Genomic DNA, 56,757 nt, shown 5'->3' on the forward strand with positions numbered 1-56,757 from the left:
CCGCGACCTGGCACCCCGTGGCGTGGTGGCTGCGCGGGCGCGGACACGACGTCGAGGTGGTCGACCTCGGCGACGCGCCCCGTACCCCCGACGCCGTCATCGGGGCCGTCGTCGCCGCGGCCGCCGGGCGGCCCGTCGTGCTGGTCCCGCACAGCAACGCCGGCCTGTACGCCGCCCACCTGGCGACGGTCGTCGACGTGCGGGCCACGGTCCACGTCGACGCGGCGCTGCCCGGCGTCGCGGGCGGTCCCACCCCGCTGGCGCCACCGGCCCTGCGGGCGGCGCTGGAGCCCCGCGCTGACGACGCCGGCCTGCTGCCGCCGTGGACCGGGTGGTGGCCCGACGACGTGGTCGCCGACCTGTTCCCCGACGCGGCCACCCGCGCCGCGGTGGAGGCCGAGCAGCCGCGGGTGCCCGTGGCCTACCTGGGTGCCACCGTGCCGGTCCCGGCCGGCTGGGTCGAGCGCCCGGCTGCCTACCTCGCGCTCGGCGACACCTACGCCGACGAGCGCGCACTCGCCGTCGCGGCGGGCTGGCCGGTCACCACCCTCGACGGCGGCCACCTGCACGCACTGCGCGACCCGGCGGCCGTCGGCGCCGCCGTCCTCGACCTGCTCGGCCGGCTCGCGCCTCCCGGGCCGGCACTCGGCGACCGGCTGCTGGACGTCGTCGCCGAGGCCCGCGCCGCCGGCGTCGACCCCGACCAGGAGCTCCGCGACGCCGTACGCCGCCTGCTGGCCCGCTGACCCGCTCACCGCGACGGCGCCGCGCCCCCCGCGCCCCCCGCGGCAGCCGCGGGGCACAATGGCCCGGTGAGCGAGCTCGATCCCTCAGACTCCCTGCAGGCGGCCCTCGACCGGGTGGACGGCCTGGCCCGGGCGGCGTCGGCCGCGGCAGCCGTGACCGCCACCGTCGAGCACGACCTGGTCAGCGTGACGCTGAGCGCCGAGCCGCGCCTCGAGGCGGTGGACTACCGCTGGGCGTTGCTGCGGGACGTCGACGCCGAGGCCCTCGCGCAGGCCACCCGCGCGGCCGTCGCCGAGGCCATGGTCAGGGTCCGCGACGCCCAGGCGGAGCAGCTGCGGGGGACCCCCCTCGCCGCGCTCCTCGAGGCGTCCGCTCCCCGGGACGGCACGATGCCGCCCGAGGTGCTCGAGCGTGCCCGCGCCGCCGCCTCGGACCTCGCGGGGCAGGAGCACACCGCCGCCGACCCCGACGGACGGGTCGAGGTCACCACCGACGGCGTCGGGACGATCACCCGGCTGTGGTTCAGCGCCACGGCGGCCCGGGAGTCGGCTGCCGAGTGGCTGCCGGACACCGTGCGCACCACCGTCAACGAGGCGTTCGCCCGGTCCCGTCAGGCACAGCAGGGGGCCGTCACCGACGGCGACACCGCCGACCTGGAGCGCCGGCTCGACGAGGTCGTCGGTGCCGCGGAGGCCAGGCTGGACGGGCTGTTCTCCCGGCTCGACGAGGTGAGCCGGCGCATCGGCCGGCTCTGATCAGCGACCGACGGCGTCCTCGCTGGCGTCGTGGGCCCCGGCGCCGTGCTCGACCGCGTCGACGCCCTCGCCGACGAGCCCGGGCAGCTGGACGCCCGGCAGCTGGTTGAGCGGGAAGCTGCCGGCCGCGTTGAGACCACCGTGCGCCGACATCCAGGCGATCCGCTCCTTGAGCGACATCGAGATCTTGCCCCCGTTGATGTTCTTGCCCTTGCTGAGCATCCGGAGCTCCTTCACGATGTCGGAGAGGACCTTCAAGATGGCCTTGATCCGCAGGAACAGCTCCCGGAGCCGGGCCAGCAGGGCCGCGATGCGCTGCAGGAAGGCGGCCATCCGGCTGGTCACGATCGACACCCGCGCCAGCGCCATCGCGGCGTTGGCCACCTGGCCCGCCGCCCACGCCACCATCGAGGCGCCGAGGGTCAGGATCGACAGGGCCAAGGAGATGGCCAGGCTGGACAGCGCGAAGGCGATGACCATCTTGATGATGCTGATGATCGCGTCGGCGGACTCGACGGCTGCCTCGGAGGCCGCCTCGAGGATGTCGGTGGTCGAGGTGACGCCCTCGCCGAGCGCGGTGAGCATCTCCTCGAGCTCGCTCACCCTGACCTGGAAGGCGTCGAAGTCCGGCCCCTCCCAGTGGCCCTGGACGGCGAGCCTGGCGCTGGCGACCTCGTCGGACAGGGCGGTGACGAGGGGTCCGACCTCGGTGTAGACGGCGGCGCCGCGCATCAGGTCGTCGGGGTCGCCGCAGACCCACTCCAGTGCCTCGTTGATCGGGTCGTAGACGAAGGAGAAGACGTCCTGCACCTCGCCGGGCAGCCCGTTCCAGAACGTCTGGAGCTCGTTCTGGTAGTCGGCTCCGCGGGTCATCCGGGCTCGCCGACCTTCGTCATGTCCTCCATGGTGCCGACCTCGGCCTGCAGCCATGCCGCCGCGCACTGGGCCACCGCCGCTCCGGCGCCGAGCACCGCCGACTGGGCCTCGGTGATGCCCTGCTTGGTGTCCCGGACGTGGTCGTCGTAGGCGGTGTAGATCTTCTCGCCGATGAACGGCATCCGCCCGAAGGCGCCGCTGTCGACCTTGGCCTCGTCGAGCCGGGTGACGAGGCGGTCGATCGACTCGGCGATCGCCTCGGCGCGGTCGGTGAACGCCAGCAACGCGTCGGGTTCGCAGAAGTCGGTGCCACCAGCCACGGCAGTCATCCTCTCGTCGGTGGGGCCAGCGCCTCCCGGAGGCGTCGCGCTCCGCGGCCGCTGACCATGCCACACATCAGTGCCGCACTGGAGCCGTCCTCAAACCCCAGCACGAGCCGCCCGGCCATCAGCGGACGCGACCGGATGCGGGCCATCCGCACCGCGGAGCGGGGGACCGCCCACCGCTGCTCGGTGACGGCGTCCCAGGTCTTCTTCCCGGTGACGGGGTCCTTGCCGAAGGTCGTGGCGCCCTCGGAGAACAGCAGCGCCCGCTCGGTGGTCACGGCCAGCCGGGTCGTGCCGACGCCCGACAGCGCCTGGCCGAGCCGGTCGGCGATCGAGCCGGCGTGGCCGGTGAGCGCCACCCCGGCCACCATCCGGTCGAACAGGCCGGGGTCCACGTCGAGAGGCCCGCCGGACAGCGAGCCCACGGGGTTGAGGTCCACCCCGGTGACCGCCCGGGGCGGTCCCGTGCGGCCGATGCGCGACTCGCCCGGAGCGAGGTCGACGGGCTGCCAGGCCAGCACGTCCTCGTGCGGACCGAGGACGTCGCGCACCGACGGCGGCAGCTGGGCGAGACCGCTGAGCCCCACGAGATGTCTCCTTGGTCCGTCGCCGAACGGTCGCGGCGAGGCTAGCAGTGCGTGCCCGGCAGGCGGCTCGCCCGCGACCGCCGTGGGCGGCGCCGCGCACCGACGTCGACCACAGCGATAGCGTGAGGTGACCCAACGACCTCAGCCCCCAGGAGCATGTGACGTGGCAACGATCGAAGCCGTCGGCGCCCGCGAGATCCTCGACTCGCGCGGCAACCCCACCGTCGAGGTCGAGGTCGCCCTCGACGACGGAGCGTTCGCCCGGGCCGCCGTGCCCAGTGGCGCCTCCACCGGTGCGTTCGAGGCCGTCGAGCTGCGCGACGGCGGCGACCGCTACCTCGGCAAGGGCGTGGCCACCGCCGTCGACGCGGTGATCTCCAAGATCGGCCCGGCCATCGAGGGCATGACCGTCGACGACCAGCGCCTGGTCGACCAGGCGATGATCGACCTCGACGGCACCCCCAACAAGGCCGACCTCGGCGCCAACGCCATCCTCGGCGTCTCGCTCGCGGTCGCCCGCGCGGCCGCCGACTCCAGCGGCCTGCCGCTCTACCGCTACGTCGGTGGCCCCAACGCCCACGTGCTGCCCGTGCCGATGCTCAACATCCTCAACGGGGGCGCCCACGCCGACACCAACGTCGACGTGCAGGAGTTCATGATCGCCCCGATCGGGCTGCCGACGTTCCGCGACGCCATCCGCGCCGGCGCCGAGGTCTACCACGCGCTCAAGAGCGTCCTGAAGAGCCGCGGCCTGGCCACCGGCGTCGGCGACGAGGGCGGCTTCGCTCCCGACCTCGAGTCCAACCGCGCCGCGCTCGACCTGATCGCCGAGGCCATCGAGAAGGCCGGCTACCGGCTGGGCGACGACATCGCGCTCGCCCTCGACGTCGCCGCCTCGGAGTTCTGCGACGACGGCACCTACACCTTCGAGGGCGCGGCCAAGACCAGCGCCGAGATGACGGCCTACTACGCCGACCTCGTGGCGTCCTACCCGATCGTCAGCATCGAGGACCCGCTCGACGAGAGCGACTGGGAGGGCTGGAAGGCGATGACCGACCAGCTCGGCTCGAAGATCCAGATCGTCGGCGACGACCTGTTCGTCACCAACGTCGAGCGGCTGCAGCGCGGCATCGACGAGGGCTCCGCCAACTCCCTGCTGGTCAAGGTCAACCAGATCGGCTCGCTCACCGAGACCCTCGACTCCGTCGACCTCGCCCACCGCAACGGCTTCCGCTGCATGATGAGCCACCGCTCCGGCGAGACCGAGGACACCACGATCGCCGACCTCGCCGTGGCCACCAACTGCGGCCAGATCAAGTCCGGCGCCCCCGCCCGCAGCGACCGCACGGCCAAGTACAACCAGCTGCTGCGCATCGAGGAGGAGCTCGGCGACGCTGCCCGCTTCGCCGGAGCTGCCGCGTTCCCGCGTTTCGCGCGCTGATCCAGCCCTCCCGCGGGAGAGGATGGTCCGCATGTCCACGTCGGGTCAGGGTCGCCGCACGCCGGCGCGCGGTTCGCGGCCTGCCGGTCGCAGCCGCCCCGGCGGCGCGCCCCGCCCGCGTGGCGGCAGGCCGTCGCGGTCACCGGTCGTCGAGCGCCCCGGTCCGGTCGCGCCGGCGCCGCGGCTGACCAGCCGGGCCGCGATCCTGGTGCTCGTGGTGGCCGTGCTCGCGGTGTCGGCGTCCTCGCTGGCGCGGGCCTACCTGCAGCAGCGCGACCACCTCGACGACGTGCAGGCCCGGATCGCGGCGAGCGAGGCGACCATCGCCGAGCTCGAGCGGGAGAAGAAGCGGCTCGACGACCCCGCCTACCTCGCCCGCGTGGCGCGCGAGCTCGGGTTCGTGCACCCGGGATCGACGCCGTACGTGGTGCTCGACGGCGGCGAGCCGCTCGACGTCGGGTCGACGCTCACCGACCCCGCGACCATCGACCCGGCCCAGCCGCCCGCCTGGTGGGACGACGCCTGGACCACGATGGAGATCGCCGGCAACCCGCCCCGGCGCACCGACCCGCTGCCGCAGACCAAGATCACCGATCCCGAGGGTGCCCCGCCCGAGGGCGAGGACGGCGAGTGATCGACCGCGACGACGAGGCGGCCGTGCACGCCCAGCTCGGGCGCCCGCCCCGGGCGATCCACGCCGTCGGGCACCGCTGCCCGTGCGGCAACCCCGACGTCGTCACCACCGAGCCGCGGCTGCCCGACGGCACGCCGTTCCCCACCACCTTCTACCTCACCTGCCCCCGCGCGGCGTCGATGATCGGCACGCTCGAGGGCGGCGGGGTGATGAAGGAGATGCAGGCGCGCCTCGCCGAGGACCCCGACCTCGCGGCCGCCTACCGCGCCGCCCACGAGGCCTACCTCGCGTTCCGGGCCGGGCTGGGCGACGTCCCCGAGATCGACGGGGTCTCCGCCGGCGGCATGCCCGACCGGGTCAAGTGCCTGCACGTGCTCGCGGGCCACGCGCTCGCGGCGGGACCCGGGGTCAACCCGCTCGGCGACGAGGTCCTCGAGCGGCTGGGGGAGTGGTGGGCCGCGGGACCGTGCGTCACGGTCGATGAGTGAGGTCGTCGCCGCCGTCGACTGCGGCACCAACACCGTGAAGCTGCTGGTCACCGGTCCCGACGGCGAGCTGGCCCGCGAGATGCGGATGGTCCGGCTCAGCGAGGGCGTCGACCGCACCGGCCGGCTCTCCGACGAGGCGCTGACCCGCACGTTCGCCGCGATCGACGAGTACGCCGTCCTCGTGCGCGAGCACGGCGTGGCGCGCCTGCGCTTCTGCGCCACGTCCGCCACCCGCGACGCCGCCAACGCCGACGTCTTCCGCGCCGGCGTGCTCGCGCGGCTCGGTGTCGAGCCGGAGGTGGTCAGCGGGGCCGAGGAGGCGGCGCTGGCCTTCGGTGGCGCGGTGCGCAACCTGGCCACCCCGCCCGCGCCGCCGGTGCTGGTCGTCGACATCGGCGGCGGCTCCACCGAGCTGGTGCTGGGCGACGCCGACGGACCGACCGCCGCGCACTCGATGGACATCGGATCGGTCCGGCTGCACGAGCGCCACGTGCGCTCCGACCCGCCGACGCCCGCCGAGGTCGCTGCGGTGGTCGCCGACGTCGACGCCGCCCTCGACGCCTGCCCCGTCGACCCCGCGGCCGCCGCGACCGTGGTCGGCGTCGCCGGCACGGTCACGACCGTCGCGGCCGGGGTCCTCGACCTGCCGGCGTACGACCGGGCGGCGATCGACCAGTCGGTGCTCGACGCCGACGCCGTGCAGGCGATGGTCGCCCGGCTCGTCGCGCTGCCGCGCGCCGAGCGGCTCGTGCTGCCGTGGCTGCACCCCGGGCGGGCCGACGTCATCGACGCCGGCGCGCTGATCCTCGGCCGGGTGCTGGCGCGCAGCGGCGCGGCGTCGCTGGTCGTCTCGGAGTCCGACATCCTGGACGGCATCGCGTGGTCGATCGCCTGACGTCTGCTGAGCGCCTCGCCCGGCTCGACGCCCGCATCACCACGTGCCGCCGCTGCCCTCGGCTGGTGGCCTGGCGCGAGCAGGTCGCGCGCGAGAAGCGGGCGGCGTACGCCGACGAGACCTACTGGGGACGACCCGTCCCGGGCTTCGGCGTCGCCGAGCCGGGGCTGCTCGTGGTCGGGCTCGCACCCGCGGCCCACGGTGCCAACCGCACGGGCCGGCTGTTCACCGGGGACCGGTCGGGCGACTGGCTCTTCGCCTCGATGCACCGCGTCGGCCTCGCCAACCAGCCGACCGCGACCCACGCCGACGACGGGCTCGAGCTGCGGGGCACCCGGATCGTCTCGGCCGTGCGGTGCGCGCCGCCCGACAACAAGCCCACCACCGAGGAGAAGGTGCGCTGCTCGGCGTGGCTGGACGCCGAGCTGAGGCTCGTCGCCCCGTCGGTGCGGGTGGTCGTGGCCCTCGGCTCGATCGGGTGGGACGCCGCCCTCGCCGCCGCACGCCGGGTCGGCTGGACCGTCCCCCGGCCCAAGCCCCGGTTCGGGCACGGTGCCGAGGCGGTGCTGGAGGCGCCGCACGGCGAGATGGTGCTCCTCGGCAGCTACCACCCGAGCCAGCAGAACACCTTCACCGGCAAGCTCACCGAACCGATGCTCGACGACGTCCTGGGTCGGGCTGCTGCGATGATCGGCCCGTGATCCTCCACGCCATCACCGTCCTGGGCCACGACCGCCCCGGCATCATCGCCGAGACCACCGAGCGCCTGGCCGGTCTCGGCCTCAACCTCGAGGACTCCACGATGACGCTGCTGCGCGGGCACTTCGCGATGATGCTCATCGGTGCCGGGGACGTCGGCGACGACGCGATCCGTGCGGTGCTCGAGCCGCTGACCGTCGACGGCACGCTGTCGGTCACGGTCCGCGAGGTGCCGGTCGAGGACACCCCTGCCGTCGCGGGGGTGCCGTGGGTGCTCACCGTGCACGGGGGCGACCGGCCCGGCATCGTCTCGGCGGTCGTCGCCGAGGTCGCCCGCGTGGGGGGCAACATCACCGACCTGACCACGCGGCTGGCCGGCGACCTCTACCTGCTGATCGCCGAGATCGCCCTGCCGGTCGGCGTCGACGAGGCCGCGCTCGAGGCGTCGATCAAGAACGTCGCCGCCGGTCTCGGGGTCGGCGCCACCCTGCGCCCGGTCGACGCCGACGAGCTGTGAACGACCGCCTCGCCGCCTGGACGGAGGCCGAGCTCGGGGTGCCGGGACGCGTGCTCGACGTCGTCCGCGCGCCCGCGCCGGTGCTCTCGACGCCCGGCGGCGCCGTCGACCCCACGGCGCCCGACGTCGTCCAGCTCGCCGCCGACCTCGTCGCCACGATGCGCGTCAGCCCCGGCTGCGTGGGCCTCGCGGCACCGCAGGTCGGCGTGGGCGTGACGATGTTCTGCGTCGACGTCTCCGCCCACCCCAAGACCCGCGCGCACCACGGCACCTTCGTGCTGTGCAACGCCGAGGTCGTCGACGGCTCGCGCAACGAGAAGGCCCGCGAGGGCTGCATGAGCGTGCCCGACCTCACCGGCGACGTGAAGCGCGCGTCGCGAGTCGTCGTCCGGGGTGCCCTGCCGGGCACCGGTGAGGCGGTCGAGGTGGAGGCCGTGGCGTTCGAGGCGCGGGCGCTGCAGCACGAGATCGACCACTGCGCCGGCCTGCTGTTCCTCGACCGGGTCGCCGGTGCCCACGCCGTCTACGCTCGCCAGACCTACCTGTAGACCCGGTAGGCCCGCACGCCGGCCCCCGTATCCCAACCGGCAGAGGAAGCCGCCTTAAAAGCGACAAAGTGTGGGTTCGAATCCCACCGGGGGCACCGCTCGGCACGCGCCGAGGCCATGAAACGGGTCGACGTCAGCGGGCCGAAAGGACGGTCCACGCGACCATCTGATAAGCCGCGACACTCATTCCCGCGTGGCCGACCTGAGCACTCCAGTGCCTGCGCGACGGCAGCCGGGGGCTCGCGCCTGGGTGATCTCGTGGGTCCGCTCGACCTCAGCGCCGCACCAACCCGAGGTCACCCACCACACCCAGCCGGTCCCCGGCCTCCCCATCGCACGCCAACCCTTCGAGGAGGGCGCCCACGTCGCGCTCGAAGTGCTCCACCACCTCGTCGGAGGCGACCGGGGCGCCCCCGGACAACGGTCCCGTCGCGAGCATGAGGTGCGCCGCAACTGCACCCACCTGCGCCGAGCAGACGAGGAGGAAGCGGCCGCCAGGTGCGAACGCCACCAAGCCGCGGGTCCCGGTGTCCGGTGACGACTCGTGACCGTCCAGGCTGCGCCCGGCGTCACCGAGGATGCAGTAGAGGACGTCACGTCCGGCGGTCGCGATCTGGGCGTGGCGCGTGGCGCGCACGACGGACTTCGTCATGGACCAGGTCCCCGGTTCCGGGAGAACCGCGGGGCTGCGATCACCGCGGAAGACCATGCCCGTCGTCGGCGGCAACGAGGACCAGTCGCGGATCACGGTGCGGTCGGCGTCCGAGAGCTCGGGGCGACTGCCGAGGTCCTTGCCGAGGAGGTCGGCGCGGAGCCGCGCAAGCTGTTCTGGCGGCGTACGACGGCCCGAGCGGAACGCCGTCAGGGCCTCCTCCACGGTGCGGGTGGAGCTGGGGACGTGCAGCGTCGATCCTGAACGGTCGACGAGGACCGCGCCCGCGCCGCGCACGGGGCTGCCGAGCCAGATGACGCCGGGTGCCACGGTGGTCGCACGTGACGCCGCGGTGTCGAGGTCCAGGGCCAGGCACCACGCCGCCTGCTGGATGGCCGGCTCCGACGTCATCGGCCCGGTGACGCTTCAGTCGCGCCGCGGCCGGCCGCGGGTGGGAGTCGGTAGTCCTTCTCGACGATCTGGATGTCGCTGAGGCCGTGCTTCTCGGCCCATCGGGGATCGCGGTACGGAGTGCTTGCGAAGGAACCCCCCGTACCTGATGCTCCGGGACCTGACATGCACGGACTGTAAGCGCTTCATCTCCGCCCGGCCATGCCGCGTAGCGGGCGCGCGCTTCTGTGATCCACTCCGGCGCGAGTCGGCTACCGGGTTGGTTCGGAGGCGCAGTCTGGGTTCGAGTCCCAGCGGGGGCACTACCGGGTACGTGCGTGGCACCCGTCTCGGCATGGCCTCGGTCCTGAGCTGACCAACCGATGAGCAAGTCGGACGAGCGGACGTCCCGGGGGACTCGGATGGCGTAGTCCGTGCCAACGTTCCCGGGACGATGACGCGGGCGGTGGCGTCATACATCGCCGGTGCCGCGCCGACCACGCCGTAGGCGAGCTCGAGTACGGCCGCTCGGAACAGGACCGGAACCGGGCCGGTCCAGGGCTTCCGTGAGACGCGAGGGCCGCTCTCCCGGGTTGCGGGCCGGATGGCTGTTCCTCGATCGACCGTCGCTCGACCTGGCTGGCCACCCAACCCGTACTAACTAATCGATTAGTTAGTCGATAAGTCGGCGGTGTCCCGGTGGATCGCCGCCGCGCTTGCCCTCAGGTCGGCCTGAACTGGCACGGTGGGTCCATGAGCCACCACCACCAGCAGCAGGGCGACGAAGCCGCCGACCTGAGCCAGATGTTCACCCGCGAGTTCTGGGACGAGCGCTACGCGTCGTCCGATCGGATCTGGTCGGGGCAACCCAACCAGCGCCTGGCCGAGGAGCTCGCCGACCTCGCGCCCGGCACCGCGCTCGACGTCGGCTGCGGCGAGGGTGCCGACGCGGTCTGGCTCGCAGGCCGGGGTTGGACCGTCACCGGCGTCGACGTCTCCGACGTCGCGCTGACCCGGGCCGCCGAGCACGCCGCCGACGCCGGCGTCGGCGAGCGCACCTCCTGGCTCCAGGCCGACGTCTACTCCCTCGAGCCGCTGCCGACGGGCGTCGACCTGGTGACGGCGGCGTACGTCCACGTGCCGCCGGAGAAGTTCGACGCGGTCTACCGCCACCTGGGCGCCTGCGTCGCCCCCGGGGGGAGCCTGCTGGTCCTCGGCCACCACCCCGACGACGTCCACACGGGGCTGCGCAACAGCGAGCTGAGCCACCTGCTCTTCACCCCCGAGACCGTCGTCGCTGCGCTCGACCCGGCCACGTGGGACGTCGTCACCAGCCGGGTGCTGACCCGTGAGCAGGCGCGCGACGGGGAGACGCACGTCGTCAGCGACACGGTGGTGCGTGCCGTCCGCCGTCCCTGAAGGGTTGATGAGAGCCTTCTCATCCGGAACTAAAGCCGCCCCAGGTGGCGTTTGACCTGGTGAGGAACCGTCTAGGATCGGTTCCGGTAGGTAGGCCGTCACCGCGACGGCCACCAGCCTCCGAAGGAGGAGACCCACATGCAGAGCAACAACCCGGTGTTCCGACGCTCCGAGGAGTTCAACCGGGCGGGCGCGGCGCCGCAGACCCAGGGCTACGGCGGCTACGGCCAGCCGTCGCAGTGGTCCACCGGCCAGCCCGGTGGCCCGCTCGGCTACGACTACACCCGCCAGGCCGGCGCCGGCACCGGCCGGATGTCGATCGACTCGGTCGTGCAGACGATGGCGATGACGTTGGGCGTGGTGATCGTCACCGCGTTCGCGACGTGGCTGCTCACCCCCGAGCTCGACGACTCCAACGCCGGCAGCCTCTACGCCGCCGTGGTGATCGGCTCGCTCGGCGCCTTCGTGCTGTCGCTGGTCAACTCGTTCAAGCGGGTCATCAGCCCGGCGCTCGTGCTGGCCTTTGCCGCCCTCGAGGGCGTGGCCCTCGGCGCCCTGAGCAAGATGTTCAACTCCATGTTCGCCGACGGCATCGTGACCAACGCCGTCCTCGGCACGTTCGCCGCCTTCGCCGGCACCCTGGCCGCCTACAAGTTCTTCAACATCACCGTGGGCGCGCGGTTCCGCACCTTCGTGATCGCCGCCGTCTTCGGCATGGTCGCGCTCAGCCTGATGGAGGTCGTGCTCCGGCTCTTCGGCGCCGAGATCGGCATCTTCGGGTTCGGCGCGATGGGCGCGATCTTCTCGATCGTCGGTCTGGTGCTCGGCATCTTCATGCTGATCCTCGACTTCGACTTCGTGGAGCAGGGCATCCGCAACGGCCTGCCGCAGCGTGAGTCGTGGCGTGCCGCGTTCGGCATGACCGTCAGCCTGGTCTGGATCTACACCAACCTGCTGCGCCTGCTGGCGATCTTCGGCAGCGACTGACGCGACCGACCCCAGCACCACCTGACCACCTGACAGACGGGCCGCCCCGCCCCGACGTCGGCGCGTAGCCGAAGGCCCCGGGCTCTGCCCGGGGCCTTCGTGCGTCCCGGTCAGCCGCCGCCCTCGAGCCAGGCGAGCACCGCGAGCACCCGGCGGTTGTCGTCGGGGGCGGGCGGGAGGTCGAGCTTGGCGAAGATGCTGGCGCTGTGCTTGCCGACGGCCTTCTCGCTGACGAACAGCCGGGCGGCGATGGCGTTGTTGGACCGGCCCTCGGCCATCAGCGTGAGCACGTCGCGCTCGCGCGGGGTGAGCCGCTCCAGCCGCCGTCCGCGGGTCGACCCGCCGACGAGGCCGGCGACCACCTCGGGGTCGAGCACGGTCCCGCCGTCGACCACGCGGTCGAGGGCGTCGACGAAGCCGTCGACGTCGGCGACCCGGTCCTTGAGCAGGTAGCCGACGGCTCCCTCGCCGTCGGCGAGCAGCTGTCGTGCGTAGTGGGCCTCGACGAACTGGCTGAGCACCAGCACCGGGAACCCGGGACGCCGGGTCCGCACCTCGATGGCAGCGGCCAGGCCCTCGTGGGTGTACGTCGGGGGCAGCCGGACGTCGAGCACGGCCGCCTCGGCGTTCGGGTCGGCCAGCGCGTCGGTGAGCGCCGGGCCGTCGCCGACCGTGGTCACCCGGTGCCCGTGGTCGGTGAGGATCCGGGTCAGCCCGGCCCGGAGGAGGGCCTGGTCCTCGGCGAGGACAAGACGCACGGCACCTCCAGCACGAGCTCGGTCGGCCCTCCGGGAGGGCTGGTCAGCGTCATCGTCCCATCGAAGGCGGCCAGCCGGCGTCCGAGACCCGCGAGCCCCGTGCCGCCCTCCGCCACCGCAGCTCCGCCGTGGCCGTCGTCGCCCACCACCGCCCGCAGCACGCGGCCGTCGTGGCGCAGGTGCACCCAGGCACGGCCGGCCCCCGCGTGCTTGACCACGTTGGCCAGGCCCTCGGCGACCGCGAAGTAGACGGCCGACTCGACCGGCGCCGGCGGGTGACCGGGCAGGTCGACCGTCACCGTCACCGGCAGCGGGATCGACCCGGCCAGCGCCTCGACGCCGCCGCCGAGCCCGAGGTCGGCCAGCACCGGCGGGTGGATGCCGCGGACCAGCGTCCGCAGGTCGGCGAGCGCCGCGAGGGTGGTCTCGCGCACCTCCCGCAGCACCTCGGCCGCCGCGGCGGGGTCGGTCTCGAGCAGCTTCTCGGCGATCCCGACGTGCATCCCCACCGCGGTCATCCGGGCCTGCGCGCCGTCGTGCAGGTCGCGCTCGATGCGGCGTACCTCGGCCGCGCCGGCGTCGAGGGTCTCGTCGCGGGAGGCCGCGACCTCCTCGACGCGTCGCTCGAGGTGCTCGACCCGCTGCCGTGGGTCCTGGTCGAGGATCGCGCGCTCGACGGACGCCCGCGCGCGCACCAGCGCCGGCGTGGTGAGCCACCAGACCAGCAGCATCGGGCCGGCGAGCAGCAGCAGGCCCCACCACACCGGTCCGCCGTCGAGCAGCGCGCCGGTGAGGTGGACGACCGGGGCGGTCAGCAGGGCCACCGGCACCAGGGAGAGCACGAAGCCCCCGGTCGCCGAGAACCACACGAACCCGACCTCCCGCCACCGGGCCGGGTCGCGCAGCCAGACGAACGGCCGGGCGAGGAACCCGCCGCGGTGCTCGGCGTACGACGCCGTCAGCGTCTCGCCGAGCAGCGCGCCCGACAGGCGACGGTGCAGCCGGGTCAGCGCCTCGGTGGCCGGCACGACGGCGTGGGGGATCGCGAGCCCGACGACCGTGAGCGACAGCGGGACCGCGAGCACCGACCCGATCGCCAGGACCAGCGCCAGCGGCATGCCCAGCGTGTACGTCGCCGAGACCAGCGTCAGCCGGAGCCGCTCGACCAGCGCCGGGCGCGCCACCGGCTCGGTCGGCCGCACGGAGACGATCGGCGCGAGCAGGTCCACGGTCGCCGAGTCTGTCATCGGACGACGCGCCCGACCGCGACCCGCGTCGCCGACACGGTGAGGACGGCGACCGCCGCCAGCACCAGCGGCGGCAGCCACAGCTGGCCGTCGGGGACGACGCCCTCGTCGCGGGCGACCGCGAACGGCACGACCGTCGCCAGCGAGGCCACCGCCCCGAGCACCACACCGACGACCGCGACGACCAGGCCCTCGGCGACCACGGACCCCCGCACCTGCTCGGGGGTCGCGCCGAGGAGGCGAAGGCGCGCGAGCTCGGCCCGGCGGTCGGCGACGACCGCGGCCACGGCGTTGACGACCATGATCGCCGCGAACAGCACGATCATGCCGACGACGACGTTGTTGAGCAGGGTGATGGTCTCCGACTCCTCCGCCGGCAGCGTGGTGTCGAGCGTGCGGCCGTCGATGCCGACGAGCATCAGGATGCCGACGGCGGCGGCCGAGAGCACGATCATCGGCGCCAGCACCCCGGCGAGCAGGTGCGCCCGGCGGGTGGTGTTCCAGCCGGCGAGGTGCGCCACGGCCCCGCGCCCCAGCAGCGGGCGCAGCACCGTCGCACCCCACCGCAGCAGGGCGGGGGCGAGGAGGGCGAGGCCGAGGCCGACCAGGATCGCGGACGAGCCGGAGGTCTGCATCGCCGCGTAGGGGTCGTCGCTGTCGGCCGTGACGGTCACCGTGACGACGGCCATGCCGCTGCCGTAGGCGATCAGCCCGAGTGCGGCCAGGCGCCGCCACCACGACAGGCGCCGGCACGCGGTCCCGGCCTCGGCCAGCACGAGCGTCGCCGGGCCCCGGGTGGCACGTCGAGCGGCGATCCCGGCCGCGAGGAGACTGGTCGCCACCACCCCGGCCGCCGCGACCAGGGGGGCCGGGCCGCCGTCGTAGGCCACGGAGTCGGAGACCAGGCCGCCCCGCAGCAGCGCCAGCAGCGCGCGGCCGCCGACGGTGGCCAGGGCGGCCCCGGCCGCTGCGCCGAGGAGGGTGACGACGAGCGCCTCGGCCCGGATCAGGCGGCGGGCCTGGCGGGGCGTGGCCCCGACCGTGCGCAGCAGGCCGATCTCGCGCACCTGCTGGCGCACGGTGATGCCGACGGTGGACGCGACGGAGAACAGCACGATCAGCGCGCCCCAGCCCCCGACGACGGCGCCCATCACCACCAGGGTCTCGGCGTCGGTGCTCGAGACCGGACCACCGGCGGTGGCCACGAGCGTGGCGAAGGAGCCGGTGAGGGCGGTGCCGAGCAGGACGGCGAGGAACGTCGCCACCGACGCCGTCGGGCGGTGTCGCAGCGAGCGCAGGGCCAGGCCGGTCATCGCGCGACCGCCGCGGTGAGCTGGTCGAGGTGGGCGAGCTGGCCGGCGACGGCCTCGGCGGTGGGGGAGGTCATCCGACCCGCGACCCGGCCGTCGACCAGGAACACCACCTCGTCGGCGTACGCCGCCGCGACTGGGTCGTGGGTGACCATCAGCACGGTGCGGCCCAGGTCGGTCGCGCACGAACGCAGCAGCGCGAGCACCTCGTGGGCCGTGGTCTGGTCGAGCGCGCCGGTGGGCTCGTCGGCGACGACGACGGCCGGGTCGGTGACCAGGGCGCGGGCGATCGCCACCCGCTGCTGCTGCCCGCCGGAGAGCGCGCCGGGCAGGTGCGAGCGCCGGTCGGACAGGCCCACCTGGTCGAGCAGGGCACGGACCCGCGCCCGGTCGACCCGGCGTCCCGCCAGCCGCACCGGCAGCGCGGCGTTCTGCTCGGCGGTGAGGTAGGGCAGCAGGTGGAAGGACTGGAAGACGAACCCGACCCGCACGCGCCGGTAGGCCGCCCGCCGGCCCTCGGTCCATCCGGTGAGGTCCTGCCCGTCGAGCTCGACGCGACCGGCGTCGGGCACGTCGAGCCCGGCGGCGCAGGAGAGGAAGGTCGACTTCCCCGAGCCCGAGGGACCCATCACGGCGGTGAACCCGCCGCGGGGGACCGCGAGGGTCAGGTCGTCGAGGGCACGGACGGCGGAGGCGCCGGTGCCGTAGGTGCGGACGAGGCCGGTCACGGCCAGGGCGGGGGTGGCGACGCCGGGCGTCGGGGGAGTGGAAGAGGTCATGCCGACGACGCTAGGAGCGGCGCGCCGCCCGATCGATGGGCCTGGACCGCCGACCGGGGTGGGGTTTCCCCCACCCCGGACAGGGAGCCGGCTGCTAGCCGGCGACCTCCTCGAGCTCGGGTGCCGCGGCCTCCGACTGCGGACGGCGACGGCGGTGGCGCAGCTCGACCCAGAGCCCGCGGACGCCGTGGCGGCTGCCGCCGACCTCGGTGCCGTCGAGCTCGGTGCCGGGCTCGTTGACCGCCGCGATGGCGGCGCGGGCGACGGGCAGCACGCCCTCGCCGCGGTCGACGGCGGGGGCGTCCTCGTCGTCGGGGCACAGCCCGAGGCTGTGCAGCACCGAGGGCAGCAGGATGCGGACCAGGGCGCGGTAGCCCTCGGCCGACGGGTGGAACTGGTCGGGGCCGAAGAGGATCGCCGGCGCCGCGGCGAACTCGGGCCCGAGGACCGAGCCCAGCGAGACCGTGCGTCCGCCCTCCCGGATCACCGCGATCGTCTGCGCCGCGGCGAGCCGCCGCGACCACGCCCGGGCGACCTGCTTGAGCGGCGGCGCGATCGGCTTGATCGTGCCCAGGTCGGGGCAGGTGCCGACGATGACGTCGACGCCGGCGGCGCGGAGGCGGCGTACGGCCTCGGAGAGGTGCCGCACCGCCTCGCTCGGCTTGGTCATGTGGGTGACGTCGTTGCCGCCGACCAGGATGACGGCCAGGTGGGGCTCGATGGGCAGGGCACGGTCGATCTGGCCCTTCAGGTCGGACGAGACCGCCCCCACCACGCAGAACTCGCGTAGGTAGACCCGCCGGTCGCCCTGCTGGGAGACGCCGCTGGCGATCAGCGCACCCGGCGTCTCCTCGACGCGGTCGACGCCGTAGCCGCAGGCGCTGGAGTCACCCAGGAGCGCGATCTTGACCGCAGGTCCGGGACGACCGCGGCCGTACCAGCCGGTCGCGTCGGGCACCGGGTCGGGCAGCACGTCGCCGATCGTCTTGCGGGCGAGCCGGGCCTCGGCGGTCAGGACGCCGTAGAGCCCGGCGCCGAGCAGGGACAACCCGCCCCCGCCGTACGCCGCCGCGGAGGCGAGCCTGCGAGCTGCCGCGGCCTTCCCCATGCCTCGATCTTAGTGACTCGCCAGTAGGGCCTTAGGTTGAGGCCCATGCAGTACGTCAACTCACTCCTGGACCTGATCGGCAACACCCCGCTGCTCCGGCTCTCGCGCACCCTCGACCTGCCCGGCGGCGACGCCGGCCCGCTGGTGCTGGCGAAGGTGGAGTACCTCAACCCCGGCGGCTCCGTGAAGGACCGCATCGCCACGCGGATGATCGAGGCCGCCGAGGCCTCGGGCGAGCTCCAGCCCGGCGGGACGATCGTCGAGCCGACCTCGGGCAACACCGGCGTCGGGCTGGCGATGGTGGCCCAGTCGAAGGGCTACAAGTGCGTCTTCGTCTGTCCCGACAAGGTCAGCGAGGACAAGCGCAACGTGCTCAAGGCCTACGGCGCCGAGGTCGTGGTGTGCCCGACCGCGGTCGCGCCCGAGCACCCGGACTCCTACTACAACGTCTCCGACCGCCTCGCCTCGCAGCCCGGCGCCTGGAAGCCCGACCAGTACTCCAACCCGCACAACCCGCGCTCCCACTACGAGGAGACCGGGCCGGAGATCTGGCGCCAGACCGAGGGACGGATCACCCACTTCGTCACCGGCATGGGCACCGGCGGCACGATCAGCGGCGTCGGGCGCTACCTGAAGGAGCAGAACCCCGACATCCAGGTGATCGGCGCCGACCCGTCCGGCTCGGTCTACTCCGGCGGCACCGGTCGCCCCTACCTCGTCGAGGGCGTCGGCGAGGACTTCTGGCCCGAGACCTACGACCGCGGGGTCGCCGACCGCGTCATCGAGGTCTCCGACGCCGACTCCTTCGCCTTCACCCGCCGCCTGGCCCGTGAGGAGGCGCTGCTCGTCGGCGGCTCGTCGGGCATGGCGGCGTACGCCGCGCGCGAGCTGGCCCACGAGCTGGCCGGCACCCCCGAGGGCCGCGACGCCGTGGTCGTCGTGCTGCTGCCCGACTCCGGTCGCGGCTACCTGACCAAGGTCTTCAACGACGACTGGCTCGGCCAGTACGGCTTCGCCACCGGCGCGCCCGCCGCGACCCGCACCGTCGGCCAGGTGCTGCGCGGCAAGTCGGGCCGGCTGCCCGACCTGGTGCACACGCACCCGAGCGAGACCGTGGCCGAGGCGGTCGCCATCCTGCAGGAGTACGGCGTCTCGCAGATCCCGGTCGTGCGCGCCGAGCCGCCGATCGTGGCAGCCGAGGTGGCCGGGTCGGTCTCCGACCGCGGGCTGCTCGACGCCCTGTTCGCCGGCTCCGCACGGCTCACCGACCCGGTCGAGGAGCACATGTCACCGCCGCTCCCGACGATCGGGTCGTCCGAGGCCGCCTCCGACGCCGTCGGGCTGCTGGAGGCGGCCGACGCGGTGCTCGTCCACGAGGACGGCAAGCCCGTCGGGGTGCTGACGCGGCAGGACCTGCTGGCGTTCCTGTCCCGCTGACGACACCTGGCGGACCTTGTGGCCGTGGTGCATGAGCAGGTGCGTGGCGGCGGGCACCGCCTCGTGTGCGCACGTCTCGACCAGGCCGACGTCGACGCCGCGGTGGGCGTCGAGGTCGACGAAGAGGAACAGGTGCGGCGCGGTCTTACCGGGCTCGGTCGAGACGAACGTCGCGAGTCCGAGCGACTCGGGCGGCTCGTCGAGATTCGCGGTGAAGTCCCGATGGAGTCGGGTCCAGCCCTTCTCGTCGCTGGCGAGGCGTAGCCAGGCGCTGCAGATGTCGAGGTGGTGGCTGACGGGACTGGCCATGGTCACCTCCCCTGGACGCACGAACGGTGCCCGACCGACACGAATCGGGGGCACCGTCCGTGACCGGACAACGGACCGGCTACAGGTTGCGCTGGCTGCGATCGCGTGGCGCGTCGCGCTGGGCCGGAGAACGTGAGCCGTCAGATGCGGACCCGGTGCTCGTACCGGACGGTGACGCTCTGAACTTCGACGGCGCGGTAGCCGGTGACCTGGGCGGTCACGACGAACGTGCGGGGTCCTGTTCGCTTTCCGTTCTGGGTGATGCTGCCGTGGCAGCACAGGTCCCCTCCGGTGCGGGCTGTGTCCATCTGCCACCTCAGGCCGGTGGCGGCTCGGGGGATGCTGAACTTGTAGGTGACCTTCGCGAAGGAGCCGCCGTAGCAGTCGAGGTCGGCTGTGTCGTCGTACTCGTCCCAGAAGACGGAGCAGGCGCCACGCGTCGCTGCACGGCCCGCGTACCCGCTCTTGTAGAGACGCGCACGCTTGGTCACGATCTCCGACTTCGCTGTCACTCGCGTCGCTGCGACCGCGGTGTCCCCGGCAGCGGTGCGGGCGACGACCTGCACGCGGTACCGTCCGGGCGCGACCTTCTTGCCGCCGTTCGTGAGGCCGTTCCACACGAGGTCGTTGGTGCCGCTCCACTGGTACGTGGGGCGGAACGTCCGGACGAGGCGCCCGCGCGAGTCGGTCACGCGTCCTGAGACGGTGGCCTCTTGGTTGAGTCGATAGCTCAGCCCCACCGTGTCCTGGTAACCATCTCGGACCAGTGGGTAGAAGACGGTGCGGGACGGACGTAGGCCGACAAGTGCGATGCGCCTCTCCACGATGGTCACCAGGGAAGCCGAGGAGTACTCCGGGTACGAAGAATGGGTGACCTCGATCCAGTAGCGGGCGTGCTTGTCGACGGGCGGGAACTCGACGACCTTGGCTTCGCGATTCCAGTTGTAGACGTCCTGGTACTCGTCATAGACGGTGTCGCCGGATTCGTTGTCGTCGGCGTGACGGCTGACCCTCACGGCGTACGGGCCTTCCGGCGCGTTGCTGAAGTCGATGGCGATCGACCCGAACTGCGACGCCGTGAGGAACGACCCGGCGCTGGGAGACGTCACTCGAGGTCCGCCGTGCTGGTCACCGTCCACGTCGAAGTACACGTTGTTGCCTCCAACGCCCGGGTCTCGGGGGAGCGCGTGCGCCATGCACTGTCGTAGCGTCGGCACCTGGATGGGGGGCAGAGCCCACTCCTTGATGGTCGCGCTCCCGTCATGGGTGTACTGCTCGGTCCAGAAGTAGCCCTCGTCGTTGCCTTCGCTCGGGCACGTCACCCGCATGTAGAAGAACGAACCCGCGGGCACACCCGAGAAGTCGACCCGCAGCGGGCCAGTCCACCCGGTCGGCTTCGGAGCCTCGACGTGGCTACCGACCGGGCTCAAGAACACGGGATAGGTCGGATCGGCAGCCGCGCTCGGTCCCACGCTCAGGGCTGTGGCGACGAGCGCCAGCGCAAGGGCGTGCAAGATCTTGACCACGTGAAGGCTCCCGAGTACGGCGGTTTGGTGTGGCACCATCATCAACGAGTTCGAGGACCGGCGCCGCCGATTGGCCGAGCCCGCACCCTGCTGTCTCTAGCGGCGCCCTGATCGCGAGCAGCGAGGACGTCGGTCACGTCGTAGAGCTGACGACCGTGCTCGCCACGCCCGCGGCACCTTCCCTCGATCGGTCCACGTGCGCACGGTCCCGGGCGACGAGGTAGCCGCCGGCTCGCCCCCACGCGCGCCTGGGTGGCGCTGCCGGTGCCGAGCGGGGCGGGGCTACGACGTCGCCCACGACGCCGACAGGGCCGTTTGGGGGGCCGCGCACGCAGGCCGGGCCGCGGGCCTCTTCCCCCCTACGGGTGGGCCGAGCCCCGCGCGGGCCGTGGTGGGGTCGGGCACCGAGCCGTCGTGGGGTGGTTCGTGATGCCTGAGGAGGCCAGCGCGACCCGTGTGGGACTTCATCGTCGAGCGACGTGAACAGATCGCCTACAACACCTTCCAGCACTTCAACCTGGTGATCCAAGCCGTCCTCGTCGCCACCGTGGTCGGCGTGCTGCTGGCGGTGCTGATCGTGCGGACACCGCAGCTGCAGGGCGTGGCCAACGCGCTGAGCGCCATCGGCCTGACCATCCCGTCGTTCGCGCTGGTCGGGCTGCTGCTGCCGGTCTTCTCGATCGGCGCGTTCACCGCCTTCATCGCGGTGGCCTTCTACGCCGTGCTGCCGGTGCTGCGCAACGCGGTCGTCGGCCTGCAGCAGGTCGACGCGACGCTGCTGGAGTCGGCGCGGGGGATGGGGATGAGCGGGTTCGCCGTGCTCTGGCGGATCCGCCTGCCCCTGGCCTGGCCGGTGATCCTGGCCGGCGTGCGCATCTCGATGCAGATGTCGATGGGCGTCGCCGCGATCGCGGCGTACGTGCTCGGGCCCGGGCTCGGGGGCTACATCTTCAAGGGCCTCGCCCAGATCGGCGGCGCCAACGCCGTCAACTACGCCCTCGTCGGCACGCTGGGGGTGGTCGTGGTCGCCCTCCTGGCCGACGCGCTGCTGCTCCTGCTCGGCCGGCTGACCGTCTCGAAGGGGATCCGAGTCGCATGACCACCGACAAGACCGTGGAGCCGACCACCGGGGACACCGGGGACACCGGCTCGATCAGCGGCGCCGAGATCGTCCTCGAGGACGTCGTCAAGCTCTACCCCGGGCAGAAGACGGCGGCGGTCGACTCGCTGTCGCTGACCATCCCGGCCGGCGAGATCGCGATGTTCGTCGGGCCGTCGGGGTGCGGCAAGACCACGTCGCTGAAGATGATCAACCGACTCATCGAGCCGACGTCCGGCACGATCCGGATCGGTGGCGAGGACATCCGGGGCAAGAGCGAGTCCGAGCTGCGGCGCAAGATCGGCTACGTGATCCAGGGCGGCAGCCTGTTCCCGCACATGACGGTGGAGAAGAACATCGCGATCGTGCCCAAGATGCTCGGCTGGGACGCCCAGCGCATCGACCGGCGCGTCGACGAGCTGCTCGACCTGGTCAGCCTCGACCCGGCCAAGTACCGCCAGCGCTACCCGCGCGAGCTGTCCGGCGGCCAGCAGCAGCGCGTCGGTGTCGCGCGCGGCCTCGCCGCCGACCCGCCGGTGATCCTGATGGACGAGCCGTTCGGCGCCGTCGACCCGATCACCCGGCAGCGGCTGCAGGACGAGCTGCTCTCGATCCAGCGCGAGCTGCGCAAGACCATCGTCTGCGTCACCCACGACATCGACGAGGCGATCAAGCTCGGCGACCGCATCCTGATCCTCCAGGAGGGCGCGCAGGTCGCCCAGTACGACACCCCCGAGGCCATCCTCGCCGCGCCGGCGAGCGAGTTCGTCGAGGACTTCATCGGCGCCGGGTCCTCGCTCAAGCAGCTGAGCCTGGTGCGGGTCTCCGAGGTCGAGCTGCGCCAGACGACGTCGGCGACGGTCGGCGAGCCGGTCGCCGACGTCCGCAAGCGTGCCGAGGCCAACGGCGACCGCTCGGTCGTCGTGCTCGACCAGCGCGGCCGACCGGTCGGGTGGCCCTGGCTGCGCCAGCTCAAGGGCGACGTGGTCCTGGAGCCCACGGGCGACCTGGTCAGCATCGACCTCCGCTCCACGCTCAACGACGCCCTCGACACCATGCTCACCTCGAGCCACGGCGGCGCGGTCGTCACCGGCGACCGCGACCAGTACCTCGGCGTCGTCGTCTTCGACGCCGTGACCGGGCACATCCGGTCGCTGGAGGAGCAGGCCGGTGAGTGACCTCAACACGGCTTCCCAACGCTCGGTCGAGGCACCGACCGGGCGGCGGGACAAGAGCGGTCGGTTCGACCGCGAGACCGTGCTGATGCTGGTGCTCCCACCGGTCCTGGTGGCGGTGGCCTTCATCGGCTACGTCGTGTGGCGCCAGAACGCGACCCTGACCGACGCCGAGCTCCAGCAGCTCGGCTGGTCGCAGGTGTGGGACCTGATCTGGCAGCACGTCAAGCTGACCGTCGTCGCCTCCGCGCTGGTGGTGGCGATCGCCGTCCCGCTCGGGGTCCTGGTGACCCGCGGTCCCGCGCGGCGGCTCTCGCCGTTCATCGTCGGGTTCGCCAACGCCGGGCAGGGCGCGCCGGCCATCGGCCTGATCGTGCTGCTGGCGATCTGGCTCGGCTACGGCTTCTGGACCGCGGTGGTCTCGCTGACCCTCTACGGCCTGCTGCCGGTGCTGCGCAACACCATCACCGGTCTGCAGGGTGTCGACCCGACCCTGGTCGAGGCCGGCCGCGGGCTGGGCATGTCGTCGGTCTCGGTGCTGCTGCGGATCGAGCTCCCGCTCGCCGTCCCGGTGATCATGGCCGGCGTCCGGACCGCGCTGGTGCTGGTGGTCGGTGTCGCCACGCTGGCGACGTTCATCGGCGCCGGAGGTCTCGGCGCCATCCTGCAGACCGGCATCTCGCTGTTCCTGCCCAAGCTGATGGTGGCCGGCGCCGTGCTCGTCGCCCTGCTCGCGCTGCTGATCGAGTGGCTCGGTCGGGTGCTCGAGCTGGCTGCCCGACCGAAGGGACTGTGAGCCGGTGGACCCCGTGCGTGGCGCGTCGCTGCGACGCCGTACCGCCCTGACCGCGGCCGGGCTGCTGGTCCTGGTCACCACCGCCTGCGGTCTCGGCACCGCCGGCGGCCGGGTGCCCGAGGCCGACCTGGCCGGTGACCTGGCCGAGAAGCCGCGCCTGGACGGCGTCGAGATCGCCGTCGGGTCGAAGAACTTCTCCGAGAACGTGCTGCTCGGCAAGCTGGCGCTGATCCTGCTCAAGGCGGCTGGCGCCGAGGTGGAGGACCTGACCAACATCCCGGGCAGCGCCGCCGCGCGGCAGGCCCACCTCGAGGGCGACATCGACGCGATGTGGGAGTACACCGGCACCGGCTGGCTGGTCTACCTCGGGAACCCCAAGCCGATCAAGGGCTCGGAGGAGCAGTACGAGGCCGTCCGCGAGGAGGACCTCGCCGAGAACGGGCTCACCTGGCTGCCGCCGGCGCCGATGAACAACACCTACGCCTTCGCGATCACGGCCGAGAGCAAGGAGAAGTACGGGATCTCCACGCTCTCGGAGATCAAGAAGGTCCCGAGGGCCGAGCGCACCTTCTGCGTCGAGTCCGAGTTCGCCAACCGCGCCGACGGACTGCCGGGGATGCTGAAGACCTACGGGCTCGGCGGCAACGAGGTCCCCGGCGAGAACGTGCAGACCTACCAGACCGGCGCCATCTACGACGCGACCGCGAAGGGGGAGTGCGTCTTCGGCGAGGTGTTCACCACCGACGGCCGGATCGTCGCCCTCGACCTCCAGGTGCTCGAGGACGACAAGGCGTACTTCCCCAACTACAACGTCTCGCTGGTGGTCCGCCAGGAGGTCGCCGAGGAGCACCCCGAGATCGAGGAGCTCCTGGCCCCGGTCACCGAGATGCTCACCGACGACGTCCTGAAGCGCCTCAACGCCGAGATCGACGTCGACGGCCGCGAGCCCGAGGACGTCGCGCTCGACTGGCTGCGCGACGAGGGTTTCGTGGAGTGACGCAGGTGACACCCCGTGGTGGTCATGTCACCGAACCGTGGCAGCGATGTGTCATCGGTGTGGACGTGCCGAGCATCCCGGCCCCGTAGTGTTCTGGTTGTCGGCAAACGAAGGCCAGACCGGGACACCGGGACTGGCGCGCGGAGCCGGCAGACATCGGGAGGACCTGCTCGACGCAATCTGGGGGGATGGCGTCTTGAGCGGGTCCTCCTGTCTTTTTCCCGGGCGGTGGAGGCCGGCCGCAACGAGAACACGTTCTAGTTCCGCGCTACCCTGTCGACCGTGACTCCCACCTCGACCCCGGCCGTCGACGGCTGGTTCACCACCGGCGACGAGCCGCGGCTCCTCGCCTCGCGGTGCGCCACCTGCGGCGACGTCGTGTTCCCGCCCGTCCCGGCCGAGGCCGCCGCGTTCTGCCGCAACCCGCGGTGCGACGGTGACGCCGTCGAGCCGGCGGAGCTGTCGCGCCGCGGTCGGGTGTGGTCCTACACCGACGCGCAGTACCAGCCGCCCCCGCCGTACGTGCCGCCGCAGGCCGAGGGGACGGCCTACGAGCCGTTCGCGCTGGCCGCGGTCGAGCTGCCCGAGGGGATCGTCGTGCTCGGCCAGGTCGCCCACGGCTACGGCGTCGCCGACCTGCGGGTCGGGGCCGAGGCCGAGCTCGTCGTCGAGACGCTGTACGCCGACGAGTCCGGCGAGCGCACCACCTGGCGCTGGAAGCCGGTCACCGAGCTCGGCGAGGAGGCCGACCAGTGAGCGGCGTCGTGGTCGCGGGCGTCGGGATGCACCCGTGGGGCAAGTGGGGCCGCAGCTTCGTCCAGTACGGCGTCCACGCGGCGCGGGCGGCGCTCGCCGACGCCGGCGTCGCCTGGGACGACGTCCAGCTGGTCGTCGGCGGCGAGACGGTCCGCAACGGCTACGGCGGCTACGTCGCCGGCTCCACGTTCGCGCAGGCGCTGGGTTGGAACGGCGCCCGCGTCGCCACGTCGTACGCCGCGTGCGCGACGGGCGCGCAGGCCATCGACACCGCGCGCGCCCGGATCATGGCCGGGCTGTGCGAGGTGGCGCTGGTGGTCGGCGCCGACACCACGCCGAAGGGCTTCCTCAAGCCCAACGCGGGGGAGCGGTGGGACGACCCCGACTGGCTGCGGTTCCGGCTGCTCGGGATGACCAACCCGATGTACTTCGCCCTCTACGCCCGCAGGCGGATGGACCTCTACGGCGCCACGCCGGAGGACTTCGCGGCCGTCAAGGTCAAGAACGCCCGGCACGGCCTGGCCAACGACAACGCCCGCTACCGCAAGGAGGTCACCGTCGACGACGTGCTGGCCTCGGCCGTGGTCAGCGACCCGCTGCACCTGCTCGACATCTGCGCCACCTCCGACGGTGCCGCCGCGGTCGTGCTGGTCAGCGACGCCTACGCGGCCCGCCTCGGCCTGGCCGACCCGGTGCGGGTCGCCGCCGTCTCGACGGTGACGCCGACGTTCCCCAACACGGTGCTGGACATGCCGATGCTGGCCACGGACTCCACGGCGGCGGTGTCGGAGCCGGAGCACACGTTCAAGGAGTCGATCGCGCTCGCGGCCTACGAGGAGGCCGGGATCGGGCCCGGCGACGTCGACGTCGCCGAGGTCTACGACCTGTCCACCGCCCTCGAGCTCGACTGGATCGAGGACCTCCAGCTCTGCGGGCGCGGCGAGGCCGAGGTACTGCTGCGCGCCGGCGACACCACGATCGGCGGCCGCATCCCGGTCAACCCGTCCGGCGGGCTGGCCTGCTTCGGCGAGGCCGTGCCGGCCCAGGCGCTCGCGCAGGTCTGCGAGCTCACCTGGCAGCTGCGCGGCCAGGCGACCGGGCGCCAGGTCGAGGACGCCCGCGTCGGCATCACCGCCAACCAGGGCCTCTTCGGCCACGGCTCCGCGGTGCTGCTCGCCCGCTGACGGTGGTCGAGGAGGTCGCGCCGGCAACCGCGACCCGCGTCATGGGCGCCGTACGACGACCGGTCACCGACGGTGGTCGAGCCGCGGGGACGAAGTCTCCGCGAGTCGAGACCCCCGCAGGGTGCGCACCTCGCCGGGTCTCGACTCGGGCTCGCTGGCGCTCGCCCGGCTCGACCAGCGTCATGGGCCGTCGTACGACGGGCGGTCAGCAACGGTGGTTGAGGAGGTTGCGCTGGCAACCGTCTCGAAACCACCGTCAGGGTGGGCACCTCGCCGGGTCTCGACTCGGGCTCGCTGGCGCTCGCCCGGCTCGACGAGCGTGGATCACCGACGGTGGTCGAGCCGCGGGGACGAGGTCTCCGCGAGTCGAGACCCCCGCAGGGTGGGCACCTCGCCGGGTCTCCACTCGGGCTCGCTGGCGCTCGCCCGGCTCGACCAGCGTGGGTCACCGACGGTGGTCGAGCCGCGGGGACGAAGTCTCCGCGAGTCGAGACCCCCGCAGGGTGGGCACCTCGCCGGGTCTCCACTCGGGCTCGCTGGCGCTCGCCCGGCTCGACCAGCGTGGGTCCGACGGTGGTCGAGCCGCGGGGACGAAGTCTCTGCGAGTCGAGACCCCCGCAGGGTGGGCACCTCGCCGGGTCTCGACTCGGGCTCGCTGGCGCTCGCCCGGCTCGACCAGCGTGGGGTCGTGGCGTCGTGCGGCGGGCTCGGGGTCAGCGCTGCACCAGCGCGAAGACACCCCAGCCGAGGTACTCGCGCTGGTAGGTGACGTGCTGCACGGGTGAGGTGTCGAGGTCGGCGCGCATCTCGGCCCACAGCGGGTCGTCGGGGTGGGCGTCGAGCCAGCGCCGGGTGCTCAGCCACTGGGCGGCGACGTAGCCGTCCCAGTCGTCCTGGTCGGCCAGCACCATCTGCACCAGGTCCCAGCCGTGGTCGCCGAACGACCGGACCAGGTCGGGCAGCGGGTCCCAGGTCTCGCGCGACTCGGCGTGGCAGCCGCGCACGACCTCCTCCGAGTCGGGCTCCCGGCGCCAGTAGGGGTGCCCGACCAGCACGGTGCCGCCGGGGCGGAGCACCCCGGCCAGCAGGTCGACGGTGCCGAGCAAGCCGTCGCCGATCCAGGTGGCGCCGAGGCAGGCCGCCACGTCGACGGGCGCGTCGTCGTACACCGCGACGTACGCCGTCGCCTCGCCGTGCACGAACGTCACCCGGTCGCTGACCCCGAGCTCGACCGAGCGGGCGACCGCGGCGGCGGTGAAGTCGCTGCTGAGGTCGACCCCGGTGCCGCCCACCCGGTGGTCCCGGGCCCAGGTGCACAGCATCTCGCCGGACCCCGAGGCCAGGTCGAGGATGCGCGCACCCTCGGGCAGCCGGAGGACCGTGCCGAGCCGGGCGAGCTTCTCGGGACCGAACGGGTCGTGGATGCGGTGGTCGGCCTCACGGACGACGAACGGGCGCGGGATGTCCATGCACCCATCCGACCCCACCCGGCGCCGCGGGCGCACCCCGGTTACGGTCGGGTGGGTGAGCCAACCACCGCCGGAGGTCCTCGACCTGTTCGCCGTGCCGGACGACGTGGAGCCGCTCCCGGGCGGCCAGGGCCACAGCTTCCGCGCCGGCGACCTGGTGCTGTCGCCGGGACGCGACGCCCGGGTGGCCGCGTGGCTCAACCCGGTCCTCGCGCGCCTCTCGGTGCGCCTCGACGAGGACGTCGCCCGGCGTCGCCGCGACCTGCGGGTCGCGCTCCCGGTGCCGGCCCGCGACGGGTCCTGGGTGGTCGACGGGTGGGGCGCCACCCGCCACGAGCCGGGCACGGTCGCCTGCCGCGACCTCGACGTCACGCTCGCCGCCGGGCGGGTGCTGCACGCCCGGCTCGCCTCGACGGTGCGCACGCGTCCGTCCGACCTGGCCTGCCGCAGCGACCGCGGGGCGCGTGCCGAGCGCCTGGCGTTCGGTCCCGTGCCCGACCTGGTCGCCGCCGCGGCCGGTACGCCCGGGGCGACGGTGGTCGGCTCCGCGGTGCGCGGCCTCGACGACCGCGACCTCGGGCCCGACCAGCTGGTGCACGCCGACCTCGCCGGCAACGTGCTGCTCGACGGCGACGGGGCGCCGCTGGTCATCGACGTGGTGCCGGCCTGGCGGCCGCTGCTCTGGGCGGAGGCGGTCGCCGTCCTCGACTCGGTGCTCCGGTACGACGCCCCGCGCGAGGTGCTGACCGGGTGGACGCAGGGCGAGCGGCGACAGGCGATGCTGCGGGCGGTCGTGTGGCGGGCGCTGGGCGACGAGCGCCCCGGCCCGGGCTACGGCGAGGTGGTCGCCGTCGTCGCGCCCACGTAGAACCAGCGACCGGCGCGCTGCTCGAACACGCTGCGCTCGTGGAGCCGGCCCGGCTCGCCGAGGCGCTCGAACGACGCCGTGAACTCCACCTCGGCGTCCGTCGCGTCGTGGACGACCAGCCCGGTCCAGCGCACGTCGGGGTCGGGGGTGACGCTGAGCGGGCGGGTGCGCGGGTGCCAGGTGCGCCAGACGTAGTTGCTGTCGCGGGCGGCGTACGCCGCGTAGCGCGAGCGCATCAGCTCCTCCGGCGTCACCGCCTGGGCCGCGCCGCGGTGCAGGCGCCCGCAGCAGGCGTCGTACACCGTCGCCGATCCGCAGGGGCAGTCCGGGCGCAGCGTCGTCACTGCGTCACCACCCGGAAGACCTGGTGGGTGCCGGGCAGGCCCTTGAGCCCGACCTCGCCCATCTCGACCAGCCGCACCGCGGCGTCGTCGTCGAGCGCCTCGGCGACGGCGCTGGTGGCCAGCACCTCGCCGCCGGTCGCGAGCGCGCCGACCCGCGCCGCCATCGCGACGTTGCGGCCGAAGTAGTCGCCGTCCTTGGAGACCACCGGCCCCGTGTGGATCCCGATCCGCACCCGCAGCGGCGCCACGACGCGCAGCATCGGGTCGAGCGTGCGCCGCAGGTCCTTCTGCACGCCGACCGCGGCCCGGCACGCGGCCTCGGCGTCGCGGAACGCGATCATGAAGCCGTCGCCGACGCTCTTGACGACCTGCCCCCGGTAGCGCTCGACGCGCGCCCGGACCAGGGAGTCGTGCGCGGCGAGCACCCGGACCCAGGTGTCGTCGCCGACCCGTTCGTTGAGCAACGTGGAGTCCTCGATGTCGGAGAACACCAGCGTCACCCGCCCCTCGACGTCGGCGAGGTGCACGACCTCCTGCTTCTCGGTCTCGGCCCACGTCTGGAGGTCCTCGATCGAGGCCGCGAGCAGGCCGGAGAGCCCGTGCTCCCGCACCTTGCTGGCGGTCTTGACCACCCGTCGTACGGCGCGCTCGGTGGCGGTCGACGCCGGTCGCGGCCGCAGTGCGGTGCTGAGGTCGGCCTCGAGCTGCTCGATCCGGGTCGCCTGCACGGCGAGCGCGTCCTGCTGGCGCCGGACCCGGACCACCAGCACGACCGTCGCCACCGCGAGACCGAGCGCGAGGCCGACGACGGCGAGCAGGGCCCAGACCACGCCCGGACTCTACGCGTTGGCGGGCGTCAGCCCGTACGCCTCCTCGAGCCGGGCGAGCTCCGCGCCGGAGTAGACCGCGATGCGCTGCAGGCTGGGCACCGAGTCGCGGCAGCCGGTGTAGCCGACGTTGAACTCACCGGCGTAGCTGACCGCGGTGATGTTGAGCGCCTGGCCGTTGAAGAGCAGGCTGACCGGGAAGATCTCCTCCATCGGCGACCCGTCGAGGTAGCGCTGCTCGGCCGGGCCCGGCACGTTGGAGATGACCAGGTTGGACGCCGGCCGCCCGCGACCGCCCACCCCGAGCAGGGCCTGGGTCAGGAACGGCGCCATCAGCACGACGGTGTAGGCGTCCATCGCGGACTGCCCGACGCCGGGCAGCCGTTCCTTGCCGAGCCGGGTGGAGGCCTTGACGGCCTCCAGGCGCTCGCCGGGGTCGGGCACGTCGGTGCCGAGCCGGGCGTAGAGGAACGTGACGGCGTTGCCGACCCGGGCGCCCTCGTGGGCCCGCACCGAGACCGGCACGTTGGCGGTCAGCGACTCGGCCGGCAAGGCGTCGATCCCGAGCAGGTACTGCCGCAGCGCCCCGCCGCACACCGCCAGGAACACGTCGTTGAGGCTGCCGTCGGCCGCCTTGGCCAGCGCCCGCAACCGGTCGATCGGGTAGTGCTGGGTGGCGAACCGGCGCGGGGTGTGGATCCGGCCGTTGAGGATCGACTTGGGCGCCCGGAACGGCGCAGCGCGGTCGGGCGCGGTGGGGCCGGTCAGCGTCTCGGCGTACGTGCGACCCAGCGACCCGGCGATCGCGGTGCCGGCCCGCAGTCCGCTGCCCACCAGCCCGGCGAGCCCGCCGCCGGGCTCGGCCCGGACCAGCTCGGCGGTGCGCTGGGCCGGCCGGGTCGGCTGGGTCCCGGACTGGTCCGGACCGTGGGTGCCGACCGCCCACGGCGGCAGCATGTCGCGCGCGTCGGGGTCGACCGAGAGCATCCGGCGCAGCATCCGGACGCCGCCGACGCCGTCGACCTGGGAGTGGTGGGCCTTGAGGTACAGCGCCCAGCGGTCGACGCCGTCCTCGTCCCGGAGACCCTCGATGACGTGGCACTCCCACAACGGGTAGCGGCGGTCCATCTTGGAGGAGTGCAGCCGCGAGACCAGCACGCCGAGCTCGCGCTGGTTGCCCGGCGCCGGGAGCGCCGAGTGGCGCAGGTGGTAGTCGAGGTCGAGCGCGTCGTCGGGCAGCTCCACCCAGCTCGGCACGGGCAGCTTGCTGAACAGGAAGTTGTACGGCGCCGCGAACGTCCGCGCGGAGCGCCAGCGCTCCACCAGGTCGGAGACGAACGTCGGCCGGTCCTCCGGCACCCGGAACGTCGCGAGCATCCCGACCTGCATCGGCGTGCGGTCGCTCTCGGCGAACAGCCACGCCGAGTCGTTGGTCTTGAGCAGCTTGCGGACCACGTGGTCCCCCCTTTGCGGCAGCGGCGCGTGCGGCCACCTGCCCGCACCCTAACGAGCGGGGAGTGGCGGTCGTCACGTCCGAAAGGACGGGAGCCGGGAGCGCCTCGCGGCGCCCCCGGCTCCCACCTCGTCCCGTGTCAGATCCCGGTCAGCGCCGGACGGTCACCCGCCAGGTCGTCGCCGAGGACACGACGTCGGCCGTACCGGCGTAGACCACCCGGACCGACTTCACGCCGGCCTGGGCGAAGCGCGGCAGCCGCACCTCGGCCACGCCGTCGGCGCCCACGCGGCCGCGGGCGATGACCTCGCCGGCGCGCTCGACGCGGACCGGTCCGGCGACCGGCACGCCCGGCGCGGCGACCTTGACCCGCAGCACCGCACGGGTGCGGGCCGCGGGCCCGGTGGTCCGCACGACCTGAGGCGTCTGCCCGACGACCCTGGTGGTCGAGGCCGCCTTGGTGACGGTCACGGTCCGCGGCTCGGAGGTGGCCTCCGCGGCCAGGTCGTCGCCCTCGTACGTCGCCGTCACCGTGCGCACGCCGGCCCGGCTGAACGGCCCGAGCACGAGGGACGCGGTGCCCTCGTCGTCGAGGCGGGCGGTGACGCTCTCGGTGCCCGCGGTCACCGTGACCGTGCCGCTCGGCGCCAGGAACGCGTTGGCCGACGTCACCGCCACCGAGGCCCGCACCGTGCCCGAGCCGGCCCGCACGCTGCCGGGCTCGACCGACAGCGTCACCGACGACGGCGCCGGGGTGCCGTCGAAGTCGACGTCGGCGATCCACTTGCGGAACCGCTGGTCGCCGGGGTCGGCCGGGTCGTAGCCGCGCTCGACGTTGCCGGCGGTGTCGGTGGCGTACCAGAAGATCGGCGTCCCCTCGTCGACGGTGAGCAGCTCGCCGTCCTCGCGGACGCCGTTGGGCTCGTAGACGATCCCGTTGTCGGCCGTGGGCCGCGAGCCGTCGAGGGTGTAGCGGATCTCGGCCGACTCGTCGGTGGCGAAGGTGACGTTGACCTTGCCCTCGGTGGAGCTCTCGGTGACCGAGACCGACGACGACGGCGCGTCGGCGTCCCGCTCGAGGTCGAGGGCGACCCGCATCAGCTCGACGAGGCCGTTGGCGTACTCCATGGTCTCGTCGTGCGCCGAGGCCCCGGTCGGGCCGGTCGTGCTCTCGAACGGCGGCTGGAAGGTGGTGCCGACCTCGAAGTTCCAGGCGTAGAGGCCGTGCTTGTACCAGTTCATGTCACCGGAGTTGCCGGCCGCGGAGTAGAGCACGTCGGAGGTGACGCCGGTGCGCGCGGGCGTGACCGACATGCCGCGGTGCCGCTTGATCGCGGTCAGGATGCGCGAGGAGGCCTGCCAGAAGTAGCTCTCCTCCTCCAGCGTCGGGCGGGGGGCGGAGATGCGGCCGGGCAGCTTGTAGGCGCCCGGCGACCACATGAAGTAGTTGCCCGAGCTGTGCATGTTCATCGAGAACCGCATGTTGTCCTTGCCAGCGACCCAGTCGACGTTCTTCGACTCCGACTCCGACAGCTCCGCGGGGCCGGAGTACACGTCGCTGGTGCAGACGTCCGAGGCGCCGTCGTAGCCGTCGAGGCGGCTGTACTGGTCGTAGTTGCGGTTGACGTCGACGCCCCAGGCGTTGCGCGCCCCGACGTCGTAGGCGCCGGTCGGCTCGCAGTAGCGCTTCATGTTGCGGCGCTGCGAGGCGAAGTCGAAGAACGAGTAGTGGCCACCGTCGGGGTTGACCGACGGCATGATCCAGACCTCGAGGTTGTCGACGAGGTCCTTGGTGGGCCCGTGCGAGGCGTAGTTGCGCAGCAGCCGCTCGGCCGCCTCCACGGTCACCAGCGGCGGCACCCACTCGCGGGCGTGCTCCTGGGCGTAGGCGAAGACGCCGGGCTTCTGCCCCTCGGGTGCCGACCCGATGCGCAGCGCGTAGACGGTGTGCGGCTCGCGCGAGACGTACGCCGGGGCGTTGAGGTTGTCGTCGAGCCCGACCAGCCGGGTCGGGAGGACGACGCCCGCGCCGTCGCTGCCGCGGTAGGTGTACGCCGACAGCAGCTGCGACGCCCGCGGGTGGGCGTTGAGGGCGGCGACCACGGAGGCCGCCGTGCTCGTCATGGCGCCGGTGGGGTCGGTGGCCGAGCTGATCTGCACGCTCTTGCCGGCCACGGTGATCGTCAGCTCCTGGTCGGCCGCGCGGGGGTCGACGACCTGGATGGAGACGTCGTCGCCGCCCTCGTGGCCCCAGGCGACCGAGTCGACGCCGACGCGCTGGTTGTCGGACACCGGCGTCGCCGGCACGAGCCGGCCGGTCGGGGCGGTCAGGCTGCGCACGGTGGCGCCGTCGGCCTGGGAGATGCCGACGACGGGGATGGTCACCGGGGCGGGGATGTTGCCCGGCGACTGCGGCGCGCCGGCGACGTTGTTGGCGACGACGACGGCACTCGCGCCGGCGGCCTGGGCGTTGGTCGCCTTGTCGGTGAACGTGCACTCACCACGGGTGACCAGCGCGACGGCCCCGGCGGTGAAGTCCTGCAGCGGGCCGCAGCCCATCTCGGGGGTGGCGTTCGGCCAGGCCGGGTTGGCTGCGGCGCGCACGGTCTCGATGGCGGTGGCCGGCAGCCCGCCCGGCGGTACGGCGCCGACCGCGCCGGAGCGCGGCACGTAGGTGAGCTCGCCCGCGGGCCCGGCCGCGCTGCGGAGCACGATCCGGTTGCCCGGCGGGTCGAGGAGCGCCTGCGACTTGCGGCGGTAGCCGTTGGTCTGGTGCGGCAGCTCGACCAGCTCGGCGAGCTCGGGGAAGTCCGCGGCGAGCTGGGTGATGCGGTCGTAGAGCTGCGTCGGGTCGTGGTACTTCCGGACGAAGTCCTCCTGGTAGCCGGCACCCTTGAACGGGTCGCCGCCGTCGGTCGGGAGCCAGTCGCGCACCGTCGCCTCGGCGACGTCGCCGCTGGGGCTCGTGATCCGGATCCGGTCGGGCCGCACGGCAGCCGCCGGCTCGCCGGTGGTGGCCACGGGCGCCGCGCCGCGGTGGTAGAGGTAGACGCCGGCGTCGACGAACCGGACGATGCTCTGGGTGCCGCCGCTGCCGATCTCGGTGCCGGGCCCGCTGTCGCGCTCGACCACGAGGGGCGTCGTCGACGTGCCGCCGTCGGCCCACTTGGCCTCGACGGAGAGGTAGCCGACGCCGAAGCTGGTGTAGTAGTCGGCCCGGATGATGCGCACGTCGGAGACGTCGGGGTTGGTGGCGCGCTGGGCGAAGGCGCGGTTGGCCGCCCGCGCCGCCGACTGGGTGGCGGCGCGCTCGGCGATCGCGGCGCGCGCGTCGTCCTCGGTCCAGACGACGTCGCCGACGGCGAACCCGAGGTCCTCCAGCGTGGCGATCTCGCCCGGCGTCACCACCGCGCGGACGTCGAGGTGGTCGCCGTGCCGCTCGACCCCGTGGTCGAGGTCGACGCCGGTGGCGACGAGGCGGTCGAGCTCGGCGGTGTCGGCGACCTCGACGACGGCGACGACCGGCTCCTCGTCGGCACGTCGCTCGAGCAGCGGCGCGTCGTCGGTGGGGGCAGCGGCCTGCCGGGCGTTCGGCGCGGGAGCGGCCGAGCCGGACGGGACCGCGAACGCGGCCAGGCCGGGGGCCAGCAGGACAGCGGAGAGAGCGACGAGCCGTCGTCGCAGCGGCAGGGACGATGACATGCGGGTCCTTGGAGGAGGTGCGGAGGTCTGGCGTCACGGCGCGGGTCGACGACCGGGCAGCAGCCGGCGCGCGAGATGACCTGCACCGGCGACGCATGTCGGGGTGCACTGTCAGACAACCTGGGGTGGTCCGCTGATCCGACCAGGTGACGGGGGCCACGTCAAGGAGCAGTCTTGTCCGAGCTGGTCACGGTGTGCCACTACTTGCCAGGGCGGGGTGTGGCGGCGGCGGGTTGTCGTTGTCGAGCGATCGCGCGGGAACGGCAGATCTCGGGGCGCGCGATCTGCCGTTGCCGCGCGATCGCGCGGGAACGGCACCCTCCCCGGGCCGCCGGCAACACCCGCCAGCCGCGCGTTGGAGCGCTGAGTAGCGTGGAAAGTGTGACCTCCGCTCCCACCCTCTCGACCGTCGGTGACCTCCGCGCGTCGGGCCACGTCCACAAGCCGCTGCGCACCGAGATCCGCGACAACCTGCTGGCGAAGCTGGGCTCCGGCGAGGACCCCTGGCCCGGTCTGCACGGGTTCGGCGCGACCGTGATCCCCCAGCTCGAGCGGGCGCTGATCGCCGGGCACGACGTCGTCCTGCTCGGCGAGCGCGGCCAGGGCAAGACCCGGCTGCTGCGCACCATGGTCGGGCTCCTCGACGAGTGGACGCCGGTCATCGCCGGCTCCGACCTCGGCGAGCACCCCTACGAGCCGCTCACCCACGAGTCGCAGCGGCGGGCCGCCGAGCTCGGCGACGCGCTGCCGGTCGAGTGGCGCCACCGCGCCGAGCGGTACGCCGAGAAGCTGGCCACGCCCGACACGTCCGTGGCCGACCTCATCGGCGACGTCGACCCGATGAAGGTCGCCGAGGGCCGGTCGCTGGGCGACCCCGAGACCATCCACTTCGGCCTCATCCCGCGCTCCCACCGGGGGATCGTGGCCATCAACGAGCTGCCCGACCTCGCCGAGCGCATCCAGGTCGCCATGCTCAACGTGATGGAGGAGCGCGACATCCAGATCCGTGGCTACGTGCTGCGGCTCCCGCTCGACGTCCTCGTCGTGGCCAGCGCCAACCCCGAGGACTACACCAACCGCGGCCGGATCATCACCCCGCTCAAGGACCGCTTCGGCGCCGAGATCCGCACCCACTACCCGACCGAGCTCGACGCCGAGATCGCCGTCGTCCGGCAGGAGGCCGAGCTCCCCGCCGACCTGGTCGACGTGCCCGACCACCTGGTCGAGGTGCTGGCCCGGTTCACCCGGCTCCTGCGGGAGTCGTCGGCCGTCGACCAGCGCTCCGGCGTCTCCGCCCGCTTCGCGATCGCCGGCGCCGAGACCATCGCCGCCGCCGCCATCCACCGCGCCGCCCGCCAGGGCGAGGACGAGGCGGTCGCGCGCGTCGTCGACCTCGAGACCGCGGTCGACGTCCTCGGCGGCAAGATCGAGTTCGAGACCGGCGAGGAGGGACGCGAGCACGAGATCCTCGCCCACCTGCTGCGCACCGCGATCGCCGAGACGGTCCGCGCCCACCTGCGGGGACTCGACTTCTCTCTGCTCGTCGACGTCATCGAGGGCGGCGCGATGGTCACCACCGGCGAGCAGGTCACGGCCCGCGACTTCCTCATCGGCCTGCCCGTGCTGGGCGAGTCGGAGCTGTACGACGAGATCTGCGACCGGCTCGGCGCCACCAACGACGGCCAGCGCGCCGGCGCCATCGAGCTCGCGCTCGAGGGCCTCTACCTCGCCCGCAAGATCGGCAAGGACTCCGACGGGGCCGAGACGGTCTATGGGTCCTGATCGGGCGCTCGAGAAATCCCCGGCTGGCCGGGGAATCCGACCGTTGTCAGGGGAAGTTCCCCCTGCCGACGGTCAGAACCCCCGGCTGGCCGGGGAATCCGCAGACGACCGGACAGGCCCCACCCCATGACCGACACCCGCCGCTCCCGCTTCAAGAAGTACGCCGGCGGCGACCCGCTCGCCGCGCCGGTCGACCTCGCCGAGGCCCTCGACGCGATCGGCGAGGACGTGATGGCCGGCTACAGCCCCGAGCGGGCGATGCGCGAGTTCCTGCGCCGCGGTGGTCGCGACCAGGCCGGCCTCGACGAGCTGGCCCGCAGGGTCGCCGAGCGGCGGCGCGAGCTGCTGCGCGAGCACGACCTCGACGGCACCCTGCGCGAGGTGCGTGAGCTGCTCGACAAGGCGGTCCTCGAGGAGCGCAAGCAGCTGGCGCGCGACGCGATGATGGACGACACCGACCGGGCGTTCCGCGAGATGCGGATGGACAACCTGCCGCCGTCGGCGGCCGCGGCGGTCTCCGATCTGGGCGACTACGACTGGCAGAGCCCCGAGGCGCGGGCGGCGTACGAGGAGATCAAGGACCTGCTCGGCCGCGAGCTGCTCGACCAGCGCTTCGCCGGCATGAAGGACGCCCTCGAGAGCGCCACCGACGCCGACCGGGCCGCCATCAACGAGATGCTCGGCGACCTCAACGAGCTGCTCGACAAGCGCAGCCGGGGTGAGGACACCCCCGAGGACTTCGCCGACTTCATGGACGAGCACGGCGACTTCTTCCCCGAGGACCCCGAGACCCTCGACGAGCTGCTCGACGCGATGGCCCAGCGCGCGGCCGCCGCCCAGCGGATGCTCAACTCGATGACCCCCGAGCAGCGGCAGGAGCTGATGGAGCTCTCGGCGCAGGCGTTCGGGTCGCCCGAGCTCATGCAGCAGCTGGGCCAGCTCGACGCCAACCTCCAGGCGCTCCGTCCCGGCGAGGACTGGGGCGGGTCCGAGAGCTTCGACGGCGACCAGGGCCTCGGGCTCGGCGACGGCACCGGCGTCCTGCAGGACCTGGCCGACCTCGACGAGCTCGCCGAGCAGCTCGCCCAGTCCTACAGCGGCTCGCGGATGGACGACGTCGACCTCGACAAGCTCGCCCGTCAGCTCGGCGACGAGGCCGCCGTCGACGCGCGCACCTTGCAGGACCTCGAGAAGGCGCTGCGCGAGAGCGGCACCCTCCAGCGCGGCTCCGACGGGCAGCTCAAGCTGACCCCCAAGGCGATGCGCCAGCTCGGCAAGGCCCTGCTGCGTGACGTCGCCCAGCGGATGTCGGGACGGCAGGGACAGCGCGAGATGAACAAGGCCGGCGCGGCGGGGGAGCGGTCGGGCGCCACCCGCGCCTGGGAGTACGGCGACACCGAGCCCTGGGACGTGCCGCGCACGATCCTCAACGGCGTGACCCGCCGGGCCGGCGACGTCGCCGGCGTGACCGGGCCGCGGCTGACCATCGACGACGTCGAGGTGCAGGAGACCGAGGCGCGCACCCAGGCCGCGGTCGCGCTGCTGGTCGACACGTCGTTCTCGATGGCGATGGACGGCCGCTGGGTGCCGATGAAGCGCACCGCGCTCGCGCTGCACACGCTGATCCGCAGCCGGTTCCGCGGCGACCACCTGCAGCTGATCGGCTTCGGCCGGCACGCCGAGGTGATGGACATCGAGGAGCTCACCGCGCTCGACGCCCGGTGGGACAAGGGCACCAACCTGCACCACGCCCTGCTGCTCGCCAACCGTCACTTCCGCAAGCACCCCAACGCCCAGCCGGTGCTGCTGATCGTCACCGACGGCGAGCCGACCTCACACCTGGAGAGCAGCGGCGAGGTCTACTTCTCCTACCCGCCGCACCCGGTGACCATCGCCCACGCCGTGCGCGAGCTCGACACCGCGCGTCGGTTCGGCGCCCAGACGACGTTCTTCCGGCTCGGCGACGACCCCGGCCTGGCGCGCTTCATCGAGCAGATGGCACGTCGCGTCGACGGGCGGATGGTCAGCCCCGAGCTCGACGACCTCGGCGCCGCCGTGGTCGGGTCCTACCTCGGCTCCCGCGACGCCGGCCGTCCCGGCGGCGCGACCGGCACGGGCGGCATGAGCGCGATGCGGTCGGCGTACGGCGACTGGTTCGGCGACCGGGGCTACTGGGTCGACGACTGACCGCGCCCCCGGCGGCGCCGGGAGTCGCAGGTGACGGCCACCGTCGCGGGGACGCCCACTCTGCGGTGGAAAAAAACTGGCGGCGGAGGCGGCCCGGCCGCAGAGTTCCACCTCGTGCGTACGCCGTTGACCGTCCTGGTCGTCTCGTCCCTCCTGCTCTCCGGGCTCGTCCCGGCACCGGTCGACGCCGGCTCGCCCCGGCCGCGCGCCGACCTCGTGGTCTCCGCCGCGAGCGCTCCGGCGCAGGTGCGGCAAGGAGACGCCGTCACCGTAGTTGCGAACGTGCGGAACTCCGGCCGGGCCACGGCGGGGCGGTCGACGCTCGCCTTCCGGCTCTCCCGCGACCGGCGCGTGGGCGGCGACGTCGCCCTGCGGCCGGCGCGGGTGCTGCCGCGGCTGCCCCGTGGCCGGACGTCGCGCACGACCACCCGGGTGACCGTGCCGATGTCGGCGACGCCCGGGCGCTACTACCTGCTCGTCTGCGCCGACGCCGGCCGCAAGGTCAAGGAGCCGAGGGAGGGCAACAACTGCCGCGCGACCCGGCGCGTCACCGTGGTCGAGCGTCCCTCGAGCCACGACCTCATCGAGGCCGACGTCGCCGCCGGCCGGATCACCGCCGAGCAGGGTCTCGTCTACCAGGTCTTCTCCGACTACGGCGACCCGCGGCTGCCGGTGCGCTACCGGGGTCCGGCCGAGTCGCTGGGCCACGGGGCGCTCGCTGACGCCGCTCAGCAGTGGCACGGGCTCACCCGGGCCACGCAGCGGACGGTCCGGCCGTTCCTGGTGCCGCCCTTCTACGCCGGCAGCCACTGGTCCCCGGGGGCCGCCGCGGCGTCCCGGGTGGCGCCCTCGTCGGCCGGTCGAGCGCTGGACGCGCCGTGGTGCCTGGGCGGCGACGGCGTGGAGCCGCTCTACGAGACCTGGGACCACGTCGACTCGGTGGACGGCGCCGTCCGCATCTGGTGGCTCGCCGACAACCCCGGGGACGCCGTCACCGCCGGCCACTACCTGCAGCTGCTCGAGGGCAAGATCCTGCCGGCCCTCACCGGCCTGATGGGCCGCGGTCCTCTCCCCGACGACGACGGGCCCTGCGACGGTGGCAGCGACGGCATGGACATCACCCTGGTCGACGCGCGCACGGCGACGACGTACGCCGACGGGTCCTGCGATGACGGCACCTCGGCCCACATCCTGTTCCCCCGCGACCCCTCCCGGGTCGGGTGGACCGCCGGTGACCCCTACCTCGCCCACGAGGTGATGCACGCGATCCAGTTCGCGTTCCCGATGGCCCAGGACTGCAACGACTACAAGTGGGTGCAGGAGATGACGGGGCAGTGGGTGCAGGACTACGTCACCGACCCGGCGTACGGCGTTGGGCTCGGCCCCGACGACACCGAGCACGGCGCGGCGGACGAGTACCTCGAGTTCCCCGGTGTGCCGCTGGACGTGTCGAAGCCACCCGTGCACCACGACTACGGCGACTACCTCTTCACCCAGTGGGTCGTCCGACGGACCCACCCGTCGTTCGTCAAGCACGTCTGGGACGCCGTGGGTACCCGCGGACCGAAGGAGGCGGTCGACCACGCCTTGCCAGGGGGCTTCGAGGCCACCTGGGACGAGTTCGCCCTCTCAGCGTGGAACCGGGCGCCGGTCGAGGACTTCGCGAGGTGGGACGGCCTGCCCGACGGCGCCAAGCTCTCGGGGCAGATCCCGGTCACGGTCGGCGCACCCGGCGAGCCGACGGTGCCGGTCAAGCACCTGGCCAACCAGTACGCCTTCGTCCCCCTCGACGAGAAGGTCAAGGAGCTGGAGGTCGTCAACGACCAGGCGGCCAACCCCGACGCCACCGTGCGCGCGGTGATCACCTACGACGACGGCACGTTCGCGGTCAAGGAGCTCGAGGAGGCCATCACGGTGCTGTGCATCGACGACGGCACCCGGCGGGTCGTCGACCTCGTGCTGATCTTCTCCAACGCCGACCTGGAGCAGGCGGTGAGCTTCGAGCCGGTCCTGCGGGGCAGCGCCACCTGCGGCTGCCCGACGACGACCGCGTCCCCCGACCTCGCCACGTCACCGGCTGCCCGGGTCGCCCCGGTCTGCGGCAACGCCAACGTCTCCTGGACCTGGACCGACGACTACGGCGGCGACGAGTTCACCGGCCACGAGAAGGGAAGCGGCAGCCTCAGCCTGGGGCTGGTCGCCGACCCTCGGCGCCCCGGCCAGTACGTCAGCGCCCCCGGGTCGTCGTACCAGGTGAGCGAGGAGGAGCACCACACCTGGTACCGGGACGCCCCGCAGGGCTGCGGTGATGTCCACACCGTCATCACCCAGGTCGGGAGCGGCGTCATCCCCGACGGGGACGGCTTCGCGGTCAAGGACCCGCAGCGAGGGACGCTCGACCTCTCCACGCTGCTCGCCCTCGACGTGACCCGCACGCTGCACGAGGAGGTGACCTGCTTCGACACCACCGACGAGGTGAAGCAGTGGTTCACCTTCATGCCCGAGTGCGAGCCCAAGGTGCCGGGCACCTCGCCGAGCCAGCGCTACGGGTTCAAGGAGACCGCCCCGGGGTCGGGGACCTGGACGTTCACGTGCAGCGGGTCGGTGACCTACGTCGACGCCAACGACAGCACGCACGTGCTGACGTCCACCGTGGACGGGACGCTCACCCTGCCACGCTGACCCCGGCGAGCACCGTCGCCAGCTCCTCGACCCCGTCGACGATCCGCGGGCCGGGGCGCGCCCACATCCCGTCGGCGTCGACGGCGTGCACGTGCACCCCGTCGGGCAGCAGGCCGGCGGCGACCAGGGCCTCGGCCTGCGCCTGGGCGCCGGCCCGGTCGTAGCCGCACGGCGCCACCACCACGACGTGCGGCCGCGCGTCGTGGACGGCGTCCCAGAGCACCCGCACCGACTTCTCGCCCGCGGCCCCGAGGACGCACTCGCCGCCGGCGAGCTCGACCATCTCGGGGATCCAGTGGCCCGGCGCGTACGGCGGGTCGGTCCACTCCAGCACCACGACCCGCGGCCGCGGGCCGGCGCCGACCCCGCGGCGTACGACGTCGAGGCGGGCGCGCAGCGAGGCGACGAGGGCGTCGGCCTCGTCGGCCCGGCCCACCGCCGCCCCGAGAGTGAGCACCGACTCGAGCACCTCCTCGACCGTGTGCGGGTCGAACGTCGCCACCTCGGCCGTGCAGCCCAGGTGGGCCAGCGCGTCGTCGACGACCGAGACGTCGACCGCGCAGACCGCGCACAGATCCTGGGTCACCACCAGGTCGGCGTCGAGCCCGGCGAGCGCGCCCTCGTCGAGCCGGTAGAGGTCCTCACCGCGGGAAACCGCCGCCGCGACGTGGGCGTCGATCTCGGCGGGTGTGAGGCCCGACGGCAGCGACGTGCTCGACACGATCGTCCGCTCGCGGGCCTGTGCCGGGTGGTCGCACTCGAACGTCACCCCGACCACGTCGTCGCCCGCGCCGACGGCGAACAGGATCTCGGTGGTCGAGGGCAGCAGGGAGACGATCCGCACCGGGTCACCGTAGGGCGTGCATGGCCGGGTGGTGGTTTCGAGACAGGCGCTAGCGCGCCTTCCTCAACCACCGTCACCGCGACCGACGCTGGTCGAGGAGGCCGGCCACGGCCGTCTCGAGACCACTCCCTCGGGCCGACCACCGGCCGCCCTAGGGTTGTCGGGTGCCCGAGCCGTCCCTGACCGTGCTCGCGCTGCTGGCGCTGGCGGCGGTGACGGCGGGGTACGTCGACGCGGTGGTCGGCGGGGGTGGGCTGGTGCAGCTGCCGGCGCTGCTGCTCGGGCTGCCGTCGGCGAGCCCGGTGGAGGTGCTGGCCACCAACAAGCTCGCCTCGATCTGCGGCACGACGACCAGCTCGATCACCTACTACCGTCGCGTGCGCCCCGACCCCCGCACCTTCCTGCCGCTGATGGCCCTGGCGTTCACCGGGTCGGTGGCCGGCGCGCTGGTCGCGTCCCTGATCCCGCGCAGTGCCTTCGACCCGATGGTGCTGGTCGTCCTGGTCGGCGTGGGCGCCTACGTGCTGCTCAAGCCCGACCTCGGCGGCGAGACCGAGCTGCGGTTCAGCGGACGGCGGCACACCGGCGTCGCGATGCTGACCGGGTTGATCATCGGCTTCTACGACGGCGCCCTCGGCCCCGGCACCGGCAGCTTCCTGGTCTTCGCGCTGGTGGGGCTGATGGGCTACGGCTTCCTCGAGGCCAGCGCCAAGGCCCGGCTGGCCAACTGGGCCACCAACCTGGCGGCGCTGTGCGTGTTCATCCCGCAGGGCGCGGTGCTGTGGCACGTCGGGCTGGTGATGGGCGCCGCCAACGTCGTCGGCGGCTACCTCGGGGCGCGTACGGCGGTCGCGCGCGGCGCCGGGTTCGTGCGCTGGTTCTTCATCGCGGTGGTCGGCGCGTTCGTCGTCCGGATCGGCGGCGGTGTGATCGGCCTGTGGTGACCGCGCTGGCTACCGTGGCCCCATGAGGATCCCCGTCGAGGTCGACCGGCCGGCGGCGTCGGCATGACGGCGTCCTGGGTCACCGCGTTCCTCGACCTCACGGCCCGCGACCTCGACCGCGGCGTGCACTTCTGGGCCGGCGTGACCGGCTACCAGGTCTCCCCGTGGCGCGGCGACGAGGACGAGTTCGCCACGCTGGTCCCGCCCGACGGCGACGGCCACCTGCGGGTCCAGCGGGTCGCCTCCGGACCGTCGGGCACCCACCTCGACCTGCACGTGCCCGACCCGCGCGCCGCCGCCGACCGGGCGACGGCGCTCGGCGCCACCGAGCTCGCCGACCACGGGTACGTCGTGGTGCGCTCGCCCGCCGGACTGGTCCTCTGCCTCGTCGACGACGGCGCGTCCCGCCCGTCCTCGCCCGCTGCCTGGCCCGGTGGCCGGTCACAGGTCGACCAGGTGTGCCTCGACGTCGGGCCGTCGTCCTTCGACCGCGAACGCGACTTCTGGGAGGAGCTGACCGGCTTCTCACCCACCGCGACCACCTCGCCGGAGTTCCGCCGGCTCGACGGACCGGGCCCGCTGCGCCTCCTCCTGCAGCGCCTCGACGACGAGCGCCCGCCCGGGTTCCACCTCGACCTGTCGGCCGACGACCGGGCCGCCGAGGTCGCGCGCCACGTCGCGCTCGGTGCCACCCGCGTCCGGGAGGGGCGGCAGTGGACGGTCCTCGCCGACCCGGCCGGGACGGCGTACTGCGTCACCGACCGGGTGCCGCGAATCCCGGACGACAGCATGCCCCCGGGTCGCTAGCGTCGTCGTGATGACGACGACCGAGCCTGCTGTGCCCGAGCGCACCGACCCGCCGTACGCCGCCGACGAGGCGACCATGCTCCGCGCCTACCTCGACTACCAGCGCGACACCCTCCGCACGAAGACCCGCGGGCTCACGCGGGAGCAGCTGGCGACCGCCCACCCGCCGTCGACGCTGACGCTCGCCGGGCTGGTCAAGCACCTCGCCCTCGTCGAGGACTGGTGGTTCTGCGTCACCCTGGCCGGCACCCCCGACGCCGAGCCGTTCGCCGGCATCGACTGGGACGCCACGCCCGACTGGGAGTTCGAGACGGCGGTCGACCACGAGCCCGCCGAGCTGCACGCCCTCCACGACGCGATGGTCGCCGCCGCCGACACCCACATCGACGCCGCGCTCGCCGAGGGCGGCGTCGAGACCGTCGCCGTACGCCGCCCCCGCGCCGGCGGCGAGATCACGCTGCGCTGGATCCTGCTGCACATGATCGAGGAGTACGCGCGGCACAACGGCCACGCCGACCTCGTCCGCGAGGCCGTCGACGGGACCACCGGGGAGTGACGGGCACGATCCGGCCGATGACGCCGGACGACTGGCCCCGGGTCTGGCCGATCTTCCGCGACGTCGTCGAGGCCGGCGAGACCTACGCCTACCCCCTCGACCTCAGCAGCGAGCAGGCGCGGGCGCTCTGGACGATGGCGCCACCGGGGGTGACCGTCGTGCTCGAGGACGACGGCCGCGTGCTCGGCAGCGCCACCATGGGGCCCAACCGGCCCGGCCGCGGCAGCCACGTCGGCACCGCCTCGTTCATGGTCGACACCGCCGCCCGCGGCCGAGGCGTCGGACGCCGCCTCGGCGAGCACGTCGTGCAGTGGCACCGCGACCAGGGCTACGCCGCCATCCAGTTCAACGCCGTCGTCGAGACCAACACCGCCGCTGTCCGGCTGTGGCAGAGCCTCGGGTTCACGATCGTCGGGACCGTGCCGGGGGCGTTCGACTCCCGCGCCCACGGGCGGGTCGGTCTGCACGTGATGCACCTCGTGCTGGGGTGATGGGCGTGGCGGGGCTGCGGGTGTGGGCGGGTGCGGGGTGGCGAGCGGGTGGCGAGATTTCACCGGCGGACCGGGGATGTCTGAACTTCCCAGGCAATGCATTACCCGGAAAGTTCAGAGATCCCCGGTGAACCGGTGAAATCTCACCCCGCCGCCCCGACCCCGGCTCAACCCTCGACCGGCTCGGCGAAGCCGGGCAGCAGCTCGGTCAGCACGTCGCGGAACGGCGCCTCGGCCTCGAGCTGGGCCAGGATGCCGAGGCTGCCGACGTAGGTGCGGTGGATGAGCAGGTACGACGCCGGCAGGTTGAGCTTGACCGCCACGGTGTAGGCGGGGGCGCGCGGGTTGTTGATCCGCTCGAACTGCTCGCGCATCCACTCGCGGGTGAACCGGAAGCGGTCGACCTGGGTCGGTTCGACGAAGGCGCCGAGGTAGTCCATGAGCAGCTCGGGGTCGAGGTCGATCTTGTCGCGGATGAACCCCTCGGCCCGCAGGCCGGCGACGACCAGCTCGCCATCGCCGGTGGCGGCGAGCCGGATCAGGGTGCCGATGGCCGGGGGCATCCGGCCCTCGGGCAGCCGGGCGACGGCGCCGTAGTCGAGGACGCCGAGTCGGCCCGGGTTGCCGTCGGCGTCCGGGATGATGCGGAAGTTGCCGGGGTGCGGGTCGGCGTGCAGCATCCCGGTGCGGGCCGGACCGGAGAACAGGAAGCGCACCAGCAGGCCGCCGTAGTGGTCGCGCTCCTCCTGCGTCCCGGTGGCGATCACCTGGGCCAGCGAGGCCGGTGACTCCATCCACTCGGTGATCAGCACCGTCTCCCCGACCTCGACGACGTCGGGGACGTCGATGTCGGGGTCGTCGGCGAACGCCCGGGCGAAGACCCGCTGGGCCTCGGCCTCCAGCGCGTAGTCGAGCTCGTCCTCGGCCCGGGCCTGCATCTCGGTGATCAGCGGCTTGACGTCGATGCCGGGGAACAGCGGCCCGATGGTGCGGCCCAGCCGGGCGAGCTGACGCAGGTCGGAGCGCAGCGCCTCGCCGGCGCCGGGGTACTGCACCTTGACGGCGACCTCGCGCCCGTCGTGCCAGCGTCCGCGGTGCACCTGGCCGATGGACGCCGACGCGGTCGGGCCGCCGTCGAGCCAGACCAGCCGGTCCTTCCAGTCGGCGCCGAGCTCGGCGGCGAGGATGTCGCGCACCGTCTGCGTCGGCATCGGGGGAGCGGAGTCCTGCAGCTTGGTCAGCTGCTCGCGGTAGGGGCCGGCCACCTCCTCGGGCAGCGCGGCCTCGAAGACCGAGAGGGCCTGGCCGAACTTCATCGCGCCGCCCTTGAGCTCGCCCAGGGTCCGGAACAGCTGCTCGGCCGTGCGCTGCTGGATGTCGGACAGCACCGTCTCCGCCGGCGCGCCGCCGATCCGCCGGCCCAGGCCCATGGTCTTGCGGCCGGCGTAGCCGAGCGGGAGCGCCGCCAGGCGGGCGGTCCGCGCTGCGGCCTTGCGAGGGAGGTCGGCCATGCCTCCAGTGTTCCAGCCAGGGGTCTGCGCGGGCTCACCCCCGGTGGACCGCAGGTGGACCTGGGGTGAGCCCTCCGTGGCTCGCAGACGGCATCTCGGGCTCGTTCGGCGCTTCGTCGTCCACGGGGTCCCCGAGCCACTAGGTTCGCCCGGTCACCCCGTCGTCCTGGAGGAGCTGCTGCATGCCCGTTCTGCGTCGCCTGACCGCGATGGTCGCCGCGGCCGCCCTGGGGTGGACGGTGCTCGCCGTCGGCGTCGCACCGCCGGCCGCACGGGCTGCCGACCGGGCCGACGACCGAGGCCCCACGGCGGTGGCCGCCAGAGCGCCGCACGACCCGGCGACGTACTACACCGGCACCGCGGGCCTCGTCGGCGCCGACCTGGCGGACCGGCTCCACGAGATCATCAAGGGCCACACCGCGGTGTCCTACGCGACCGTGTACACCGCGATGGACGTGACCGACCGCGACCCGGCCAACAGCGCCAACATCATCGACTTCTACGCCGGGACGAGCGTGGCGGCCAGCAACAAGTGCCAGGCGTCCTGCCCCTCGGGCTCGTGGAACCGTGAGCACACCTGGCCGCAGAGCAAGGGCGACTTCGGTACCTCGGCCGGGCCCGGGACCGACCTGCACCACATGCGCCCGGAGTTCGCCACCACCAACTCCTCGCGCGGCAACCTCGACTTCGACGAGACCGTGCAGTCCGGGTCCGCCGTGCCGCTCTGCTCGCTGTGCACGAGGGACTCCGACTCCTTCGAGCCGCGCGACGCGGTCAAGGGCGACCTCGCCCGCGGCCTGTTCTACATGGCGGTCCGCTACGACGGCGACGACCAGTGGCCCGACTTCAAGATGAACGACCGGACCTGCAACGACTCGGGACCGGCCAACCTCGGCAAGCTCTCGACGCTCGTCTCCTGGTCGCTGGCCGACCCGCCGGACGACCGCGAGCGGGCGCGCAACGACCTGGTCGACGACGTCTACCAGCACAACCGGAACCCGTTCATCGACCACCCCGAGTGGGTCCGCACCATCTACGGCGACGGCGTCGGGCTGGGGCCGGCCTGCGGGAGTACCTCGGGCAGCGACACCCTGCCCGGTGGCGGCGCTCCGACCAACACCGCGCCCACGACCACCGCGGTCACCGCCTCGACGGCCGAGGACACCGCGACGACCGCGACCCTGCGCGCCACCGACGCCGACGGCGACCCGCTCACCTGGTCGGTCGCCACGCTGCCCGCGCACGGCTCGGCCCGCGTGACCGGCTCGACGCTGACCTACACCCCGGCCGCTGACTACGCCGGCACCGACGAGGTAGGGGTCGCCGTCTCCGACGGCCGCGGCGGCACGGCCGGCACCACCGTGCGGGTCACCGTCACTGCGGTCAACGACGCCCCGATCGCCTCGGCTGCCAACGCCACCACGCCGCGGGGCACCGCGACCTCGGTCGTCCTCACGGCCTCCGACGTCGACGACACCGCCCTGACGTACGCCGTCGCCTCACCGCCCGCGCACGGCGCCGTCACGCTCGACGGAGCCACCGCGACGTACACGCCGACGACGGGCTACACCGGCCCCGACGCGTTCACCTTCACCGCCCGTGACCCCGCAGGCGCGACGTCGGAGCCGGCCACCGTGTCGGTCGCCGTCACTGCTCGGCAGGAGGCCCCGACCGCGACACCCGTCTCGGCGACCACGGCCGAGGACCGGGCCGTGACCGTCACGCTGACCGGCAGCGACCCCGACGGCGACCCGCTGACCCACGCCCTCGCCACCCAACCCGCCCACGGGTCGGTGACGCTGGTCGGGGCGCAGGCGACGTACACCCCGGCCGCCGACTTCCACGGCACGGACTCCTTCACCTGGACGGTCTCCGACGGCACCGCGACGACCACCGGGTCGGCGACCGTCACGGTGACGCCGGTCAACGACGCACCCACGATCACCAGCACGCCGCGGCTGCGCACCACGGCCGGGTCGCCGGTGCGCGCGACGCTCGCAGTCACCGACCGCGACGGCGACGTCGTCACCATCAGCCAGGTCGGCACACCGGAGCACGGCTCGGTGGAGCACCAGGGTCTGACCCTGACCTACACGCCGTCGGCCCGGTCGGGCGCCGACACCTTCGTCGTCACGGTCTCCGACGGTCAGGGTGGCGACGCGACGGTGACCGTCGAGGTCGAGACCATCGCCCGGACCGCCGGGCTGTGGCTCGTCGCACCCGAGGCCGCCACCCGCGGGACCCGGACCACGGCGACGATCGTGGCGACCGGGCAGATGGGCGCGACGCCCACGGGCGTCGTGGGTCTGACCTCCGGCGGCGAGGTCGTCGCAGCGGCCCCGCTCGGGCCCGACGGCACGGCGACGGTCTCGTGGACTCCGGGCCGTGCCGGGGCGGCGAGCCTGACGGCGGTCTACGTCGGTGACGACCTGTACGAGCCGGCCGCCTCGGAGCCGACCCCGCTCCGGGTGGCCAGGTCGGCCTCTCGGCTGGGCTTCTCCGCCGGCACCCTCCAGCGCGGTCGTCCCGGCGTCGTCAAGGTCGCGGTGCGCACCGTCGCCGGCGTCGCGGCGACCGGCAAGGTCACCGCGACCGTGGGCTCGCGACGGCTCACCGCCACGCTGACCCGGGGAGTGGCGACGTTCCGGATCGCCCGGCTGCCCCGCGCCGCGGCGCTCGAGGTCACGGCGCGCTACGCCGGCGACCGGCAGTACGCCGCCCGCACCGCCACGCACACCTACCGGCTCACCAGGTAGCCCGCGGGCCGTCAGGCCGGGCGGGCTCGAGGAAGGACGCCGGCGGCGGCCACGTCGAGCGTCCAGTAGCGGTCCGGAGCGGCCGGAGGCACGTCGAGGACGCGCAGCAGCCGGGCCTCGGCGGGCCGCCAGGCGAGCAGTCCGTCCGCGACGTGCAGCAGCAGCGTCTCGGGGTCGAGCCAGGACCACTGCCGGACGGTGTGGTCGCGGTTGTCGAAGCGGAGCACCTGCTCGACCTGGACGGTCTCGGTGTGGACGACGACGAGGTCGACGCGCCGGAAGCTCCGAAGACGCGGCTGGTGGCCGACCACGAACCGCCCCCTGGTGGGGGAGATGCCCCAGTGTCGGGTGAGACCGCGGCCGAGTCCGGGGATGGCGAGCCGATCTCGGGCCACGTGCTCGTCGCCGACGTGCTCGGTGAGGGTGGCCACCCCGACGCGCTCGCGACGCAGCGACAGCGCCGTGCCGTCGGGCTCGAGGCCCACTCGCGACAACCGGTAGGGGAGCTCGACCACGTCGAGAGCCGGCACGGTCACGAGCTGGCTGCGTCCGCCGTTCCCGTCGGCGACGAGGTAGCCGCTGCTGTCGGCCCGCCAGCGCACCTCGGAGACCCAGTCGGTCCCGGTGTCGACCACGGTGTGCTCCCTGGTGGTGAGGTCGAGCAGCACGACGCCCTGACGCGAGCGGCCGGCCCACCAGCGTCCGTCGGGCGAGAGCGAGCCCGACCCGTAGGTGTCGGGACCCGTCCAGGAGTCCTCGGGCAGGCCGAGCTCGTCGAGGCCCAGGCGCAGCCATCGCCCGTCGCGGACGAGGAAGAGGATCGCCTCGCCGTCCCACCCGGGCTCGTCACCGAAGCCCTCGGGTGGGTGGTAGGCCAGCAGCGCCCGGCCGGGAGGGTCGGCCAGCAGCGAAGGCACGTCGTCGGGCTCGGCGGGCACCGTCCGGGGGAGTCGCGTGCGCAGGCGCGGCAGGTCGGCCAGGTCGCCGTCGAGCAGCCGCTGCACCGCCACGGGCGTCGCTGGTGGCGTCGTCACTGGTGCGTCGACCGGCGGGTCGGCCCGCGGCGGACCCTGGCAGGCGGTGCCCGTCGCGAGCACGAGCACGAGTGCGAGGACGCCGGCAGCCCGAGCCGCAGCCGGCGTCCTCACCGCCGGGCCAGCAGGTCCACGGCGAAGGTGACGCCGTACGTCGCTGGCCAGCAGGCGATGCGGGACAGGTCGCCGGTCTCCACGTCCCACGCGACCAGGTAGCGCTTGGGGTTGTCGGTGGGCTGGACCTCGAACAGCACGGTGTCGTCGTCGAGCCACGAGACGGGACGGAGCCCCTCGCCGTCTGTGTCGTGCGCACCGTCGTCGTGGGGGACCGGCAGCAGCGCCCGGGTGGCGAGCGTCGCGCGGTCCAGTGCGATCAGGCCGTCGACGTCGTGGCGGGCGCGTCGTGGGTGGCGCGCGACGACGTCGGTCCGGGTCGCCGCGAGCGTGGTCCCCGACAGCGCGAAGCCCGTGATGCCCTCGAGGGGTCCGCGGTCGAGCTCGACGGTGCTGCCGTCGGGCAGCGCGCTGACCAGCACGGAGCCCGGTGTGCGCGCCTGGTAGGTGAGTCGACCGTCGGGGTCGGCGTCCCACGACACGTGGTCCCGGAGCTCGGGCAGCGAGGTGGTGGTCCCGGTGGCGAGGTCGACGCGGACACCCGGTCCGTGGTCGCGCACGACCAGCGAGCGGCCGTCGGGCAACCAGGTGATCTCGGCGACGTCGAGCACGTGCCCGGGTACGTCGACCTGCCGCCAGTCGTCGGTGGCGAGGTCGCGCCAGAAGAACCCACCCACCCCGGTCGCCGCGACGCGCCGGCCGTCGGGGGACAGCGCGAGCGAGCGGGAGGACCCCAGCCCGTCGGGCAGGTCGAGCGGCGCCTGGGCGCCGTCGGCGCCGACGAGCAGCACCTCCTCGTCGCCGTGGAGCAGTGCGACCGCGGTGGCGACCGTCCCGCCGGTCGCGACGGGCAGGACGCGGGGCACGCCGAGGTCGAGGACCGGGAGACCCTCCACGCCCCGGGGGTCCCACTGCGGTTGGATCCGGTCGGGGTCGATCTCGGGCGCGACCGCCACCTGCCGGTCGACCGGACCGGGGCCCGAGGTCGAGGATGCGGACCCCGGCGACCGGGGACCGACCTGCGTCGTCCCGGCGGCACCCTGGATCGCGACCACCACGCTCACCACGGCGGCGGCGGAGGCGACCCCCGCGACCACGCCGCGGCGCCGCGCACGTCGCCGTCGGGCGGTCGCCAGCGCGCGGGTCGCCAGCCCGAGCGGCTCGACGGCGTCGGTGGCGCGGTCGAGGACCTCGTGCAGGTCGTCGTCGTGGTTCACGATGTGCCTCCGATCAGGTCGAGCAGCTCCGGCGCGCCGTCGCGCAGCCGGGCGAGGGCGGCGCGGTTCTGGCTCTTCACGGTGCCGACGGCGACGCCCAGCACGTCGGCGGTCTCCCGCTCGGTCAGGTCGTCGAGGTGGCGGAGCACGACCACCGCCCGCTGCGAGGGGGTCAGCCGCGCCAGGGCGCGGCGTACGACCAGGGCGGTCACGGGATCGGTGGAGACCCCCGCCAGGTCGTGGGAGTCCGCCGGGTCGACGGACACCTCGTGACGGCGGCGGCGCCACCACGAGACGTTGTCGCGCGCCACGATCGTGCGGGCGTACGCCGTGGGGTGGCCGTCGCGGAGCCGCGGCCACCGCATCGCAACCTTGACCATCGCCTCCTGCACCAGGTCCTGGGCCCGGTGCAGGTCGCCGGTGAGCAGCACGGCGGTGCGCAGCAGGGAGCGCTCGGCGCCCACCGCCCAGGCGGTGAACTCCGCGCTCTCCGTGCTCTCCTCACCCGGCCCGACCCTCATCGAAGGAGCAACGCTCGCACGGGTCGGAAAGGTTGGGGCGACTTCCCGCCCGGTCGGCGGGTCCGCACCGCTACGCCCCGGCTACGGCGCCGGGGGCTGAGGCCGGGGTCGGGGCTTGAACTTGCGGACCTCGTGGGGCCACCCGCACGCCTCCGCGATCCGGCCCGCCCACCTCGTGGCGGTCTCGTCGTCGGGCACGTCGACGATCGCGAACCCGCCGAGGTACTCCTTGGACTCGACGTACGGCCCGTCGGTGACCACCACGGACCCGCTGGTGGGGTCGGCGGCGTGGACGAGGGCGCCCTCGTCGGGCTCCTCCAGTCCGCCGGAGAAGACGTGGACGCCCGCGTCCCGCATCTCCTGGACCACCGCCATCGCCGGGGCGCTCCGCCCGCGGAACCACTCCTCGGTGTGGTCGCCCACCCACTGCTGGTTGAAGTACAACAGGTACTCGGCCATGCTCGCTCCTCCTGTCGGCGCGGACCCCGGTGGTCAGCCTCCACCGTCACCACGAACGGCGACTCCCGGATACGACAGTCTCCGGCGTCCGATCTCAGTGGTCGCTCGTCGTCGAGCCGTGCTGGGAGGGGTCGTCGTCGCCCTCGAGCTCGTCGGCGACCGAGACGGTCAACCCGCCGAGCATGAACGCCGCGATCGCGACGGCCAGGGCGGCGGTGTTGATGGTGGCCCAGCGCCGGGGCCGGCCCGGCCCGCCCTCGCTGCCGTGCTCGCCGTGGCCCGCGTGGTAGCGGTGGGTGAGGGCGTGGCCCTTGCCGCGGGCGAGCAGGTAGCGGTTGACCGGGTAGGCGGCGGCGTAGGCGACGGCCAGGGCGAGGCTCATGCCGAGCCAGAAGACGGGGTTGACCAGGCCGGCGTCCATGGCACCGGGGATGGCGGCCATCACGGCGTTGTCGACCAGCTCCATGGTGGCGATCGACAGGGTGTCGGCGGCGACCACGACGCGGAGGGCGGCGCCGAGCCCGAGGCCGGCGCCGAGCAGGGGCAGGGTCGACAGCGCGAAGCCGAACAGGAACGCGAGGCCGACGGCCAGGGCGATGGTCGCGCCGGTCGACAGGCCGATCGCCGTGCCGATCATCAGCCCCAGCACCTCACCGATCGCGCAGCCGGTGAGGCAGTGGAGGGTGGCGCTGGCCGCCAGTCGACCGAGCCCGCCGTCGGTGTGCCCGCCGTGCCCGCCGTGCCCGCCGTGCTCGTCGTGCTCGTCGTGCTCGTCGTGCTCGTCGTGCTTGTCGGGTGCTGTGTGGGTGTCCATGGGTCCTCCTCGGGTGGTGGGCGACACCATACCCCCTGGGGGTATGCAGGCGCATCCCGAAGACGACAAACGACTCTGTGCAAAGAAGTCTTTGTCATCTAGGCTCCGCGGGGTGACGGGAGACAGGGTGACCCCGGGGCCGGAGAGCCTGCGGGCGCTGGCGCACCCGGTGCGGTTGCGGATGCTGGGGTTGTTGCGGTCCGAGGGCCCGGCCACGGCGACGTCCCTGGCCGGCCGGCTGGGGCTGAACACCGGGGCGACGTCGTACCACCTGCGGCAGCTGGCCCGGTACGGCTACATCGAGGACGACGTCGACGGCGCCCGCGCCGGTCTCGGCCGCGAGCGGTGGTGGCGGGCGGCGCACCGTTCCACCGAGTTCGGCGGGCCGGGCAGCGAGTCCGACGACGCCGCGCGCGACGCCGTCGGCGCGTTCCTCCAGGCCGTGGCGGTCGTGCAGGCCGAGCAGGTGCAGCGGGCGGTCGAGGAGCGCGAGCTGCTCCCCGCGCGGTGGCGGGAGGCCTCGGCGCTCTCCGACTGGGAGGTGCGCCTGACCCCGGCCCGTGCGCGCGCCCTGATGGAGGCCCTCGAGGCGCTGGTCGACGAGACCGACGACGAGTCCGCCGGGACCGACGACACCGCACCCGTCGTCGTCCAGCTGGCGGTGTTCCCGCGACCCGGCACCGTGGCGACCACTGGTGTGGAGCAGGGGCGCGACCGGTGAGTGCCCTCCCGCCCGGCGCCGCCCGCCGCGTCTACTGGCTGCTCACGGCCACCCGGTGGCTGCCCGTGGGCCTCACCGTGGCGCTGTTCTCGTTGTGGCCGCTGGAGCAGGGGCTGACGGTCACCCAGGTGCTCACCCTGGCCGCCGTGCAGGGGGTCGTGATCCTGCTGCTCGAGCTGCCGACCAGCGGCTTCGCCGACGCGTTCGGACGTCGTCCGGTGCTGGTCGCGGCGGCCGTGGCCGGGGCGGTCTCCATGGCGCTCTACCTGCTCGCCGCGTCGTTCTGGACCTTTGCGCTCGCCATGGTGGTGCAGGGCGTCTTCCGCGCGCTCGACTCCGGCCCCCTCGAGGCCTGGTACGTCGACACGGTGCACCACTCCCGTCCGGGCGCCGACGTCGACCAGGAGCTCTCACGTGCCGGGACGGTGGTCGGTGCCTCGCTCGCGGCGGGTGCGCTCGTCGCCGGCGGGCTGGTCCTCTGGGACCCCCTGCCGGGCAGTGCCCTGCGGCTGCCGTTCGTCGTCAGCCTGGTCCTCAGCGTCGTGCACCTCGTCGCCGTCGTGGCCCTGCTGCGCGAACCGCCCCGAGAGCACCGCTCCTCGGCGCTCGCCAGCGTGCTGGCGGCACCGCGCGTGGTCGGGTCCGGGCTGGGGCTCGCGCGGGCCGACACCGTGCTGCTCGCCCTCCTCGGCGCGGAAGCCGCGATCGCGCTGTCGATGGTCGGCTTCGAGAGCCTCGTGCCGCTCCGGCTCGCCGAGCTCCTGGGCAGCGAGGCGGAGGCCGGGGCGCTGATGAGCCCCGTCGCGGCCGCGGGGTGGGCGGTCTACGCCGGGGGCGCCGCCGTCGGCGGCTGGCTCTCCGCACGGGTCGGCGTCGCGAGGGCGGCCATGGGCACCCACCTGGCCATGGCGACGGGCGTCGTGGCGATCGGCCTGGCGACGGGTCCCGCCGGGGTCGTCCTCGCCTACCTCGCGGCGTACAGCCTCTTCGGGGGCAGCGGGCCGCTGCACGGGTCGCTCGTGCACCGGCAGGCCGAGGCCGCCAACCGCGCGACGGTCCTCTCGCTCGGCTCGATGGTGAGCTTCGCGGTCTTCGCCGCGGCCGCGCCGCTCGCCGGCCTCCTCGCCGGGGTCACCTCGCTGGCCACCAGCGTCGCCGTGCTCGGCGCCCTCTCGGGTGTCGGGGTGCTGCTCTACCTGCCGGCGCTGCGAGCCGAGCGCGAGCGAGCCCCGGCGGCCGCGCCGCTGTCGACCCCTCGGCAGCGGTAGCCGCGGGTGCGGGCCGGCCGGTCTCAGTACGCCGGACCAGCACGGCCCGGGACCGGCGTGCTGCCCGCGTCGGCGTACCGATCGCCCCACTGCGCCACCGGGTCGAGCAGGCCGTTGAGCTCGGCTCCGTGGTCGGTGAGCCGGTACTCCACACGCAACGGGAAGCCGGGATAGGCCTCCCGCGCGACCAGCCCCGCCTGCTCCAGCTCGCGCAGCTGCGCCGTGAGCACCTTCTCCGAGATGCCTCCCACCGCGCGCCGCAGCTGGGCGAAGCGGTGGTCGCCCTCGGCCAGCCGCCACAGGATCGTCGGCTTCCACTTCGAGCCGATGAGGCCCAGCACGACGTTCACGCCGCACTCGAGATCTCGTTCGGGCACCGCACACCTCCACTCGTCCGGGAGCGGTACGCACCTGGAAGTGCGTACTGGACCCGCACCTCGGCTCCCTCGACCATCGTGGACATGAAGAACGACACCCACCACCCGTATTCCGTCGCGGTCCTCGGCCTGGGCGCGATGGGCGCCGCGATCGCCCGTACGACGGCCGCTGCCGAGCACCCCACCCACGCCTGGAACCGCACGCCGCGGTCCCTGGTCGACCCGGCCGGGGGCGCTGACGCCGGCCTGCTCCGGGTGGTCGGCTCACCACGAGAGGCCGTCGCCGGCACGCAGGCGGTCGTGGTCTGCGTGCGCGACCACGACGCGGCCCGCGACGTCCTGGAGACCGTCGCGCCGCACCTCGACGGGCAGGTGGTGCTCAACGTCTCGACCGGGACGCCCGACGAGGCCGCTGGCACGGCCGCCCGCGCCGCGGCGCTGGGCCTGCGCTACGTGACCGGGGCGGTGATGGTGCCGACGTCGATGGTGGGCACCGACCACTGCCTCGTCCTGTACGCCGGCGCCGAGGACGACGTCGCCGCGCTCGCGCCGCTGCACCGAGCACTG

Annotated in this window: 54 protein-coding genes and 2 tRNA genes (2 of these 56 running past the window's edge); 33 read left to right on the plus strand and 23 right to left on the minus strand. The window is 73.6% G+C overall.

Features of this window, described 5'->3' with window-relative positions; translation table 11 throughout:
* A protein-coding gene (locus AC4MBH_RS11625; protein WP_491795027.1) for a MazG nucleotide pyrophosphohydrolase domain-containing protein crosses the window boundary here: on the plus strand, positions 1-746 show its 3' portion. It extends 502 nt beyond the left edge of the window; 746 of the gene's 1,248 nt are visible here — the last part of the coding sequence; its start codon lies beyond the left edge, outside the window; its stop codon occupies positions 744-746.
* A gap of 66 nt (positions 747-812) precedes the next feature.
* On the plus strand, positions 813-1,502 hold the full coding sequence (locus AC4MBH_RS11630; protein WP_491795028.1) for a YbaB/EbfC family nucleoid-associated protein: 690 nt from the start codon (positions 813-815) through the stop codon (positions 1,500-1,502).
* Here the strand turns inward: AC4MBH_RS11630 and AC4MBH_RS11635 are convergent, their stop codons facing one another.
* From AC4MBH_RS11635 to AC4MBH_RS11645, 3 genes are read right to left on the minus strand one after another with little or no spacing between them, the layout of a single operon-like run.
* The gene (locus AC4MBH_RS11635; RefSeq protein ID WP_491795029.1) at positions 1,503-2,375 is read right to left on the minus strand and encodes a hypothetical protein; all 873 of its coding nucleotides are present in this window, start codon (positions 2,373-2,375) and stop codon (positions 1,503-1,505) included.
* A complete protein-coding gene (locus AC4MBH_RS11640; RefSeq protein WP_491795030.1) occupies positions 2,372-2,698 on the minus strand; it encodes a hypothetical protein in 327 nt (108 codons plus the stop codon). The genes AC4MBH_RS11635 and AC4MBH_RS11640 overlap by 4 nt, the downstream gene beginning before the upstream one ends.
* 5 nt (positions 2,699-2,703) lie before the next feature.
* On the minus strand, positions 2,704-3,291 hold the full coding sequence (locus AC4MBH_RS11645) for a hypothetical protein (RefSeq protein ID WP_491795031.1): 588 nt from the start codon (positions 3,289-3,291) through the stop codon (positions 2,704-2,706).
* 163 nt (positions 3,292-3,454) lie between these two features.
* Between AC4MBH_RS11645 and eno the strand changes: the two genes are divergently transcribed.
* The 8 genes from eno to AC4MBH_RS11685 all read left to right on the plus strand — a co-directional run bounded on the left by eno (position 3,455) and on the right by AC4MBH_RS11685 (position 8,608).
* The gene (gene eno / locus AC4MBH_RS11650; RefSeq protein ID WP_491795032.1) at positions 3,455-4,732 is read left to right on the plus strand and encodes a phosphopyruvate hydratase; all 1,278 of its coding nucleotides are present in this window, start codon (positions 3,455-3,457) and stop codon (positions 4,730-4,732) included.
* Positions 4,733-4,763: 31 nt separating this feature from the next.
* Positions 4,764-5,366 (plus strand): FtsB family cell division protein, encoded by a 603-nt coding sequence (locus AC4MBH_RS11655; protein WP_491795033.1) that lies wholly within the window; start codon positions 4,764-4,766, stop codon positions 5,364-5,366.
* Positions 5,363-5,854, plus strand: a complete 492-nt coding sequence (locus tag AC4MBH_RS11660; protein ID WP_491795034.1) for a DUF501 domain-containing protein — start codon at positions 5,363-5,365, stop codon at positions 5,852-5,854. The genes AC4MBH_RS11655 and AC4MBH_RS11660 overlap by 4 nt, the downstream gene beginning before the upstream one ends.
* A complete protein-coding gene (locus AC4MBH_RS11665) occupies positions 5,847-6,749 on the plus strand; it encodes a Ppx/GppA phosphatase family protein (protein WP_491795035.1) in 903 nt (300 codons plus the stop codon). The genes AC4MBH_RS11660 and AC4MBH_RS11665 overlap by 8 nt, the downstream gene beginning before the upstream one ends.
* Positions 6,734-7,450 (plus strand): uracil-DNA glycosylase, encoded by a 717-nt coding sequence (locus tag AC4MBH_RS11670; RefSeq protein WP_491795036.1) that lies wholly within the window; start codon positions 6,734-6,736, stop codon positions 7,448-7,450. The genes AC4MBH_RS11665 and AC4MBH_RS11670 overlap by 16 nt, the downstream gene beginning before the upstream one ends.
* Positions 7,447-7,965 carry a glycine cleavage system transcriptional repressor gene (locus tag AC4MBH_RS11675; protein WP_491795037.1) on the plus strand — a complete coding sequence of 173 codons (519 nt, stop codon included), beginning with the start codon at positions 7,447-7,449 and terminating at the stop codon, positions 7,963-7,965. Before AC4MBH_RS11670 ends, AC4MBH_RS11675 begins: the two co-directional genes overlap by 4 nt.
* Positions 7,962-8,513: a peptide deformylase gene (locus AC4MBH_RS11680; protein WP_491795038.1), complete on the plus strand. Its 552-nt coding sequence runs from the start codon at positions 7,962-7,964 to the stop codon at positions 8,511-8,513. Before AC4MBH_RS11675 ends, AC4MBH_RS11680 begins: the two co-directional genes overlap by 4 nt.
* Before the next feature lie 21 nt (positions 8,514-8,534).
* Positions 8,535-8,608 (plus strand) — tRNA-Leu (locus AC4MBH_RS11685).
* 179 nt (positions 8,609-8,787) lie between these two features.
* Here the strand turns inward: AC4MBH_RS11685 and AC4MBH_RS11690 are convergent.
* Positions 8,788-9,576 (minus strand): hypothetical protein, encoded by a 789-nt coding sequence (locus AC4MBH_RS11690; protein WP_491795039.1) that lies wholly within the window; start codon positions 9,574-9,576, stop codon positions 8,788-8,790.
* Between the two features lie 221 nt (positions 9,577-9,797).
* On the opposite strand from AC4MBH_RS11690, the gene AC4MBH_RS11695 reads away from it, so the two are divergent.
* The 3 genes from AC4MBH_RS11695 to AC4MBH_RS11705 all read left to right on the plus strand — a co-directional run bounded on the left by AC4MBH_RS11695 (position 9,798) and on the right by AC4MBH_RS11705 (position 11,961).
* Positions 9,798-9,878, plus strand: a tRNA-OTHER gene (locus AC4MBH_RS11695).
* Positions 9,879-10,308: 430 nt separating this feature from the next.
* A complete protein-coding gene (locus tag AC4MBH_RS11700) occupies positions 10,309-10,974 on the plus strand; it encodes a class I SAM-dependent methyltransferase (protein WP_491795040.1) in 666 nt (221 codons plus the stop codon).
* 138 nt (positions 10,975-11,112) lie between these two features.
* On the plus strand, positions 11,113-11,961 hold the full coding sequence (locus AC4MBH_RS11705; protein ID WP_491795041.1) for a Bax inhibitor-1/YccA family protein: 849 nt from the start codon (positions 11,113-11,115) through the stop codon (positions 11,959-11,961).
* 110 nt (positions 11,962-12,071) lie between these two features.
* Here AC4MBH_RS11705 and AC4MBH_RS11710 read toward each other — a convergent pair whose 3' ends face one another.
* From AC4MBH_RS11710 to AC4MBH_RS11730, 5 genes are all read right to left on the minus strand, one after another.
* Entirely contained in the window at positions 12,072-12,719 is a 648-nt protein-coding gene (locus tag AC4MBH_RS11710) for a LuxR C-terminal-related transcriptional regulator (RefSeq protein ID WP_491795042.1), read from the minus strand.
* Entirely contained in the window at positions 12,671-13,948 is a 1,278-nt protein-coding gene (locus AC4MBH_RS11715) for a sensor histidine kinase (protein ID WP_491795043.1), read from the minus strand. The genes AC4MBH_RS11710 and AC4MBH_RS11715 overlap by 49 nt, the downstream gene beginning before the upstream one ends.
* 14 nt (positions 13,949-13,962) lie before the next feature.
* Positions 13,963-15,279: an FtsX-like permease family protein gene (locus AC4MBH_RS11720; protein ID WP_491795044.1), complete on the minus strand. Its 1,317-nt coding sequence runs from the start codon at positions 15,277-15,279 to the stop codon at positions 13,963-13,965.
* Positions 15,276-16,055, minus strand: a complete 780-nt coding sequence (locus tag AC4MBH_RS11725) for an ABC transporter ATP-binding protein (RefSeq protein WP_491795045.1) — start codon at positions 16,053-16,055, stop codon at positions 15,276-15,278. Before AC4MBH_RS11725 ends, AC4MBH_RS11720 begins: the two co-directional genes overlap by 4 nt.
* A gap of 94 nt (positions 16,056-16,149) precedes the next feature.
* The gene (locus tag AC4MBH_RS11730; protein WP_491795046.1) at positions 16,150-17,163 is read right to left on the minus strand and encodes an SGNH/GDSL hydrolase family protein; all 1,014 of its coding nucleotides are present in this window, start codon (positions 17,161-17,163) and stop codon (positions 16,150-16,152) included.
* Positions 17,164-17,208: 45 nt separating this feature from the next.
* Here AC4MBH_RS11730 and AC4MBH_RS11735 point away from each other — a divergent pair, with 45 nt between their 5' ends.
* Together AC4MBH_RS11735 and AC4MBH_RS11740 are read left to right on the plus strand one after the other, a co-directional pair.
* Positions 17,209-18,600 (plus strand): cystathionine beta-synthase, encoded by a 1,392-nt coding sequence (locus tag AC4MBH_RS11735; RefSeq protein ID WP_491795047.1) that lies wholly within the window; start codon positions 17,209-17,211, stop codon positions 18,598-18,600.
* 24 nt (positions 18,601-18,624) lie between these two features.
* On the plus strand, positions 18,625-18,864 hold the full coding sequence (locus tag AC4MBH_RS11740) for a hypothetical protein (RefSeq protein WP_491795048.1): 240 nt from the start codon (positions 18,625-18,627) through the stop codon (positions 18,862-18,864).
* A gap of 185 nt (positions 18,865-19,049) precedes the next feature.
* Here AC4MBH_RS11740 and AC4MBH_RS11745 read toward each other — a convergent pair whose 3' ends face one another.
* The gene (locus AC4MBH_RS11745) at positions 19,050-20,435 is read right to left on the minus strand and encodes a FlgD immunoglobulin-like domain containing protein (protein WP_491795049.1); all 1,386 of its coding nucleotides are present in this window, start codon (positions 20,433-20,435) and stop codon (positions 19,050-19,052) included.
* Between the two features lie 454 nt (positions 20,436-20,889).
* Between AC4MBH_RS11745 and AC4MBH_RS11750 the strand changes: the two genes are divergently transcribed.
* The 6 genes from AC4MBH_RS11750 to AC4MBH_RS11775 all read left to right on the plus strand — a co-directional run bounded on the left by AC4MBH_RS11750 (position 20,890) and on the right by AC4MBH_RS11775 (position 26,442).
* The gene (locus AC4MBH_RS11750) at positions 20,890-21,534 is read left to right on the plus strand and encodes an ABC transporter permease (protein ID WP_491795050.1); all 645 of its coding nucleotides are present in this window, start codon (positions 20,890-20,892) and stop codon (positions 21,532-21,534) included.
* Positions 21,531-22,712: an ABC transporter ATP-binding protein gene (locus tag AC4MBH_RS11755; protein ID WP_491795051.1), complete on the plus strand. Its 1,182-nt coding sequence runs from the start codon at positions 21,531-21,533 to the stop codon at positions 22,710-22,712. Before AC4MBH_RS11750 ends, AC4MBH_RS11755 begins: the two co-directional genes overlap by 4 nt.
* On the plus strand, positions 22,705-23,505 hold the full coding sequence (locus AC4MBH_RS11760) for an ABC transporter permease (protein ID WP_491795052.1): 801 nt from the start codon (positions 22,705-22,707) through the stop codon (positions 23,503-23,505). The genes AC4MBH_RS11755 and AC4MBH_RS11760 overlap by 8 nt, the downstream gene beginning before the upstream one ends.
* Before the next feature lie 4 nt (positions 23,506-23,509).
* Positions 23,510-24,502, plus strand: a complete 993-nt coding sequence (locus AC4MBH_RS11765) for a glycine betaine ABC transporter substrate-binding protein (protein ID WP_491795053.1) — start codon at positions 23,510-23,512, stop codon at positions 24,500-24,502.
* A gap of 282 nt (positions 24,503-24,784) precedes the next feature.
* Positions 24,785-25,258, plus strand: a complete 474-nt coding sequence (locus AC4MBH_RS11770; protein ID WP_491795054.1) for a Zn-ribbon domain-containing OB-fold protein — start codon at positions 24,785-24,787, stop codon at positions 25,256-25,258.
* A complete protein-coding gene (locus AC4MBH_RS11775; RefSeq protein WP_491795055.1) occupies positions 25,255-26,442 on the plus strand; it encodes a lipid-transfer protein in 1,188 nt (395 codons plus the stop codon). Before AC4MBH_RS11770 ends, AC4MBH_RS11775 begins: the two co-directional genes overlap by 4 nt.
* Before the next feature lie 713 nt (positions 26,443-27,155).
* On the opposite strand, the gene AC4MBH_RS11780 is transcribed toward AC4MBH_RS11775, so the two are convergent.
* On the minus strand, positions 27,156-27,911 hold the full coding sequence (locus tag AC4MBH_RS11780; protein ID WP_491795056.1) for an SAM-dependent methyltransferase: 756 nt from the start codon (positions 27,909-27,911) through the stop codon (positions 27,156-27,158).
* 55 nt (positions 27,912-27,966) lie between these two features.
* Here AC4MBH_RS11780 and AC4MBH_RS11785 point away from each other — a divergent pair, with 55 nt between their 5' ends.
* Positions 27,967-28,779: a hypothetical protein gene (locus AC4MBH_RS11785; RefSeq protein WP_491795057.1), complete on the plus strand. Its 813-nt coding sequence runs from the start codon at positions 27,967-27,969 to the stop codon at positions 28,777-28,779.
* Here AC4MBH_RS11785 and AC4MBH_RS11790 read toward each other — a convergent pair.
* The 4 genes from AC4MBH_RS11790 to AC4MBH_RS11805 all read right to left on the minus strand — a co-directional run bounded on the left by AC4MBH_RS11790 (position 28,743) and on the right by AC4MBH_RS11805 (position 35,105).
* Positions 28,743-29,123: a YchJ family protein gene (locus AC4MBH_RS11790; protein ID WP_491795058.1), complete on the minus strand. Its 381-nt coding sequence runs from the start codon at positions 29,121-29,123 to the stop codon at positions 28,743-28,745. The genes AC4MBH_RS11785 and AC4MBH_RS11790 overlap by 37 nt on opposite strands.
* Positions 29,120-29,953 carry an adenylate/guanylate cyclase domain-containing protein gene (locus AC4MBH_RS11795; RefSeq protein ID WP_491795059.1) on the minus strand — a complete coding sequence of 278 codons (834 nt, stop codon included), beginning with the start codon at positions 29,951-29,953 and terminating at the stop codon, positions 29,120-29,122. Before AC4MBH_RS11795 ends, AC4MBH_RS11790 begins: the two co-directional genes overlap by 4 nt.
* A gap of 9 nt (positions 29,954-29,962) precedes the next feature.
* Positions 29,963-31,405, minus strand: a complete 1,443-nt coding sequence (locus tag AC4MBH_RS11800; RefSeq protein ID WP_491795060.1) for a WS/DGAT/MGAT family O-acyltransferase — start codon at positions 31,403-31,405, stop codon at positions 29,963-29,965.
* A 148-nt stretch (positions 31,406-31,553) separates the two neighbouring features.
* Positions 31,554-35,105, minus strand: a complete 3,552-nt coding sequence (locus tag AC4MBH_RS11805; protein ID WP_491795061.1) for a M14 family zinc carboxypeptidase — start codon at positions 35,103-35,105, stop codon at positions 31,554-31,556.
* Positions 35,106-35,486: 381 nt separating this feature from the next.
* Between AC4MBH_RS11805 and AC4MBH_RS11810 the strand changes: the two genes are divergently transcribed.
* From AC4MBH_RS11810 to AC4MBH_RS11820, 3 genes are all read left to right on the plus strand, one after another.
* Positions 35,487-36,887: a magnesium chelatase ATPase subunit I gene (locus AC4MBH_RS11810; protein WP_491795062.1), complete on the plus strand. Its 1,401-nt coding sequence runs from the start codon at positions 35,487-35,489 to the stop codon at positions 36,885-36,887.
* 126 nt (positions 36,888-37,013) lie between these two features.
* Positions 37,014-39,074: a vWA domain-containing protein gene (locus AC4MBH_RS11815; RefSeq protein ID WP_491795063.1), complete on the plus strand. Its 2,061-nt coding sequence runs from the start codon at positions 37,014-37,016 to the stop codon at positions 39,072-39,074.
* 114 nt (positions 39,075-39,188) lie between these two features.
* Positions 39,189-41,756: a CARDB domain-containing protein gene (locus tag AC4MBH_RS11820; protein ID WP_491795064.1), complete on the plus strand. Its 2,568-nt coding sequence runs from the start codon at positions 39,189-39,191 to the stop codon at positions 41,754-41,756.
* Here the strand turns inward: AC4MBH_RS11820 and AC4MBH_RS11825 are convergent.
* Positions 41,740-42,600, minus strand: coding sequence for a cobalamin-binding protein (locus AC4MBH_RS11825; RefSeq protein WP_491795065.1), 861 nt, complete (start codon positions 42,598-42,600; stop codon positions 41,740-41,742). The genes AC4MBH_RS11820 and AC4MBH_RS11825 overlap by 17 nt on opposite strands.
* Before the next feature lie 164 nt (positions 42,601-42,764).
* Between AC4MBH_RS11825 and AC4MBH_RS11830 the strand changes: the two genes are divergently transcribed.
* From AC4MBH_RS11830 to AC4MBH_RS11845, 4 genes are all read left to right on the plus strand, one after another.
* Positions 42,765-43,544, plus strand: a complete 780-nt coding sequence (locus AC4MBH_RS11830) for a sulfite exporter TauE/SafE family protein (RefSeq protein WP_491795066.1) — start codon at positions 42,765-42,767, stop codon at positions 43,542-43,544.
* Between the two features lie 63 nt (positions 43,545-43,607).
* Positions 43,608-44,351 carry a VOC family protein gene (locus AC4MBH_RS11835; protein WP_491795068.1) on the plus strand — a complete coding sequence of 248 codons (744 nt, stop codon included), beginning with the start codon at positions 43,608-43,610 and terminating at the stop codon, positions 44,349-44,351.
* 10 nt (positions 44,352-44,361) lie between these two features.
* Complete coding sequence (locus AC4MBH_RS11840) at positions 44,362-44,907, plus strand: DinB family protein (protein WP_491795069.1); 546 nt, start codon at positions 44,362-44,364, stop codon at positions 44,905-44,907.
* Positions 44,908-44,924: 17 nt separating this feature from the next.
* Positions 44,925-45,398 (plus strand): GNAT family N-acetyltransferase, encoded by a 474-nt coding sequence (locus tag AC4MBH_RS11845; RefSeq protein WP_491795070.1) that lies wholly within the window; start codon positions 44,925-44,927, stop codon positions 45,396-45,398.
* 167 nt (positions 45,399-45,565) lie between these two features.
* On the opposite strand, the gene AC4MBH_RS11850 is transcribed toward AC4MBH_RS11845, so the two are convergent.
* Positions 45,566-46,909, minus strand: a complete 1,344-nt coding sequence (locus AC4MBH_RS11850) for an ABC1 kinase family protein (RefSeq protein WP_491795071.1) — start codon at positions 46,907-46,909, stop codon at positions 45,566-45,568.
* 182 nt (positions 46,910-47,091) lie between these two features.
* Between AC4MBH_RS11850 and AC4MBH_RS11855 the strand changes: the two genes are divergently transcribed.
* Positions 47,092-49,665, plus strand: coding sequence for an Ig-like domain-containing protein (locus AC4MBH_RS11855; protein WP_491795072.1), 2,574 nt, complete (start codon positions 47,092-47,094; stop codon positions 49,663-49,665).
* An 11-nt stretch (positions 49,666-49,676) separates the two neighbouring features.
* On the opposite strand, the gene AC4MBH_RS11860 is transcribed toward AC4MBH_RS11855, so the two are convergent.
* The 5 genes from AC4MBH_RS11860 to AC4MBH_RS11880 all read right to left on the minus strand — a co-directional run bounded on the left by AC4MBH_RS11860 (position 49,677) and on the right by AC4MBH_RS11880 (position 53,824).
* Positions 49,677-50,699 carry a hypothetical protein gene (locus tag AC4MBH_RS11860; RefSeq protein WP_491795073.1) on the minus strand — a complete coding sequence of 341 codons (1,023 nt, stop codon included), beginning with the start codon at positions 50,697-50,699 and terminating at the stop codon, positions 49,677-49,679.
* Positions 50,700-50,809: 110 nt separating this feature from the next.
* A complete protein-coding gene (locus tag AC4MBH_RS11865; RefSeq protein ID WP_491795074.1) occupies positions 50,810-52,030 on the minus strand; it encodes a WD40 repeat domain-containing protein in 1,221 nt (406 codons plus the stop codon).
* Entirely contained in the window at positions 52,027-52,551 is a 525-nt protein-coding gene (locus AC4MBH_RS11870; protein WP_491795075.1) for a SigE family RNA polymerase sigma factor, read from the minus strand. The genes AC4MBH_RS11865 and AC4MBH_RS11870 overlap by 4 nt, the downstream gene beginning before the upstream one ends.
* Before the next feature lie 81 nt (positions 52,552-52,632).
* The gene (locus AC4MBH_RS11875) at positions 52,633-53,010 is read right to left on the minus strand and encodes a YciI family protein (protein WP_491795076.1); all 378 of its coding nucleotides are present in this window, start codon (positions 53,008-53,010) and stop codon (positions 52,633-52,635) included.
* Between the two features lie 94 nt (positions 53,011-53,104).
* The gene (locus AC4MBH_RS11880) at positions 53,105-53,824 is read right to left on the minus strand and encodes a DUF4396 domain-containing protein (RefSeq protein ID WP_491795077.1); all 720 of its coding nucleotides are present in this window, start codon (positions 53,822-53,824) and stop codon (positions 53,105-53,107) included.
* Positions 53,825-53,936: 112 nt separating this feature from the next.
* On the opposite strand from AC4MBH_RS11880, the gene AC4MBH_RS11885 reads away from it, so the two are divergent.
* Together AC4MBH_RS11885 and AC4MBH_RS11890 are read left to right on the plus strand one after the other, a co-directional pair.
* A complete protein-coding gene (locus AC4MBH_RS11885) occupies positions 53,937-54,545 on the plus strand; it encodes a helix-turn-helix domain-containing protein (RefSeq protein ID WP_491795078.1) in 609 nt (202 codons plus the stop codon).
* Positions 54,542-55,813, plus strand: a complete 1,272-nt coding sequence (locus AC4MBH_RS11890; RefSeq protein WP_491795079.1) for an MFS transporter — start codon at positions 54,542-54,544, stop codon at positions 55,811-55,813. The genes AC4MBH_RS11885 and AC4MBH_RS11890 overlap by 4 nt, the downstream gene beginning before the upstream one ends.
* A gap of 23 nt (positions 55,814-55,836) precedes the next feature.
* Here the strand turns inward: AC4MBH_RS11890 and AC4MBH_RS11895 are convergent, their stop codons facing one another.
* Complete coding sequence (locus AC4MBH_RS11895) at positions 55,837-56,190, minus strand: winged helix-turn-helix transcriptional regulator (protein ID WP_491795080.1); 354 nt, start codon at positions 56,188-56,190, stop codon at positions 55,837-55,839.
* An 84-nt stretch (positions 56,191-56,274) separates the two neighbouring features.
* Here AC4MBH_RS11895 and AC4MBH_RS11900 point away from each other — a divergent pair, with 84 nt between their 5' ends.
* On the plus strand, positions 56,275-56,757 hold the 5' portion of the coding sequence (locus tag AC4MBH_RS11900) for an imine reductase family protein (protein ID WP_491795081.1). The gene runs 444 nt beyond the window's last position; only the first 483 of its 927 coding nucleotides appear in the window; it begins with the start codon at positions 56,275-56,277; its stop codon lies beyond the right edge, outside the window.

This window comes from Nocardioides sp. WJ219 (assembly GCF_058559815.1).

What these genes read in the sequence shown, in the direction of transcription:
- AC4MBH_RS11725 (WP_491795045.1), bottom strand. Translation starts at nt 16,055, where the DNA reads ATGACCTCTTCCACTCCCCCGACGCCCGGCGTCGCCACCCCCGCCCTG.
- AC4MBH_RS11850 (WP_491795071.1), bottom strand. Translation starts at nt 46,909, where the DNA reads ATGGCCGACCTCCCTCGCAAGGCCGCAGCGCGGACCGCCCGCCTGGCG.
- AC4MBH_RS11730 (WP_491795046.1), bottom strand. Translation starts at nt 17,163, where the DNA reads ATGGGGAAGGCCGCGGCAGCTCGCAGGCTCGCCTCCGCGGCGGCGTAC.
- AC4MBH_RS11840 (WP_491795069.1), top strand. Translation starts at nt 44,362, where the DNA reads ATGACGACGACCGAGCCTGCTGTGCCCGAGCGCACCGACCCGCCGTAC.
- AC4MBH_RS11845 (WP_491795070.1), top strand. Translation starts at nt 44,925, where the DNA reads ATGACGCCGGACGACTGGCCCCGGGTCTGGCCGATCTTCCGCGACGTC.
- AC4MBH_RS11780 (WP_491795056.1), bottom strand. Translation starts at nt 27,911, where the DNA reads ATGGACATCCCGCGCCCGTTCGTCGTCCGTGAGGCCGACCACCGCATC.
- AC4MBH_RS11875 (WP_491795076.1), bottom strand. Translation starts at nt 53,010, where the DNA reads ATGGCCGAGTACCTGTTGTACTTCAACCAGCAGTGGGTGGGCGACCAC.
- AC4MBH_RS11870 (WP_491795075.1), bottom strand. Translation starts at nt 52,551, where the DNA reads ATGAGGGTCGGGCCGGGTGAGGAGAGCACGGAGAGCGCGGAGTTCACC.
- AC4MBH_RS11755 (WP_491795051.1), top strand. Translation starts at nt 21,531, where the DNA reads ATGACCACCGACAAGACCGTGGAGCCGACCACCGGGGACACCGGGGAC.
- AC4MBH_RS11880 (WP_491795077.1), bottom strand. Translation starts at nt 53,824, where the DNA reads ATGGACACCCACACAGCACCCGACAAGCACGACGAGCACGACGAGCAC.
- AC4MBH_RS11665 (WP_491795035.1), top strand. Translation starts at nt 5,847, where the DNA reads ATGAGTGAGGTCGTCGCCGCCGTCGACTGCGGCACCAACACCGTGAAG.
- AC4MBH_RS11720 (WP_491795044.1), bottom strand. Translation starts at nt 15,279, where the DNA reads ATGACCGGCCTGGCCCTGCGCTCGCTGCGACACCGCCCGACGGCGTCG.
- AC4MBH_RS11815 (WP_491795063.1), top strand. Translation starts at nt 37,014, where the DNA reads ATGACCGACACCCGCCGCTCCCGCTTCAAGAAGTACGCCGGCGGCGAC.
- AC4MBH_RS11835 (WP_491795068.1), top strand. Translation starts at nt 43,608, where the DNA reads ATGACGGCGTCCTGGGTCACCGCGTTCCTCGACCTCACGGCCCGCGAC.
- AC4MBH_RS11700 (WP_491795040.1), top strand. Translation starts at nt 10,309, where the DNA reads ATGAGCCACCACCACCAGCAGCAGGGCGACGAAGCCGCCGACCTGAGC.
- AC4MBH_RS11705 (WP_491795041.1), top strand. Translation starts at nt 11,113, where the DNA reads ATGCAGAGCAACAACCCGGTGTTCCGACGCTCCGAGGAGTTCAACCGG.
- AC4MBH_RS11690 (WP_491795039.1), bottom strand. Translation starts at nt 9,576, where the DNA reads ATGACGTCGGAGCCGGCCATCCAGCAGGCGGCGTGGTGCCTGGCCCTG.
- AC4MBH_RS11635 (WP_491795029.1), bottom strand. Translation starts at nt 2,375, where the DNA reads ATGACCCGCGGAGCCGACTACCAGAACGAGCTCCAGACGTTCTGGAAC.
- AC4MBH_RS11855 (WP_491795072.1), top strand. Translation starts at nt 47,092, where the DNA reads ATGCCCGTTCTGCGTCGCCTGACCGCGATGGTCGCCGCGGCCGCCCTG.
- AC4MBH_RS11805 (WP_491795061.1), bottom strand. Translation starts at nt 35,105, where the DNA reads ATGTCATCGTCCCTGCCGCTGCGACGACGGCTCGTCGCTCTCTCCGCT.
- AC4MBH_RS11735 (WP_491795047.1), top strand. Translation starts at nt 17,209, where the DNA reads ATGCAGTACGTCAACTCACTCCTGGACCTGATCGGCAACACCCCGCTG.
- AC4MBH_RS11655 (WP_491795033.1), top strand. Translation starts at nt 4,764, where the DNA reads ATGTCCACGTCGGGTCAGGGTCGCCGCACGCCGGCGCGCGGTTCGCGG.